45 protein-coding genes, 1 rRNA gene and 1 riboswitch (1 of these 47 running past the window's edge) are annotated in these 57,671 nt (G+C 30.4%); of the genes, 20 read left to right on the top strand and 26 right to left on the bottom strand.

The window, feature by feature from the left end; all coding sequences use genetic code 4:
• The 3 genes from ACOMC1_RS03545 to ACOMC1_RS03535 form a co-directional block, all read right to left on the bottom strand.
• Positions 1-2,663, bottom strand: the 5' portion of a protein-coding gene (locus tag ACOMC1_RS03545) for a hypothetical protein (RefSeq protein ID WP_420331268.1). The gene continues 877 nt to the left of window position 1, outside the view; the window shows 2,663 of its 3,540 coding nt (coding positions 1-2,663); its start codon is at positions 2,661-2,663; its stop codon lies beyond the left edge, outside the window.
• A 155-nt stretch (positions 2,664-2,818) separates the two neighbouring features.
• Positions 2,819-3,739, bottom strand: coding sequence for a ZIP family metal transporter (locus ACOMC1_RS03540; protein WP_420331267.1), 921 nt, complete (start codon positions 3,737-3,739; stop codon positions 2,819-2,821).
• An 87-nt stretch (positions 3,740-3,826) separates the two neighbouring features.
• The gene (locus tag ACOMC1_RS03535; protein ID WP_420331266.1) at positions 3,827-4,252 is read right to left on the bottom strand and encodes a hypothetical protein; all 426 of its coding nucleotides are present in this window, start codon (positions 4,250-4,252) and stop codon (positions 3,827-3,829) included.
• A 59-nt stretch (positions 4,253-4,311) separates the two neighbouring features.
• Here ACOMC1_RS03535 and ACOMC1_RS03530 point away from each other — a divergent pair, with 59 nt between their 5' ends.
• The 4 genes from ACOMC1_RS03530 (at position 4,312) to holA (ending at position 7,754) form a co-directional block, all read left to right on the top strand.
• Positions 4,312-5,052 carry a YebC/PmpR family DNA-binding transcriptional regulator gene (locus ACOMC1_RS03530; protein ID WP_420331265.1) on the top strand — a complete coding sequence of 247 codons (741 nt, stop codon included), beginning with the start codon at positions 4,312-4,314 and terminating at the stop codon, positions 5,050-5,052.
• A gap of 63 nt (positions 5,053-5,115) precedes the next feature.
• Entirely contained in the window at positions 5,116-5,607 is a 492-nt protein-coding gene (locus ACOMC1_RS03525) for an MAG0490 family ComEA-like DNA-binding protein (RefSeq protein ID WP_420331264.1), read from the top strand.
• Positions 5,608-5,639: 32 nt separating this feature from the next.
• Positions 5,640-6,389, top strand: coding sequence for a ComEC/Rec2 family competence protein (locus ACOMC1_RS03520; protein WP_420331263.1), 750 nt, complete (start codon positions 5,640-5,642; stop codon positions 6,387-6,389).
• 447 nt (positions 6,390-6,836) lie between these two features.
• A complete protein-coding gene (gene holA, locus ACOMC1_RS03515; protein ID WP_420331262.1) occupies positions 6,837-7,754 on the top strand; it encodes a DNA polymerase III subunit delta in 918 nt (305 codons plus the stop codon).
• A gap of 108 nt (positions 7,755-7,862) precedes the next feature.
• On the opposite strand, the gene rpsT is transcribed toward holA, so the two are convergent.
• Complete coding sequence (gene rpsT / locus ACOMC1_RS03510; RefSeq protein WP_420331261.1) at positions 7,863-8,123, bottom strand: 30S ribosomal protein S20; 261 nt, start codon at positions 8,121-8,123, stop codon at positions 7,863-7,865.
• 67 nt (positions 8,124-8,190) lie between these two features.
• Here rpsT and ACOMC1_RS03505 point away from each other — a divergent pair, with 67 nt between their 5' ends.
• Together ACOMC1_RS03505 and ACOMC1_RS03500 are read left to right on the top strand one after the other, a co-directional pair.
• Complete coding sequence (locus tag ACOMC1_RS03505; RefSeq protein ID WP_420331260.1) at positions 8,191-8,865, top strand: nuclease-related domain-containing protein; 675 nt, start codon at positions 8,191-8,193, stop codon at positions 8,863-8,865.
• Position 8,866: 1 nt separating this feature from the next.
• Positions 8,867-9,742 carry an ion transporter gene (locus ACOMC1_RS03500; protein ID WP_420331259.1) on the top strand — a complete coding sequence of 292 codons (876 nt, stop codon included), beginning with the start codon at positions 8,867-8,869 and terminating at the stop codon, positions 9,740-9,742.
• Positions 9,743-9,853: 111 nt separating this feature from the next.
• Here the strand turns inward: ACOMC1_RS03500 and ACOMC1_RS03495 are convergent, their stop codons facing one another.
• Positions 9,854-11,467 (bottom strand): ABC-F family ATP-binding cassette domain-containing protein, encoded by a 1,614-nt coding sequence (locus tag ACOMC1_RS03495; protein WP_420331258.1) that lies wholly within the window; start codon positions 11,465-11,467, stop codon positions 9,854-9,856.
• A gap of 74 nt (positions 11,468-11,541) precedes the next feature.
• Here ACOMC1_RS03495 and parC point away from each other — a divergent pair, with 74 nt between their 5' ends.
• Genes parC through ACOMC1_RS03470 form a run of 5 tightly spaced genes read left to right on the top strand, consistent with a single transcriptional unit; the run spans position 11,542 to position 17,058 of the window.
• Positions 11,542-14,076: a DNA topoisomerase IV subunit A gene (parC, locus tag ACOMC1_RS03490; RefSeq protein WP_420331257.1), complete on the top strand. Its 2,535-nt coding sequence runs from the start codon at positions 11,542-11,544 to the stop codon at positions 14,074-14,076.
• 30 nt (positions 14,077-14,106) lie between these two features.
• A complete protein-coding gene (locus ACOMC1_RS03485; protein ID WP_420331256.1) occupies positions 14,107-14,694 on the top strand; it encodes an FMN-dependent NADH-azoreductase in 588 nt (195 codons plus the stop codon).
• 24 nt (positions 14,695-14,718) lie between these two features.
• Positions 14,719-15,300, top strand: coding sequence for a YqeG family HAD IIIA-type phosphatase (locus ACOMC1_RS03480; protein WP_420331255.1), 582 nt, complete (start codon positions 14,719-14,721; stop codon positions 15,298-15,300).
• Between the two features lie 28 nt (positions 15,301-15,328).
• Complete coding sequence (locus ACOMC1_RS03475) at positions 15,329-16,408, top strand: nicotinate-nucleotide adenylyltransferase (protein WP_420331254.1); 1,080 nt, start codon at positions 15,329-15,331, stop codon at positions 16,406-16,408.
• The gene (locus tag ACOMC1_RS03470) at positions 16,408-17,058 is read left to right on the top strand and encodes a hypothetical protein (RefSeq protein ID WP_420331253.1); all 651 of its coding nucleotides are present in this window, start codon (positions 16,408-16,410) and stop codon (positions 17,056-17,058) included. The genes ACOMC1_RS03475 and ACOMC1_RS03470 overlap by 1 nt, the downstream gene beginning before the upstream one ends.
• Positions 17,059-17,074: 16 nt before the next feature.
• Here the strand turns inward: ACOMC1_RS03470 and ACOMC1_RS03465 are convergent, their stop codons facing one another.
• Positions 17,075-17,413: a hypothetical protein gene (locus ACOMC1_RS03465; RefSeq protein ID WP_420331252.1), complete on the bottom strand. Its 339-nt coding sequence runs from the start codon at positions 17,411-17,413 to the stop codon at positions 17,075-17,077.
• Positions 17,414-17,536: 123 nt separating this feature from the next.
• Between ACOMC1_RS03465 and ACOMC1_RS03460 the strand changes: the two genes are divergently transcribed.
• The gene (locus ACOMC1_RS03460; RefSeq protein ID WP_420331251.1) at positions 17,537-18,391 is read left to right on the top strand and encodes a hypothetical protein; all 855 of its coding nucleotides are present in this window, start codon (positions 17,537-17,539) and stop codon (positions 18,389-18,391) included.
• A 16-nt stretch (positions 18,392-18,407) separates the two neighbouring features.
• Here ACOMC1_RS03460 and ACOMC1_RS03455 read toward each other — a convergent pair whose 3' ends face one another.
• The gene (locus tag ACOMC1_RS03455; RefSeq protein WP_420331250.1) at positions 18,408-18,716 is read right to left on the bottom strand and encodes a hypothetical protein; all 309 of its coding nucleotides are present in this window, start codon (positions 18,714-18,716) and stop codon (positions 18,408-18,410) included.
• A gap of 195 nt (positions 18,717-18,911) precedes the next feature.
• Here ACOMC1_RS03455 and ACOMC1_RS03450 point away from each other — a divergent pair, with 195 nt between their 5' ends.
• Both ACOMC1_RS03450 and ACOMC1_RS03445 read left to right on the top strand, forming a co-directional pair.
• Positions 18,912-19,505, top strand: a complete 594-nt coding sequence (locus tag ACOMC1_RS03450; RefSeq protein WP_420331249.1) for a ribonuclease HII — start codon at positions 18,912-18,914, stop codon at positions 19,503-19,505.
• Positions 19,506-19,586: 81 nt separating this feature from the next.
• Positions 19,587-21,365 (top strand): hypothetical protein, encoded by a 1,779-nt coding sequence (locus ACOMC1_RS03445; protein ID WP_420331248.1) that lies wholly within the window; start codon positions 19,587-19,589, stop codon positions 21,363-21,365.
• A gap of 26 nt (positions 21,366-21,391) precedes the next feature.
• On the opposite strand, the gene ACOMC1_RS03440 is transcribed toward ACOMC1_RS03445, so the two are convergent.
• The 3 genes from ACOMC1_RS03440 to ACOMC1_RS03430 form a co-directional block, all read right to left on the bottom strand.
• A complete protein-coding gene (locus ACOMC1_RS03440; protein WP_420331247.1) occupies positions 21,392-23,020 on the bottom strand; it encodes a formate--tetrahydrofolate ligase in 1,629 nt (542 codons plus the stop codon).
• Between the two features lie 123 nt (positions 23,021-23,143).
• Positions 23,144-23,683 (bottom strand): hypoxanthine phosphoribosyltransferase, encoded by a 540-nt coding sequence (gene hpt, locus ACOMC1_RS03435; RefSeq protein ID WP_420331246.1) that lies wholly within the window; start codon positions 23,681-23,683, stop codon positions 23,144-23,146.
• 1 nt (position 23,684) lies between these two features.
• On the bottom strand, positions 23,685-25,223 hold the full coding sequence (locus tag ACOMC1_RS03430; RefSeq protein WP_420331245.1) for an NCS2 family permease: 1,539 nt from the start codon (positions 25,221-25,223) through the stop codon (positions 23,685-23,687).
• 88 nt (positions 25,224-25,311) lie between these two features.
• Positions 25,312-25,410, bottom strand: a riboswitch (purine riboswitch).
• Positions 25,411-25,515: 105 nt separating this feature from the next.
• Between ACOMC1_RS03430 and ACOMC1_RS03425 the strand changes: the two genes are divergently transcribed.
• The 3 genes from ACOMC1_RS03425 (at position 25,516) to ACOMC1_RS03415 (ending at position 27,914) form a co-directional block, all read left to right on the top strand.
• Complete coding sequence (locus ACOMC1_RS03425; RefSeq protein ID WP_420331244.1) at positions 25,516-26,400, top strand: ABC transporter ATP-binding protein; 885 nt, start codon at positions 25,516-25,518, stop codon at positions 26,398-26,400.
• Positions 26,390-27,433: a hypothetical protein gene (locus tag ACOMC1_RS03420; RefSeq protein WP_420331243.1), complete on the top strand. Its 1,044-nt coding sequence runs from the start codon at positions 26,390-26,392 to the stop codon at positions 27,431-27,433. Before ACOMC1_RS03425 ends, ACOMC1_RS03420 begins: the two co-directional genes overlap by 11 nt.
• 73 nt (positions 27,434-27,506) lie before the next feature.
• Complete coding sequence (locus ACOMC1_RS03415) at positions 27,507-27,914, top strand: hypothetical protein (RefSeq protein WP_420331242.1); 408 nt, start codon at positions 27,507-27,509, stop codon at positions 27,912-27,914.
• A gap of 18 nt (positions 27,915-27,932) precedes the next feature.
• Here the strand turns inward: ACOMC1_RS03415 and ACOMC1_RS03410 are convergent, their stop codons facing one another.
• Positions 27,933-28,508 carry an isochorismatase family protein gene (locus ACOMC1_RS03410; RefSeq protein ID WP_420331241.1) on the bottom strand — a complete coding sequence of 192 codons (576 nt, stop codon included), beginning with the start codon at positions 28,506-28,508 and terminating at the stop codon, positions 27,933-27,935.
• Between the two features lie 127 nt (positions 28,509-28,635).
• The gene (locus ACOMC1_RS03405; protein ID WP_420331240.1) at positions 28,636-29,439 is read right to left on the bottom strand and encodes an HAD family hydrolase; all 804 of its coding nucleotides are present in this window, start codon (positions 29,437-29,439) and stop codon (positions 28,636-28,638) included.
• Positions 29,440-29,556: 117 nt separating this feature from the next.
• Here ACOMC1_RS03405 and ACOMC1_RS03400 point away from each other — a divergent pair, with 117 nt between their 5' ends.
• The 3 genes from ACOMC1_RS03400 to ACOMC1_RS03390 are packed head-to-tail and all read left to right on the top strand — an operon-like array spanning position 29,557 to position 32,189.
• Positions 29,557-29,886 (top strand): hypothetical protein, encoded by a 330-nt coding sequence (locus ACOMC1_RS03400; protein ID WP_420331239.1) that lies wholly within the window; start codon positions 29,557-29,559, stop codon positions 29,884-29,886.
• 38 nt (positions 29,887-29,924) lie between these two features.
• Positions 29,925-30,980 (top strand): alkaline phosphatase family protein, encoded by a 1,056-nt coding sequence (locus tag ACOMC1_RS03395; protein WP_420331238.1) that lies wholly within the window; start codon positions 29,925-29,927, stop codon positions 30,978-30,980.
• Positions 30,981-30,992: 12 nt separating this feature from the next.
• Positions 30,993-32,189 carry a hypothetical protein gene (locus ACOMC1_RS03390; protein ID WP_420331237.1) on the top strand — a complete coding sequence of 399 codons (1,197 nt, stop codon included), beginning with the start codon at positions 30,993-30,995 and terminating at the stop codon, positions 32,187-32,189.
• A 21-nt stretch (positions 32,190-32,210) separates the two neighbouring features.
• On the opposite strand, the gene ACOMC1_RS03385 is transcribed toward ACOMC1_RS03390, so the two are convergent.
• From ACOMC1_RS03385 to ACOMC1_RS03320, 14 genes are all read right to left on the bottom strand, one after another.
• Positions 32,211-33,755 carry an ABC transporter permease gene (locus ACOMC1_RS03385; protein ID WP_420331236.1) on the bottom strand — a complete coding sequence of 515 codons (1,545 nt, stop codon included), beginning with the start codon at positions 33,753-33,755 and terminating at the stop codon, positions 32,211-32,213.
• Entirely contained in the window at positions 33,748-34,488 is a 741-nt protein-coding gene (locus tag ACOMC1_RS03380) for an ABC transporter ATP-binding protein (RefSeq protein ID WP_420331235.1), read from the bottom strand. Before ACOMC1_RS03380 ends, ACOMC1_RS03385 begins: the two co-directional genes overlap by 8 nt.
• Positions 34,489-34,538: 50 nt before the next feature.
• The gene (locus tag ACOMC1_RS03375; protein ID WP_420331234.1) at positions 34,539-35,861 is read right to left on the bottom strand and encodes a YhgE/Pip domain-containing protein; all 1,323 of its coding nucleotides are present in this window, start codon (positions 35,859-35,861) and stop codon (positions 34,539-34,541) included.
• Positions 35,861-37,582 carry a YhgE/Pip family protein gene (locus ACOMC1_RS03370; RefSeq protein WP_420331233.1) on the bottom strand — a complete coding sequence of 574 codons (1,722 nt, stop codon included), beginning with the start codon at positions 37,580-37,582 and terminating at the stop codon, positions 35,861-35,863. The genes ACOMC1_RS03375 and ACOMC1_RS03370 overlap by 1 nt, the downstream gene beginning before the upstream one ends.
• Before the next feature lie 188 nt (positions 37,583-37,770).
• Positions 37,771-37,876: ribosomal RNA gene (rrf, locus tag ACOMC1_RS03365) — 5S ribosomal RNA — on the bottom strand.
• Positions 37,877-37,920: 44 nt separating this feature from the next.
• Complete coding sequence (locus ACOMC1_RS03360) at positions 37,921-39,042, bottom strand: EamA family transporter (RefSeq protein WP_420331232.1); 1,122 nt, start codon at positions 39,040-39,042, stop codon at positions 37,921-37,923.
• Positions 39,043-39,120: 78 nt separating this feature from the next.
• Positions 39,121-39,348, bottom strand: a complete 228-nt coding sequence (locus ACOMC1_RS03355) for a YneF family protein (protein WP_420331231.1) — start codon at positions 39,346-39,348, stop codon at positions 39,121-39,123.
• A 60-nt stretch (positions 39,349-39,408) separates the two neighbouring features.
• Positions 39,409-40,230, bottom strand: coding sequence for an MSC_0882 family membrane protein (locus tag ACOMC1_RS03350; RefSeq protein ID WP_420331230.1), 822 nt, complete (start codon positions 40,228-40,230; stop codon positions 39,409-39,411).
• The gene (locus tag ACOMC1_RS03345) at positions 40,230-40,883 is read right to left on the bottom strand and encodes a hypothetical protein (RefSeq protein WP_420331229.1); all 654 of its coding nucleotides are present in this window, start codon (positions 40,881-40,883) and stop codon (positions 40,230-40,232) included. Before ACOMC1_RS03345 ends, ACOMC1_RS03350 begins: the two co-directional genes overlap by 1 nt.
• 77 nt (positions 40,884-40,960) lie before the next feature.
• Positions 40,961-42,298 carry an MFS transporter gene (locus tag ACOMC1_RS03340; RefSeq protein ID WP_420331228.1) on the bottom strand — a complete coding sequence of 446 codons (1,338 nt, stop codon included), beginning with the start codon at positions 42,296-42,298 and terminating at the stop codon, positions 40,961-40,963.
• 50 nt (positions 42,299-42,348) lie between these two features.
• Entirely contained in the window at positions 42,349-44,142 is a 1,794-nt protein-coding gene (gene lepA, locus ACOMC1_RS03335; protein WP_420331227.1) for a translation elongation factor 4, read from the bottom strand.
• Between the two features lie 69 nt (positions 44,143-44,211).
• On the bottom strand, positions 44,212-45,441 hold the full coding sequence (locus tag ACOMC1_RS03330; RefSeq protein WP_420331226.1) for a hypothetical protein: 1,230 nt from the start codon (positions 45,439-45,441) through the stop codon (positions 44,212-44,214).
• A gap of 87 nt (positions 45,442-45,528) precedes the next feature.
• Entirely contained in the window at positions 45,529-46,383 is an 855-nt protein-coding gene (gene fmt, locus ACOMC1_RS03325; RefSeq protein ID WP_420331225.1) for a methionyl-tRNA formyltransferase, read from the bottom strand.
• 92 nt (positions 46,384-46,475) lie between these two features.
• A complete protein-coding gene (locus ACOMC1_RS03320) occupies positions 46,476-48,266 on the bottom strand; it encodes a hypothetical protein (RefSeq protein ID WP_420331224.1) in 1,791 nt (596 codons plus the stop codon).
• Between the last annotated feature and the right edge of the window lie 9,405 nt (positions 48,267-57,671).

Genomic DNA, 57,671 nt, shown 5'->3' with positions numbered 1-57,671 from the left:
GCATTGGCAGATTTTGCATTAACTAAATGACTAGCATCCAATCATTCCGGTTTTCAATACAATGAATGTTCAATGAAATTAAATGAATCATCAATAAAGACTTTAATAATATCTAGTGCATCATCAAGTAATGCTTTTAACTCTGGTTTCAGAGTTTTATTATCATTTGAGATCATTGACGCATCCACACCATTGTTTACCAATGTTTCGATAACTCTATTTGCTATAGAATCTTTGTTAGTTGCGATTTCATCAAAGAATCTTTCATCTAATAAGTTGTGAATTCTATGGAATGCATCTGCAAATTCTTTTCTATCTCTTTTGTCTACATCTGTTGACATGTATTTTTTTGCTACTTCAAGTAAATTCTTTAGATTGAATTTCAAATCAGCTAGTAAATCTTTTCCGATTTGTTCAAAGCCATCAATCATTGCTTGAATCGCTTTTTTATCTTTTAAAGAATCAGGAGTTCCGTCACCATTTTTGAAGTTTTTAAAGAAATCAATAACATTTCTTTTTAAGTTATTTACTTTAATTATCCTTGTGTAAGAACTATCGCTCTTTCTGATTACAATTTTAATCTCATCATCATTCTGAATACCAATGATATTTGTTTTTTTAGATCAAAAACCATTTTTACCATGTCTGATATACATAGTTATTTCATCTTTAGATTCATCTTTACCATTTATTTTAACAACACCTATCTTAGGAGTGTCTATAACGGCCATCTTATCTGAACCAATAACTCTTGTTTCAGGGAATTTGAAATAATTTTCAAAATAATTTCTTCCTTTTGAATTTAAAATCATTTCATCTATATACATAGAATTCTTAGCGTTGAAAGTTTCTTCAAATTTTGATCTAAAGTCTTTCAAGTTAAGTTGTTTTCCTTCGTAGTTGTATAAAGCTTCACCATTATTGTTTTTTTGGAATTTAACACCTTCGAATAATATTTGTTCAATTGAATGTTTAACAAAGAACACTTTATCCTTGGTTTTCTTGAAAGCATCAGGCCTTGTTTTCTTCACAACAACAAACCCTTTTTTAAAGTTGTTTTTATTTACTTCAAGCAACGTTCCATCTGTTTGCTTAATATAAGATTTGGATTTAATATCTTTAAAAGTTTGAGGGTTCTTAAGCATCTTTGAAACTTCTTCAGTTTTGAAGTTACGCCCAACTTTAGATTTAGCATTAGTTGAAGGAGTTAATGTATCGATGTTAATTAACACATTTGAAGAAGTTTTATCATTAGAAGCCAACTCTCTTGCTTTAGCTACCGCTTCAGCTTTGGTATTTAAAATTTCATTATTAACTACTCAAGAAGTTCCAAGTTTTTTATTGATAGTTTCAACAATATCTGTGTTTGTTTTTGATTCAGTAGAAGAAATTGAACCATCTTTTCACATTAATTTGGTTACACCTTTTTGTTTAACTAGTGATTTTAAGTCACTTAAGTTTTTCAATAGTTTTAATTCAGCGGGTTTGATGGATACTTCTTTTACACCGGTAAATTTATCAACCTCTGCTTCTGCCGCTTTTTTAGTTTTGAAGAATTTTTTATTAACTTCAAAATGTTTTAAAACATTCCATTTACTCGAATTTGTTTTGTAATTTTCTAAAGAAGTACCATCATTAGATAGGGCATTCAATGATTTTTCTCATGTTGAAGGTGATAAAAATCCTTTTGATGTTAATTTGAAGTTGTTCGAAGAAATAAGATTTCAAATTGTTTTAACATCATCCATTGTCTTAACATTCTCTTTAATTATTGAAAGCAGAGATTTTGAAGTTACTTTTTTTCCATCGCTTATTGTTGCATTTGCGAATAATCAATAATTACCATCTCTACCTTTATAAAGTGGTGTGGACCCAGTAGATAAATTGATCGATTTGACATCTCCAAGTACTAAACGTGTTGCATCTATTGTGTCATAGCCATCTCTTCATTTTTCAGATTTGTTGAAGATTTCTGTAACAACTCTTGTAAGTTCTTTTTTGAATTTATCTAAGTCATTCAATGTTTTTATTTCTGGAGCAGGTTTAGTTCCACCGCTTTTAAAGATAAAGTTCCCCTTTTTAACTTCATTAAGCATGTTGAATTCTTTCGGAGCATATTTCTCTTGTACGTAAAAATTACCCGTACCATCTCCACTCGCTTTGACAAATTCTTTAATAGAACTATATTTTTTACCTTTAAACTCTAGTCCGTCGATAATATCTACATATTTATTTTTAATATCACCAAAGTTCTCTACTTCTTTGAAAGCATCTTTTTTGAAATAAGTTTCTTTAACTTCATACTCTTTTTTAAGGTAATCAACAAATTCAGTTTTTGTTTTAAATGATTTACCATCTATTTCAAAATCCTTAACTAAAGCTGTTTTTCTAGCTTCCTCAAATTTCTCGTTAATTAATTTGTTTCTTGCTTTGTCAGCTAATTCTTTGGTTGCATATTCTGCACCAGCAAATCTTCAAACATGTTGACCTTCTGTAATAACTCTATGAGAACCATGTCTTCTTCTTCTCCTGTTGTGATGTGATGATTTAACTTCTTTTTTTGAATCTGTTTCTCCACAAGCAACAGCTACAGTTGACACTCCAATAGCTGATACTGCTACTAATGCAGATGATTTTAATACTACTTTATATTTTTTCTTCATTTCTACCCCCTAATAATTATTATTAAATATTTTACCACTAATTGCTAATACAGACAAATTTTTACAATATATAAAAACCTAAATATGGGACTTATTTGGGTATTTTTAGTCTATGAGGCTAACATAAAAAAAGCGCATTTGCGCTTTTTTGTGAATTAATGCACATGAACTAATAGGATTAATAATGCCATCAAGAATCCAACTACAAATAAGAATGTTGTTGTATGTCATTTAACATGCGAGATTTCTTGATCTATAAATTCTGGTATTAATTCTAGAATTGCTGTAAATACTAATATAGAACCAGATGTAACTAATATTAATGGCATTAATCAAATAACATCTTGAATAGCCTCGCCTAAATAAGCTCCTATAAACATCATTGGTAATAGAATTAATTGAATTAGTAATGTGAATCCCATTGCTTTTCATTTGTTTGTTCCCATTTCTATTTGTCTATAGTATATAGTTAACATCTCTGGTATTGTATGTATGATGAATGCAACTATAGCTGCAATTGTCATACCACTCACTTCGTGATCGTTCAGTCCTTGAATCATTAAACCTAATGAAATTCCAGCGGGTATCTTATGTGCCATAAGCAACATAATAACGGTTACTTTTGATTTCGCTGATTGAGCTTCTTTTAAGTTAAAAATGTGATCTCCGTGGTTATGGTCACTGTGATTATTATGAACCTCTCCACTTTTTTTGGTAAAAATATGTCTTGCCAACATAGAACCACCCATACCAATCAATACACCTCCAATAGCGATTCCAGCTAAAATACTTATGATTTCTCAATCTCCGTAATGTTTAGTTAAATGATTGTGGTGACCATGTGTATGTCCCTCTAAAGTTTCTCTAAGTGATGTTAATGGTTGAGCAATTAATCCATAAAGTCCTAAGACTAAAATAAAACCTGCAGAAAATGAATAAAGATAAATATTTGATTTTCTTTTAATTCTTGGTTTTACAATTGGAAGAATTAATCCCAACAGCAATGGAATCGCTAATACAATTCCAGTAAATAACAATACTTGTAGAGAAAGATTTCAACTTGTAATGTTTTTCATATTTCCTCTTTCTATATGGGTAATCATATCATATTAATATTTTTAAGCAAAAATTAAGGTGTGCACTTATTAAAAAAAGTACCATCATTAGATGATGATACGTCTAGTTTGAAGAATATCCAACTCTTTTAATTCAAAGAATTTTATTGTTCCCACAGGGAATCACAACACAAAATAACATTCACTATAATATTTTGAATAAAACCCTGGTGCAACATCGATGAATAATTTCAAAACCTTCCCATGTCTATCGGTTAATACAACATCATAATTCTGTTGGAATAATATAGTTTGAAATGCTTTTTTTCTTCTTATTAAATATCCAGTTTCATATTGAGGAGTTGTGAACTTTCTTAAGGTTCTAACAGTTTCATATGCGGAAGAATTGTTTATGACATTTCACTTAGTCAAATGAACACCATTTAAAATTAATCTACAATCGTTTTTGTAATTCCTTTTCTTGGCTTTTCTAGTGAAAATATGTCTAATATTTGCGATATCTTTTAAAATCATAATAAGTTTATTATATAATAGATACACTTAATAGAATAACTAATAGAAAAGGAGATAAAATGGCAGGACACAGTAAATGAGCAAATATTAAACATAGGAAAGCAGCACAAGATTCAGCGAGGTCAAAAATTTTCGCTAAATTCTCTAAAGAAATTATGGTTGCAGCTGCAGCGGGTGGAGGAGATATTAATACAAATGCCCCACTTAAATTAGCAGTTCAAAAAGCTAAGGCAAAATCAATGCCAGCTAAAAACATTCAAAAAGCTATTGATAAAGCAACAGGTGTTGGAGCTGAGGGAGCAGTATATAAAGAAAGTGTATATGAAGGGTACTTACCAGGAGGAATCTCAATAATGGTTATGTGTTTATCAGATAATCATAATAGAGTTTCTGCGTCAGTTAAATCACTATTCAATAAGAGTGGAGGATCTTTAGGTAAAAACGGATCAGTATCATTCTTATTTGATAGAAAAGGAGTACTTGAGTTACCTCTTTCAGTTGGAGATGAGGATACAGTTATGATGATTGCTCTTGAAGCTGGTGCATCAGACTTCGAAGCTGGAGAAGAATCATACTTCATTACTACAGAACCAACTGATTTCGCTAAAGTTAAGGAAAACCTTGAAAAAGAATTTGAAGGTGTTGAATTCAAAACAGCGGAAGTTACATATGAAGCTAATACACAAGTTAAAGTAGATGCTGATAAAGCGCAAAAAATTCTTGATGCAGTTGACAAATTCGAAGATGATGATGACATACAAGAAGTGTTCCACAACTTAGATCCAGAATCATTTGAATAAATAATTAAAACAACAACTCAGGTTGTTTTTTTTATTTCCTTTAAATAAACTACATATTAGTATATGAAAATAAAACTATTGATAAGCACCCTATTTTCAATTTTTATAGGCGTTGGAGGGTACTTGATGATTCATGGTACCAAAGCAAACAATGACACAACCAAAAAAGAAATGCTGAAAGTGACTGTTTTAGGAGCGGTTCGGTTTCATGGTCCTTTTGATGTTCGGTTTGGGATTTCAATTAGAGAAATATTGGTTAAAGCGGAACTACTCTATGGAGCTAACTTAAAAGATGTTGAATTTGACAAACATTTATACAAAGAACAAACTTTATTAATTCCATTTAAGGAAGGCTTCGAAAAGAAAATAAAGTTGAAAGACATAAACTTAGCTGATTTAATGAGGGTGGGAATTAGAAGAAAAACTTCCTTGGCGATAATGACTTTTATAAGGAAACAAAGAGGGGGTAAAGTAACATGAAGTGACTTAGACTCAATACGTGGTGTTGGTACAACTACCTTAAACCTTCTAAAAAAGATTTTAGATTTAAGTTAAGAATACCCATTGCTTTTTTATTGAGTTTGCTGTTGTACGGATTAATTTCAAACGGAATAAATATACCGTTGCTTTTTGTTGTCATTGTATTAGTTGCTTTTTTGGCATATTACCCAAAACTACTACTAATAACAATCGCTTTAGTCTTTTTATATTTCTTATCAAAGCAATTATTAGACGTTAAATATATCGACAGATACATAGATGGCAAATACACAGTAATTTCTAAAATAAAAATGGGTGCAATAATAAAAGTTGAGGGTCAAAAAATTTTAGTAAAAACAACCGAAAACATAAACCCTGGTGATGTATTGTCTTTGAAGGGACATATAATAGGAATTAAGAATACAAACAACTTTGATATGGTTACATACCTTAAAACTAAACAAATAATGTCTCAAATATACCCTAAAACTCTATCGATAATAGCTATTGAACACAATTTTTTCAATGATACGCATGAGTATGTAAACTCAGGAACTAAAATTTGGAAAAGTATTGCACCATTATTGCTATTAGGGGAACGCACAAAAGAAACAAAACATCTTTTTGAATTAACTAAGAGCTTGTCGATAGTGCATCTATTTGTTATCTCAGGATTCCATATAGGAATAATTTATAAAGTGATTGAATTAACCCTTAAGAAACTACACATTCATTATTTTGAGTTATTTTCATTACTCCCATTGATTCTTTATGTGTTTTTATTGAATTGAACCATTCCAGCAATAAGAGCTTTATTATTTATTATGTTACTGACTTTTAAAAAAAAGAATTTCTAAATTAAAGCACAGCTCTAACTTAGATGTCTTAGGTGTTGTTGGTGTATTATTGATGCTTTGAAATCCGTATGTTAATATGTCAATATCTTTTCAATTAACCTTCCTTGCCTCAACTACGATTATTTATTTAAATTCAATAGCTTTCGCCAGCAAGTTTGCCAAGTATTTCTTCATTAATGTAAGCGCCTTTTTAGTGACATTACCAATAATTATTTCTATAAATGGATGGATTTCTATTTGAGGTGTTCTTTATTCAATGGCGCTAACTCCTTTAATATCAGTGATCTACATTATCACTTTAATTCTTTTGCCGATTAAGTGGTTGCTTGATTATCCATACGAACTCCTTATATTTGTATTGAAAATATTTGGCAAAACGGTAATAAAAATAAAAAGTCAAACTTTTTCACCTACATTAACTTATAACTACTATATAATTTTTGTACTATGTATTTTATTTATGGAGAAGAGAGTTTCCTTATCAATAATGAGGAAAAGCGCATTATCGCAAAATTCGGTATAGAACCCGTTATTTTTGATGAAACCTCAGCATTATCTGAAATATTGATGGAATTAACTACTATTCCTATGTTTGAAGATGTTAAAGTGGTTGTAATGAGGGATATACCAGCATTCTCAAAAGAAGCTGAGGCGAAAAAGTTAGTTGAGATGTTAAAAAACGTTGATAAAACAACAAAAGTTATTTTTGTAAGTAATAATGCAAAACCTAAAGCAACAAACACACTTATAAAATATTTAATGTCCAATGCGACAACAAACAAATTTGATAGATTAAAAAATGCTAGAGTTTATGAAACAATTAGGTTAATAGTTGAATCAAAGGGTGGAACTATTACAAATAAAGCTGCCATTGCATTTGCAAACAAAGTACCAAATGACTTAAGAATAATAAACAACGAAATAGATAAATTATTATTAGGTTCAAAAGATGTAACTATTGAAGTTATTGATAAATCAATTTCAACATATGTTTCAGAAGATTATTTTGCGTTAGCGAATGCAATAATAGAAAAAGACGCTTATGCAATAGCGTCAGCATACAAAGATAGATTATTTGCAGGAGATGATCCATTATTATTAATTGGACAAATAGCTTCTACATTATTATTAGCTAACAAAGTTAACAATTATAAACAAACAGGTATGACAACAAGAGAAATATCTGACGTTACAAGAATTCATATATTCAGAATTAAGAAAGCTAATGAATTACTTATGAAAACTAACCCAGTAGTTCTTAAAGAATTAATTAATGATTTAGCAAAACTAGATATCGACATTAAGACTGGTGTTATAGATTCAAAAGTAGGTTTAGACAAATTTATATTAAACTTCATGAAATAAGCATTAAGCTTATTTTTTTAATTGGTAAAAATGGATAAAAAAAATAACTCAGCCGAAGTTATTTTTTATTTAATTGTTATTGTTAATTGGTAATGTTAAATGTTATAACTATTTATTCTTGTTAAAGAATGCATCAAGTCTTGAAGACTTTCTTGCACCGTTGTTCTTGTGGAATACTCCTTTAGAAACAGCAGTGTTGATTTCTTTATGTGCTTTTGACACTAATTCTTGAGCGTTAGCTTCTTTTGCAACGATTGCAGCTTTAGCGTTTTTGATTGCTGTTCTAACTCTTGATTTGATAGCAGCGTTTCTTACTCTAGCTTTTTCGTTTGTTTTAATACGTGTCATTTTTGATTTGATATTTGCCATTTAAAACTCCTTTGTGAAAACATTATAGCAAAAATAAAGTATAATTTAGTAAAAATTAAGGAGTAATATGACAAGACTATATATAGGGATGGTTTTTGGGTCATTGGTAATACTAGCGATTGTAGGAATTTTAGCATACTTTTGATACAAAAATAGAACCTTAAAAAGATTAACAAAAAAACTCGGGCAATCAGCTGAAACTATAATAAATGGCGATATTGCAACTTGAGCAAAACACACTCGTAATAAATTCATTAAAGCTAATTTATATGCTTACAACTCAAATATGGTATTTGAAGTTGATGGTATTCTTATTACAAATAAAGGAATTATAGTTGTAGAGATCAAATCTATAAAAGGTGAAATCCATGGAGATGCAGCATCACCACAATGAATTAAACAAATGGGTCAAAAGCAACACCCAACTGGGAATCCAATAATTCAAAATGACAAACATATTAATCACATTATGAATATGATGCAAATAAAAGTACCTATTGTTTCTTTAATTGTTTATTCTAATAGAGCAGAATCAATTAAAATAACAAATACACCTGCTCACGTTGTTTTAATAAGACATTCTGAGTTATTTAATTCACTTGATAAAATAAATTCAGTGCTAGATACGAAATTATCGGATCAACAAGTAAAAAAACTATATAATAAGATTAAATCTTTTAGGACACATAATCCTAAGGATGTAAATTTACATAAAACCATAACAGGTCAGAAAGGAAGATAATATGACATTAAATGAAGGAAGTATCATAGTAGCTTCAGAATCAAGCTTAAAATCTATTGATACAAAAGAACGTAAACGTAAAATAAAAAGATTAAGAAATATATATGCTTTTGTAATCTTTTTCATAGTTGCAATTTCAATTTCAACACTTGCATTCAAAATCGAGGTACAAGAACACTATAAAGCATGATTTACATTTGTAGAATTAATAGTATTCGTAGTATTGATTGTAGATTATGGATTAAGATGATTTACAGCTCCGGCGAGGTTTATAAGTAAAACAAAATCATTATTATTATTCCCATTCACAATGATTTCTATAATGTTGATTATTTCGATGTTACCATCGTTATACATCATCGGAAATTACTTAAGTGATGGACCAACAAAAAACTTTTTCGTTGGATTACAAACATTTAAATTTATGAGAATATTAAGAATTGTTATGCTGGCAAACTTATTCCCACCATTAGCAATTTTCAAAAGAGTTATATCTAAGAACAAATGAATACTTTACAATGTATTCTTTATAGTTATTATTACAATAGTTGTATTTGCATTAGTTATGTACAATGTTGAACAAACTGCGGATGATGCACAAATAACATCATTCAAAGATGCACTATACTTCTCAACAATTACACTAACAACAATTGGATTTGGTGATATCGCACCTAAATCAGATGTGGGTAAAGCAATCGTAATGATAATGTCTATTATTGGTATTGGTATTCTTGCAATCCCATCAGGTGTTATTGCTGGAGGATTCCTTTCAGAAGCTGAAGTTATGAGAAATGAAAAAGCTCAAATGGAAGATAAACGTAAAAAATCAAAACTTACAAAGTTAAAAGTAACTAAGAAAGCAGATAGAGGTTAATTAAACCTCTTTTTCTTTCGCCTTTTTTGCTTTGATAAGTCATTAACTATAAAAATTAAAAACAAGCCTCAGTCGGCTTGTTTTATTTAAAATAAAAACTCCTAAGAGTAATTATTTAATATCTTTAATAATATCTTGGATTCTTTCGTCTGCAAGATAATCATCTAACTTACCTCTAAAGAATATTGAACCTTTAGAACCAAGTGTAAGAATAGTATTAGCAACTTTGTTTGTGAAAGCTTTGTTGTAAGTTGTAAAGATACATGAAGATTGATATTTATCAAGACCTTCAATAACTGAATCGATTGATTCTGTATCTAAGTGATCTAATGGTTGATCTAATATTAAAGCGTTTGAGTCTCTTAACATTATAGCTGCCATCATTAATCTAACTTTTTCTCCACCTGAACAAGCTTTAACTTTTTTAAATACTGAATCAGCTGGGAATAACATTCTTCCTAAGAATCCTCTAAGTTTAGGTTCATCATCTTCTTTATCTCATTGACCTAATCATTTAAGAATTGTAAGATCATTATCAAATAAATGAGTATTGTCTTTAGGGAAATAATCGGTTGTTATAGTAACCCCTCATTTGAATGTACCTGAAGTAGGTTCTAAATCACCTGATAAAATATCACATAATTTTGATTTTGCAATATCGTCATCTCCAAGGATAACCATCTTTTCACCAGGAAGTATTTTGAATGTAAGATTCTCGAATAAAGTTTCTCCTTCTGGTGTTATATAAGTTAAATCATCAACAGAAAGAATTTCTTTACCAGGTTCTCTTAAAAGATCGAATCTAATGTAAGGGTACTTTCTATTTGAAGGTTTAATATCTTCAAGTGTAATTTTCTCTAATGTCTTTTTACGTGAAGTAGCTTGAGAAGATTTAGAAGCATTGGCTGAGAATTTATCAACGAATGCTTGTAATTTTTTCATTTGATCTTCTTTTTTAGCGTTTTGAGCTTTCTTAAGTTCAGCGGCTAATTCTGATGATTGTTTTCAGAATGTGTAGTTACCTGTAAACATGTTTGCTTCTCCAAAGTCAATATCAACTGTGTGAGTACATACGTTATCTAAGAAATCAGTATCGTGAGATACGGCGATAACTGTATTTTCATATTTACTTAAGAAATCTTCTAATCATGAAATGGCTTGCATATCAAGGTGGTTAGTAGGTTCATCAAGAATTAGAATATCTGGGTTACCAAATAGCGCTCTCGCTAAAAGAACCTTAACTTTTTCTCCTGATTTTAATTCAGCTAACGGTTTTGTTCATTTTTCTTGAGGAATTCCAAGAGATGAAAGTAATTTTTGTGCATCTGATTCAGATTCATAACCACCCATCATTGCAAATTCACCTTCAAGATGTGAAGCTCTTTCTCCATCTTTTTCATCAAAGTCTGGCTTCATATATAAAGCATCTTTTTCTTCCATAACTGCGAACATTTCTTTATGTCCTGAGATTACAACTGATGTTGCGTCTAGTTCATTATATTTAAAGTGATCTTGTTCCAATGTTGAAATTCTTTTACCTTGATCAACTGAAACTTTACCTGAAGTTGACTCCATAGCCCCTGCAAGTATTTTTAGGAAAGTTGATTTACCGACACCATTGGCACCTATAACACCATATGTGTTACCTTCTGTAAATCTTAAACTTACTCCTTGGAATAGCTTTTTATCACTAAAAGCCATACCTAAATCATGTGTTTCTATCATTTTTGCCTCCTAATTTTCATACTAATTATAATAGAGTTTTTAAAAACTCAAAAAAATAATCTATAATTTAGCATATGAGTAAAAATATAGCAGCGCAACTACTAAAACAATCGTTAGATCAAATCATGTCAGAGAGGTTTGGAAGGTATTCAAAATATATCATCCAGGATAGAGCCTTACCCGACGCAAGGGATGGATTAAAACCAGTTCAAAGAAGGATTTTATATGCCATGAATGAACTTGGTTTAACTCACAACAAACCTTACAAAAAATCAGCTAGGGTTGTTGGTGAAGTTATTGGTAAATACCACCCACACGGTGACACTTCGATTTATGATGCATTAGTACGTATGACACAAGATTGAAAAATGAATATGCCTTTAGTTTCTATGCACGGTAATAATGGTTCAATAGATGACGATCCTGCCGCAGCTATGAGATATACTGAAGCTAGATTAGAAAAACTAACAGATTTACTATTAAAAGGTATTAAGCAAAAAACAGTTCCATTTGCTCCTAACTTTGATGATTCAGAATCTGAACCAACTGTATTACCAGCTGGATTCCCCAATTTATTAATTAACGGTGCAAAAGGTATTGCAGCTGGTTATGCAACTGAGATGCCGCCTCATAACTTAGGTGAAGTTATTGATGCAGTTATCGCTACAATAAAATCACCAAATATCAGACTTGATACTTTAATGAATTTTGTAAAAGGTCCTGACTTCCCTACTGGAGGTATCGTTCAAGGTATAGATGGAATATATTCTGCTTTCGAAAGAGGTAAGGGTAGAGTTATTATTCGTTCTAAAGTTGAAGTAACTGAATCTAAAACAAAACCAACAATTACAATTTCAGAAATACCATATGGTGTTATCAAATCAAAACTTGTAAGAGATATAGATGAAATTAGATTTAATAAATCAATACATGGAATTAAAGAGGTTAGAGATGAAACTGACAGAAGAGGAACTTCAATTTATATTGAATTAATGCCAGGTACATCACCAAAATTAGTCTTAAATTACCTATACGCTAAAACAGACTTACAAATTTATTACAATTACAACAATATTGCTATAAAAGATAGAGCTCCTAAATTACTTTCTTTAAGAGAACTAATAGAAGCATTCCTTGTTCATCACAAAGAAGTGCAAAAAAGACAAATTAAATTTGAATTAGCTAAAGATGAACTTAGACATGAAATCGTTTCAGGTTTAGTTAAAGTTACAGCAATGGTTGATGAAGTTATTAGAGTTATACGTCAAGCATCTGGTTCAAAAGCCGGAGTTATAAAAGCTCTTATGGAAAACTTTGAATTCACTCAAGTTCAAGCCAGTGCAATAGCGGAATTAAGACTTTATAGACTTTCTTCAACTGATCAATTTGTTTATTTACAAGAAAAAGAAGAACTTGAAGCTAGAATAAAACGTTATCAAGAGTTATTAGGGGTTGATGAAGAATTTGATAAACACCTAATAGATTTCTTTAGACAAGTTAAAAAGGATTTCGCAATACCAAGACGTACAACTATCGAAAGAGAAATCGAAAAAATTGAAATTAACGTTGCCGACTTAATCAAACATGAAGATGTTTATGTTGGTATTTCAAGAAAAGGTTACATTAAATCATTCTCTAATAGAGTATTTGAATCAAATAAACTTGAACACTATGGACTTAAAGATGGTGATTCGTTAGTCTTCATGGATAAAATAAATACTGCTCAAAAATTATTAGTATTTACTGATGCAGGACAATTCATATTTATTCCAGGTCACAAAATTTCGGAAGAGAAATTCAAATCAGCAGGTAAACACATTAATGATTACGCTGCTATTGATCCTGATCACAACATCGTTTCAGTTATCTCTGTTGCTGATTTTGACTTAAAAGGTTATGTTACATTAGTTACAAGAAAAGGTAAAGCTAAACGTATTCAATTAAAAGATTTTGAAGTATCTAGATATTCAAAACCATTAATGGCAATGAAATTAGGTCAAGGAGATAAATTAATTGGTGCTAGAGTTTCAGGTGGAGATAAAAAAGTTGTTATTGTTACTTCATCAGGTAAAGCAACTCTATATGATGAAACAACAATTTCAGTACAAGGTACTAAATCAGGTGGGGTTATCGGAATATCATTAGATGATAATCAAGTAACTGCATTTACCCTTGTTAATCCAGAAGATACAATTGGTCTACTTTCAAGTAGAGGTGGGGTTAAACGTATGAGGATTTCTTCAATAGCTCCTTCATCAAGAACAACAAAAGGACGTAACTTGTTCAGAGTTGTTAAATCTAAACCACATATTATTTACGATATGAACGTTGTGGACACTACAACAAAAGCCAACTTTATGAAAATGGATGGTATTTTAGAAGTTGTAGAACTTAAAGCAGCTGATATAACTGATACAGAAGCAGGGTTAAGTTCACTAGGACCAGAAAACATCTTAGCAGCTAAACTTATGGTTTCTCAAATAATTGATAAAGACTCAGAATTAATAAAAACAAATAACATTTCAGAAACAGAACAGTTCGATGAAGCTGAAAAAGCAATTGAATCAGTTTCTCAAATGTCAATAGAAGACATACTAGGCGATATTTAATATATTGTCTTTTTTATATATAATTTAAGTATGAAAACATTATTTATAACAACAACAATGACAAAGAACACACCTAAAGGTTCAATTTCCCTTAAGGCGTTAGAAACATATAAAGAACTTTACGAAATTAAATACCCAGAACATGAAACTATTTGAATGGACTTAAATGATCAAGATGATTTAAGTGTAGCAATGACATCAGAGAACTTTGATACATTTTTCGAAGATTCAGACAAGTATATAAACTTACTAAAATCAGTTGATAAGTTAGTTATATCAGTACCTATGACTAATTTCTCATATACTGCACAAATGAAGAACTTATTTGACAAAATATGTGTTGCCGGAAAAACATTTAAATATAAATATGATGGAAAAGGTGAGTCAGAAGGTTTATTAACTAATCTTGAAGTTCAAATCATAGCAGTCCAAGGTGCTCCTGAAGGTTGATATGCATTTTCTAACTTCATACCAGCAATGGAGGGAACTTGAAACTTCCTTGGTGCAACTGTATTACCAACTATACAAATTGATGGAGTTAAAACTTCCGAAAAAATAAATTTATCAGTAGAAGAAAATATTGAACTAGTGATGGATAAAATAAAAGAAAGAGTATAGCTCTTTTTTTACTATAATTTTTATATGAAAAAAAATAAACGTGGCTTAGTTGCCAACTACTTTAAACCATCAATGTATGTTAGGTCTTTTAAAGATGTTAATATCAACTCATTAAAAGAACAAGGGATAAAATTATTCTTATGCGATTTAGACAATACATTGGTTCCTCATTACACTCGTTTACCTAATAAAGAAGTTTTAAGATTTATTAAAACTGTAGAATCTTACGGAATTGAATTTGTTATTGTTTCAAATAACACTAAAAAGAGAGTTGATATGTTCTGTGAAAGGGCAAATATCAAACAATGAAAAGGGAATGCTAAAAAGCCCCTTAAATCGTCAATTTCAGATATTATGAAGAATGCTGATGTCGAACCTAGACAAACAATCTTTATGGGAGATATGATTATTACGGATATATTGATTGCTAACCGTATGAAAATGGAATCGATACTAGTGCAACCTCTAGTTTCAACGGATTATAAAATGTCCCCTTTGCATAAATTTTTAGAAAACGTTGTCTACAAAAGACTAGAAAAGAAGAATATTCTTAAGCGTGGTAAATATTCTTTAGGTCATTTAAAAACTTCCTTTGAGCTTTTATAGCTCTTTTTCTTATATAATAGATTTAAATATGAAAATAGGAATATTCGGCGGATCATTTAATCCAGCCCACAAAGGACACATAAACGTTGCAAAATTTGCAATGTCAGAGCTAAGTTTAGATAAGTTATATTTCGTGCCTGCATACCAGTCACCGTTTAAATCAAAAGTGAAGTATCTTGATGCTGAAGATAGAATCAATATGTTGAACCTGGTTAAACCAGAGAATACAGAAGTATCTTTATTCGAGATAAATAGAAAAGGAACTTCTTACACAATAGAAACTATTAAACATTTTAGGAAACAATTCCCTAATGATGAATTAGTATTACTTATTGGAAGTGATAATCTTTATAAATTACACAAATGAAAAGATATAGATATCATTGCAAAAGAAGCAACTATCGCAATCTTCCAAAGAGAAGATGTTTTCTCAAAAATAAACATTAAAAAATATAACGCAACTCTACTTAAAAACGAAAGATGAACTCATTCATCATCAAATGCCCGTTCAGGAGACTTTACCGGACTTGATGAAAAAGTAATTGAGTATATCGGAGATAATAAATTACTTCTATTAGAAATTGGTAGGGCTAATTTAACTGTGCGTAGACACAAACACTGTATTGCAGCCGGTTCAATGGCAGCTGATTTAGCAAAAGCTAACGGAGTAAGCGCGAAGCAAGCTTGAGTTGCTGCTTTAATGCACGACATCACAAAAGAATGAAGTAATGAAAAACATAAGGAATTCTTGTTAGAACGTGGTTATGACCCTACAGGAACACCTGAATTAATTTGACACCAATGAACTGGTGCTTTATGACTTAAAGATGTTTACAAAGTTAATGATGATGAAATTGTTAATGCGGTATTTAAACATTCGAATGCTGATGCAATGCCTTTCGAAGACTTGACAACATTAGATAAAATAGTTTATGTTGCTGATAAGTTATGTGATGGTAGAAGATATCCAGGTATTCAAGAACATAGAAAATTAGCTATGGAAGATCTTGATGCTGGATTTAAAGCTGCAGCTGAATTTGCTACAGCTGAGATAACAAAAAAATACGGAAGTGTAAATCACTTCACTCTAAAGAAAGTCGGTAAATAATGATTGGTTTAATAATTGCAGATAAACACGAATTGAATAAAATTCGTTGAAATGAAAAAGAAGAGGTTACAAAAAATGGATTTGATTTCATTGTTTATGACGTTAATGGACAAGATGTAGTTGTTTCTCACTCTGGTATAGGTGTTGTAAAAGCTGCGGCTTGTATTCAAGAAATGATTTCTTCATTCGGTGTAACAAAAGTTTATAACTATGGAGCTGTTGGAGCAGATTCAACACTAGAAGTATTCGATTTAGTTGTTCCTAAGAAGATATACTTCCATGATGTTATTACTCCTTGATACCCAAGAGGTCAAGTGCCTGGAGATGTTCAATTCTATATAAATAATTTAAGAATACCTGGTACTAAAAACAACCCAATAGCTTCTGGTATGAAATTTATTTCATCAGAAGAAGATGTTAAAGAAATTCAAAAAGATCTTATTGTAAGTATCTTTGATATGGAAACAGCTGGTATGGCTCAAATTGCATATAACAATAACGTTGAACTATACGTATTAAAATGTGTATCAGATATCATCGGTAAAGATTCTTCAAGATTAGGTGATATTAATTACAGAATAACTGAAGCTGGTAAAATTGCATTCCAAAAAACAATGGAATTAATTGATGAAGCAACAAAAAACGCTTAATTAGCGTTTTTTTTATTTATTCAGTTTTCTTGTAATTGAAATAATGCATAAATCAAATAACTAGTTTTAATGGAAATAAACCAATTAAAGAAGTTGCAAATAATATTCAAATTGAATAGGTGTTGTATATGCTTTTTTTGTGTAATCAAATAATAATGATGAATCAAATTAAATCCGCTATTAAAAATCCCTCTACTATTCAGAAAATTAATGATAGAGACTTGTTATCTATCGAATCCTTGTGAGCAATGCTATACAGTAAAAAGAAAGTATTGATCATAAGGAATATAAGAACAAATACCATTGCTAAATAAGAGAAACCACTAGCACTCATTCTTTTTTTATTTTCTTGCATACTACCTCCAATTTATTTATAAATATTTTACATTAATTTTAAAAAATGTTATAGTTTAGCGTACCTTTATTTTCTAGCAATAGTTAGAAATAAGCGTTTCGGAATTTACTAAAAGGAGGTTTTATGTATGAAAAACTAAATATTTGAGGGCGAATACAAGGCCCTCTTGCAGTTGTGTTAATCTTCATTGGATTTGCAGTAATGTTAGGTTTGCGTTCAAAATTTAATAAACGTTTTGATGATAAATCAATCACTTTACATTTAAGAATATTAGGTGTTCTATTAGGGGCTCTTGAATTATCTTTCATTATTGCTTTTGCAAGTATCGGAGCATGATGACACCTACTTTATGGTGACTTATGCTCATTCTTATCTCTTGTAGCACCATTCATTTTGTTAAGTGGTAATAGAAAAATTATAAAATGAACCCTTCCTTGATTATTTATAGGTGGATTCTTAACACTTATCTCAACAACATATGACTACATTCCAGAGCATGCATGATGACCTGATAGAGTTATATCTTATATCAAGCATTCTGTAATGTTGATAGTAGCTATGTATGGATTGATAACCATTGGTAAATATGAGAAAAAAGATTTTATAGGAACTTTTATCTTTATAGCAATTTTCATATTGTTTGTTATCCTGGTAACAGGTATCCCTTATTGAAGTGTGAAGTCTCAATTATGAAAAGATAGGATAGGTATGTTCTCAACGGCTCTATTAGAACCTAGTTATCGAACAATTGTAACCAAGTTAGATAATGGTTCCATTGTGCTTGTGAGTGAATCTTATACATTTATGAAAGATATTGCACCTTATCCAGTTCCAACATTGATTTTTTATGTATTCTCTGTATCATGATGTTTGGGTATTGCATACGGATCAACATTCTTATCACAATGATTTAATATGGAGAAGGTTGATACACCAAAATTCATCAAATTTATAAGAAATAAACGAAATAAAAAATAAGGATTTCCTTATTTTTTTATTCTTCGAAATCAAATCTGTAAAGTTTAACCTCTTTGAGTTTTTCAATTGTTTTAATAGCGAGTTCGTCTAGCGCTTCAGTTAATTCCTTACCATTAGTTTTAACACTTACTTTCTTTGTGTATTCTTGTTCATAAAATAAAACTTCTTTACCCGCTTTATTTAATTCGAAATCTAATTTTGTTTCAATTACATTTAACATTTTTGTAGTTTTACAATTACACTTTGTAAAATTCTTACATTTACAAATCGCTTTTGCAATTCTTTTATAAAATTTTGCTTTTAGTTCTTTATCTATTGTTTGCATAGTTCCTCCGATGCTTGTAAGTGAATTATACTTATTTAAACTGTAATTGTTTGTTTATTTCGCTTTATCAACCTTTTACAACCCATTTAAGGCTATAAATCAACAAAAACACATAAATTACTTACAAAAAGATGCACGATGTTTAAAACAACCTAAAAAGTTTTGAAGTAACAATAAAGAATGTATACTTTACTTATGTATAAATATGAGCAAGAACTAATTAATAAAGGAATAAAATATATTGCTGGTTGCGACGAAGCTGGGAGAGGTCCTATGGCTGGTCCTGTTGTCGCTGCAGCTTGTATCTTACCTTTGAATTATAAAAATGATTTAATAGACGATTCGAAAAAGTTGACAGAAAAGAAACGTGAACTTGCTTTTGAGCAAATTAAAAAAGATGCAATAGCGTTCGACATTCAAATCATCAGTGCTGAAGAGGTTGATAGATTAAACCCCAAAGAAGCATCACGAGTTGCTATGACTAATGCGATAAAATCTTTAAACCCTCAACCTGAACATATCTTGGTTGATTTCGAAACTGTTTATGTTGATATTGATCAACAAGGTATTAAAAAGGGTGATTCCCTTTCACTAACTATTGCTGCAGCAAGTATATTAGCAAAAGTTACCAGAGATAGAATCATGGTTGAATATGCAAAAGAGTTCCCTAATTATGGATTTGAGAAACATAAAGGGTATGTAACAAAAATGCATAGAGAGGCTCTTGAAAAATATGGAGTAACGAAAATTCATAGAAAGAGTTATAAACCAGTGCAAAAATTTCTATAAATAAGGTTGTAGACCTTATTTTTTTATTACACCCTTAACTTTGTGAATGTATTATAATTCTTTAAATGAAAGGTGGTTATTATGATTAAACCAGTTATGCTAGCAGATGTAAGTTTATCTTACAAAACAAAAGAGGAGTTTGAAAATGTTGTTGTAAAAATGAAAGACGGATTACAAACTTTCTTAGAAATGAACTTTGATGATATTACTAATTCAAAACTTAAGGACTTTGTTGCTCAATACAATAATATGATGGGTATGATTGAATACACATATACATATTTAAATGTTCAATATTTTTCAGACACTAGAAAGAATGAGTTACTAAAAGAATCTGAACCAATCCATGAAGTAATCGATTCGTTCGAGTTAAAGGTTTCTAAATTAAGTGAACAATTAGTTGCTTTTGGAAGTGAAAAAGTTTTAGAACTAATCAGAAAAGATGAAGAGTTAAAAGTTTGAGAAGAATTATTTTCTTCAAAAATAAGACGTCAAGTAGGAATCCTTACTCCTGAACAACATAAGGAGAAAGCTTTATACACTAAAGAATTTACAAAGAATTCACTGAAAGCTCAAGAACTTGGGAACAAACCAGTTGTAAAACCATTTATTAAAGATGGTAAAAAATTAACTGAAGATGAAGAAAATGTTATTTCTATTGATCCAACACAAGATAGAGACTTAAGAAAACAAATTTTCATCCATAGTTTTGAAGATAAAAGAGATAACGACAAGGAAGTTACTTCAGGTGTTGCAAATTACATCAATAAACGTACTGAATACTTAAAGAAATTTGGCTATGATTCATATCAACAATTTATTAGTCAAAAGAGGGATGAAGCTCCTGGTTTTGCAAAGGGGGTAATGCAAACTTCAAAAGAACTATATAAAGAATTGCATTCTAAATACATCTCTAAATTAAATGAATATAGAAAAACAAGTTTTAACCTAGAAAAAATTCAACCTTGAGATGAAAAAGCGTATCCATCAAAAATAGTGCCAATACCATTAAAAGAAATCATTGACTTTTACCAAAATGAAGTAAAAGACATTTTCCCGAAAGAAAGTAAATACATAATAGATAACTTCTCAATAGAAGGTACTTTAGCAATCTTAGAAAGTGAACACAAATATAATGGTGCTGCAGCAACTTGAACTGGAAATAATAATATTTATTATGTAACTCAAAGTTATATAGATAGCAATCCATATTCAGCTTCAACTCTCGCACATGAAATGGGTCATACAATGCACATAGTTGCTGCAAAACTGAATAAACCAATTGAAGAGGCGAGATTCTCACTAGCAATAGGTGAAGCCGTTGCAGATACATTCTCAATGTTATTTGCATTTGCTTCTATGGATAAAGAAACAGAATATGCAAAAACAATTGCTTATGAAGCTTTAGCTAGATTATTATCAGTAACAAATAAATTTGCAACAACAACACTTGCAGAAGATACTTTATACGAAATGGCTTGAAAGGGTGAAACTATTACTCCAGAAATAATTCGTGAAGTTGTTTATAAAGAAAATCTTTCAATTAAACCAAATAACAAACCAACCGTTGTTGATGGAATTGATTTAACTAAAAAAGGTTCTGTCTTAGGTTACTTCTCAATGGATAATCACTACACATATTCAAGTTATACTATTTCATTCATTCTTGCAATTTACTTAGCTGATCAAATAAGAAGCGGTAATACAGAAACATTTATTAGGATTTTAAATATGGGTGGTGAAGAATACTCAACAAACACTATTCTTGAAAAAGTTGGTATTGATATCAACTCTGAAGAAGTTAAAAATGTAGTGTTAAAAACGTCAGAAGAAATAACAAATTACATAATTAATAAATAAAAAAATAGGGTTCTTCCTATTTTTTATTATGAAACACCTTTAATAATCCCATCAACAATATCTATCTTTTCTGCTGCAGGCGTTTTTGGCAATCCTGGCATTACAAGAATGTCATCACAGTATAAAGTTATGAAGTCAGCTCCATTAGATAACTTAATTTTATTAATTGTTATAACAAAATCTTTAGGTGCACCCAATAACTTAGGATTGCTTGATAGTGAAACAGGTGTTTTTGCAACACAAATCAACTTTTTATCTAGATTATTCTTTTCTAGATAAGCAATTGTTTCTTTAGCTTCATTTGAAAACTCAATTTTATTTGTTCCGTAGATTGTTTTAGCTAATTTTCTCATCTTGATTTCAATTGAATCTTGAATATCATATGTAAAATTAATTTTAGTATCGTCTTCCATCGTTTTCATTAATGTTTCCACTAATTCTTTACCGCCTTCAGAACCATGCTCTCAGACTTTAGAAATTGCAAAATTTAAACCTTTATCTTTAGCTCAATTTTCTATGTATTGAACTTCTGAACTTCAATCACCAACAAAATTATTTAAAGTTACAACCAAAGGTAAGTTGAATGATTTAATTATTTCTATATGTCTATTTAAATTTTCTATACCTAATTCCAATGCTTTTAAATCTTCTTTGTTTAACTCGCTTAATTGAGCACCACCTTGCATTTTTAATGCACGAATTGTTGCTACTAATACAACAGCGTTAGGTGATATGTCCGCAATTCTCGATTTCATATTTAAAAACTTCTCTGCACCCAAATCTGAACCAAAACCAGCTTCTGTTACAACATAATCAGATAATGATAGCGCTGTTTTTGTTGCAATAATACTGTTGCACCCATGAGCTATATTAGCGAATGGTCCCCCATGTATTAAAGCGGGGTTGTTTTCAAGAGTTTGAACTAAGTTTGGCTTCATAGCATCTTTCAATAAAGCCATCATCGATCCAATAACATTTAACTCTTTGGCAAATATTGGTTTATCATCTGAAAATCCAACAATAATTTTCTCTAATCTCATTCTTAAATCCTCTGAGTTTTTAGCTAAACAGAATATAGCCATTAATTCGGATGCTGCCGTAATTTGAAACATTTCTTTACGTTCATGTTTCTTACCGTTTTTAATAACTATATCCCTTAGTGCTCTATCATTCATATCGACACATCTAGATCAAACAACTTTTGTGATATTTAACTCATTCCCAAAATAAATATGATTATCAATAGCGGCACTCAATAAATTATTTGCTGTTGTGATAGCATGGAAATCTCCTGTGAAATGTAGGTTAATTTCATCTATTGGTGCAACTTGAGCTTTACCACCTCCGGTTGCTCCACCCTTTCTACCAAAAACAGGCCCTAACGAAGGTTCTCTTAATGCCAACATAGTTTTGTAACCCATTGCATTCATTGAATCGGCTAAACCAATAGAAGTAGTTGTTTTACCTTCTCCTGCTGGAGTGGGGTTGATAGCAGTAACTAAGACTAATTTACCCTTTGGAGCAGAAAGAGATTCTACTTTTGCTTTTGTTTCTCCGTAGGTTGTGAATTTATTGATACCTGCTTTTTTTGCGACTTCATTTATATTATTCAATTTTATTGATTGTGCTATGTCTGCATCTGTTATTTTTTTCATAATTGCCTCTTTTATTTTTGGAATTTACTTAGTTGTAATTATATTAATATTTTAACACCTTTAACGGTTCTTACTTTCAATTAAAAAAAACACCAGCAATAATTGCTTGGCGTTAATTTTGTATTAATAATATTCTTTCTTCAATATACCTATATACGGTAAATGTCTTAAGTCATCATTTAAATCAAATCCAAACCCAACAACATAATCATTTGGTAACTCAATACCATATCAAGTTGGCTCAAATTCTATTTTTCTAGCTGATGGTTTATTAGCTAGAACTGCTGATGAAATGGTTTTGGCTCCCAATTTATCAAAATAGTCATATAAGAATTCCATTGTATATCCGGAATCAACAATGTCTTCAATTATAATAACATTCTTATTTTCTATATTTGCAGTGTGTTTGGCGATTAATTTTACTTCCCTAGTTCCATTACTAGTTCCGTTATAAGATTTTACGTGTATATAATCAGTTGCAACTTTTACCCCATGTATATATTTTAATAAGTGCCCATAAAAGGTAATTGCACCTTTTAAAACACAAACCAATACAACTTCTTGACCTTTGAATGTATTGGAAATAGAATCACCTATTTCTTTTATAGGTTTGATCAAATCTTCGTAATCAAATAATTTCTTTTCTATGTGTTTATCTAACATATTAAGCATATAAAGGAATAGTTGCAATATATACCAAGGCAAGCACAGAAAGTGATAGCACCATTCAATTTATCTCCGTTTTAAATAAGTTTTCCTTCAATTCACCTTCAGTTACATGGTTTGAAAGTGTTTTTCCTCTTTTGTTTCAAATAGCTTGTTTAAGAGCAATTGTAAGGTAAACGATTGAATGTGTAACGAATGCAAATGCCATACCTAATGAAATTGAATATCCTAGCATTGTCATCATTAATCCAATAAATAACGGAATAACATCTAATTTACGTTTTCAATTAAAGTGTTTAACACTTCCGAACATCAGCATACCTACAATAACAAGAGCAGGAGCTGTAACAGGGAAGATTAAACCAGAAGCTGTATTGGTTACACTTACAGGTAAGAATACACCCATTATTGGTCAAGCAGCAATAGCAATTAAGAATAGTGATCCCGTAACTATTGAAGCAACCCCAGTTTTTGCACCTGAAGAAATACCAACTGATGACTCTAAGTAAGAAGTAACTGTTGAAGTACCCATCGCTGATCCAACAACTGTACCAACGGCATCTACATGATTAGCACGTCTAAATCATTTTGCTTTTTTAGTTCCTGGTTCTGGTAAGTCCATAATTTTACCGAATGCGTTTAGTGTTCCTGTTGTATCAAAGAAGTCTTGATATAGGAATGTTAATATAGCAACATAAGTCATTGGCTTACCTAATGCACTACCCATTGATGAGAATCCAGAACCAGCAACATGCTTAATTCCTTTTAAATCACCATAAGGTCTAATTAATCCACCTCAATCTTTGTGGTTAATGTGTAATTTATTGTTTGACATTGTATTTGTCATAATTGCAAATGTAATGGCCGCTATTACCATTGCAAGTAACATTCCAGCGGGAACTTTTGCAACTTTAAATATAATCATTAAGAATAATGTACATACTGATAAAATGACGAATGGATTTGAGAAATCCCCCATCTTAACAATAGTATTAGATACAACAACCCCTTTTGCTGGAGTGAATGCATCGGTTCTAATAATACCCGCATCATTTAATCCGATGATTGCAAGGAAGAATCCTACTCCTATAGCTAATGATAGCTTAAGGTTTTTTGGAATCAATTGCATAATTTTACGTCTAAATGGTGACATAGCAATTATGAAATATAGTAAACCCGAGAAGAATGTTGCAGCAAGTGCTTCTTGTGCTGTAAGACCCATTCCTCCTTGTGATGAAGCTACGGTAAATGCGAAGAATGCATTAACCCCCATACCTGGAGCAAGTCCAAGGGGGATATTTGCATATAATCCCATAACCATTGTGGCAAAGAATGCTGAAATAGCTGTTGCCAAGAATAATCCACCCATAATCTGTGATTTAGAAGCATCTCCACTTCATTTAGCACTTGAAAGTAATGATGGATTAACCGCTAGTATATAAGCCATTGCAACGAATGTCGAAATACCACCGATTATTTCTTTTTTGAGTATTGCTTTTCTGGAGTCAAACTCAAAATATTTTCTCAATTTATTCATTTGTGTTTCCTTTCGAATAGATTCGACAAATTTATGTGAAAAACGCACACTTAATAAGCGCGCGTCCCTAAAGAGAGTGAGTCCAAAATAAGACTTTCACTATCTTTATAGTCTTTAGATATAGGTCCAAAGGTAGAGACGCCTGACCAAATTACAGGCTTATATAAAGATGTCAAAATCATTATAGCACCTAGATTTTTTTATTAATCCAATTTTTTTATAACATTCATTTAAACTCCATTTGAATTGTTTTATCTACTTAATTGTGTAAAATTAAAGTATAGGAGGCACTATGCCAATAAGTATTAAAAATGTAACCAAAATATTCGGTGAAAATAAAGCATTAGATGATGTTTCAATTGAATTTAAACAAGGTCAAATAACCGGTTTGATTGGGTTTAATGGTTCTGGAAAAACAACTCTATATAATGTGATATTAAAATTCATAGAAAAACATGAAGGTGAAGTTTTACTGGACGGGAAACCAATAACAAGAAAAGATTTAAGGAAATTCACATTCCTAGGAGCAGGTAGTGAAACTAAAAATGCTACTATAGTTAAAAATTATCTTTTACAAATTGCCAGTCTTTATTTTGTACCTAAGAAAACTGCTATTGAACAAATAACTGAACTAGCAGCTCAAATGGATTTCTCACAAAATTTAAATAAACCTATTAAATCTCTTTCAAAAGGTAATCAACAAAAGATTAAAGTTATAGCTTCATTCTTGAATCCGAATGCAAAATATATTATTTTAGATGAACCATTTGATGGTTTAGATCCTTTAATGGTACAAAAGATTGCACACTTATACATGGGATTAGAGGATGTTACAATAATCATCACTTCTCACAGAATGGAAGTTGTTCAAGAAATGTGTGAAGAATTTTACGTTATCAAAGATGGTGTAATAATTGACTCTAAGAAAGTAGAACAAAAGGCTGTCTTAGTAGAGGTGAATGACAAGGTAGATATTTCAGCGATCAAGAAATTAAAATATGTTAATTTCACACATAAACATGAAGAGGCTAATGTAATTGAAATAAAAGGTATTGAATTTTACAAAGATTTAACAAAAGAACTTATAAAGGATAAGAATTATATATATTCAACAATTAAAGAAAAAAATATTGCTGAATCAGTATTCTTAGGATATGGAGAACAAGATGAAAAATAAACAAGCTCCAGCAACAAGAAGCAACCAAGATAAAGAATATATTAGAAATCTCAAGGTTGCAAACGCTTCTTTTAAATCACAATTCAGTATAGGAAAATTATTAGTGGCAGCTGTTCTAGTTGTAATTATATTATTAGGACCAATCATAATGGTAACAACTAATAATATAGAGGAAAAACAAATGAGACAAGGAAGCATACTCCTTGCAAAAATACCAACAAGCGCCATAAAAGACCAAAAACTTCATGACTTACTTACAACTGGCGTTTTCAACGATACAAAAATCGATGCTTTAATCGCATATTTAAACGACCCTAGGCATAAAGTTATAGCAGGAATAGCACAAAATTACGGACTTACAGAAGCAACACTAGAACGAATGACAATATCTAGTTTATCATTTTCAGCTTTAGCACAAATATTCTCAACAGCAATTTTATATGCTTTAGGGTGAGGTATATTCTCAGCTTTAAAAGATAAAAACATGATGGATAGAAATAGAGTTATGTATATGAACTTCTCAAAACATTCAATTCTATTTTGAAAAGTATTTTCAGAAACAATAATGTTCTTGTTTATTGTTGTGGTAGCTGACGGGATGGGAATGTTATTGGTTTCAACAGCAGGTAAAGGTCAAATAAGCAGTGATCTATTTAAGCAACTTGGAGTTCAATTAATAGCGATGACAGTATTTTACTTCTTTATACAAATTGGTATTAGATTAATCAGTTCTAGAATTCAATCTAAAACAATAAAAGGTGTTGTTTTAGCAGGATGACTATTATCAACAGCTTTCTTATACATTGTCCTTTCAATTGTATTTGGTGTAAAACCAGAAACTACTGACGTGATAATCAATAATAAATATGTATTTGCATTCATACCAATAATAAATATTGTTGTATTACCTTTAGTTCTTTATGGTTCTTTACCTCTATGAACTATAGTTCCATTTGTTGTATATGCATTAATAGCAGTTGCATTAGTTTGAAAAAAACTAACAGCATCTGTAAAAGATTACCTATGTAGTTAAGAACCTTTGGTTCTTTTCTTTTTTTGTTTACTTCGGTATCTACTATATAATTAATTCGCATATAAGGAGAATTATGAAAACAATAAATAATATATTCGTAAGAATTGTTTTAGGTCTTTTTGCGTGATTAATACTTTTAATCATTTCACCAATAAGATTACTATTTCTTGCAATAGGATTTGTATTTTCATTTTGAAAGTCAGGAGCAATCGAAAAATTCATTTACAACGTTATTTTCGCAGTTGCTATAGCAATAGGTTATTGAGGTACAACATATACCTTCGAAACACCTATGGGACCTAAGAACGTCTATACTCTTGTTAATATCTTTACATATAAAACAAGAATTAACTACGGAAAGGGTTGACAACCAATGGGTAAAATGACAACTCAAGATGACTTCATGTCTAAAGTCAGTGAAGGAATTAAAGCTGATATCAAAGAAACAAACGCTAAAGAAACAACATTAGAAGAAAAATAAAACCACCAATGGTGGTTTTTAATATTTAATTTGTTTTTCGTCGAATTCTTTTAAGATTGCTTCTTTTTTACTTTGATCTATATATTTAGTTAGTTGTTGGTTAGCAAAAACCTTATATCCTAATTCAATAGCGTCAATAGCTGTGTATTTTACACAAAACTCTCCAGCAACTCCTACTATCTCTAATTCTTCAACTTGTTCTCTTTTTAAAATTCTTTTTATTTCATCATTTCAATTTTTATTGGCATCTTGGAATACAGAATAAGAATCAATCATTTGGTCATCACCTTTATGAACAATATAATCAACTTTATTAAGTTGAATTCTTTTATCAACCATAGCTCCAAATGAATCTTGGACACAATGCTTTGGTCAAAGTTCGGTTTGTAGAGATTGATCTCATGTTGAACCTACAAAAGATATGTGGTTTTCAGGGTGTCAATCTTTTGTAAGTACTACTAATTGTTCCTTATTTTTATATTCTTCTATTTTTTTATTTATACCTTGTATTAGTTCCGAAAAACCAGCAACTGGCAATGCTCCCTCTTCTGAGAAATCGTTTTGCATATCAACGATTAATAAACACTTTTTCATGTCTTGGCTCCTTATTTGTTAAAGTAATTATAGTCAACTATAAAAACTAACCTAAAAAATTATACATTAAAAATAAAAAAGTAGTAAAAATTCACTTATTGCTCTATATTTTGAATAAAAAAACAGACTACCTGTCTTTTTTTGCCCTATGTAGGTAATCCATAATCGCCATACCAACTCCATTTTGGTTGTATGCTGACGTATGATATTTAGCTCATGTTTTAACTAATTTAGGTGCATTAGCCATTGCATAAGAGTAACCAGCAATCTTTAACATTGTTTCATCATTGGCTGAATCTCCAATTGACATAACATCATCAATTGCAACATTATGAGTGTCGCATATAATTTCAATTGCATGCGCTTTTGAAACGTTTGGCATTGTTACCTCTATGTGAATAGGTTTCATCCTTGCAACTGTTAAACCTATTTCTTTTAACCTTACTTCCAACTCATCTATTTTTTTTGTATCATAATCGTAAAACTCGATTTTAAACATATCATCTACAACTTCTTCTGAAATAACAATCTCAGGACCCATTGAAGCCATAGCTTTTTGAATTAGTATTTTTGCTTCTTCTGAAACATACTTATTACAATAAATGTTTTTATCATTTCATCAATTGGCATGAACTTTAAGTTCGTTAGCCATTTGTAATGCTTGGTTAGTTAAATCTTTAGACAACATATTTTTATAAATATATTCTCCTGATACTAAATCTACAATTCCTGCTCCATTTGAATTGATTAAGTATTTAGCACCTAAATCAGTAGCTAAGTCTCTTATTGCTTTGAAAGCACCGTTACCGGTAGCTATATTAAACATAACAGAGGCCTTTTTAGCTTCTTTGATCGCAGGTTTTAAACCTGGGTGTATTTTGTGTTCAGGACCGTAAATTGTCCCATCTATATCTGAAAAAATTAATGACATAAAATAATTATAGAATAAAAAGATGGAAGACAGACTTAATTGTATAGTTTTACAACCAATGAAAAAGTGTCAATAATTCAATACCTAGTTAATTTTTTCAACTATAATATTTATATTATGAGACCCGTTTATAAAAAAAGACATAGATTTAATTGAAAAGATTTAATCCGTATAAGTTTAGTTACTATTGGTTATTACTTAGCTATTGCACTTTATACGACTTTTTTCCTTTCGATAAGATGAGCTATTTGAGGTGGTGCATTCTTTGCTAAACCCAGCGAATACAACTGATGATTAATCTATGGAATCGTTATTTCGCCAGGTATTAATTCCATTGCTCACTTAATTTATTCTGAAACTGGTTGACTGAATTACAAAGCTTTTATCTGAATTCATTCAGTTATCGTTGCAATAGTTTTGCCTTTAATAATATTTATATGATTGTAATAGACAGCATTGCTGTTTTTTTAATGTAAAATACTAATATGAAATTTAAACTTGGTAAAAAAATATTCGCAACTTCATTACTTTCTTTATCTCCTGTGATAGCTATGACTGCTGTTGCTTGTGGTAATAATCTTCACACACAAAAGAAAGATAGTAAGACCAGAGTTATCTGAATTGGAGTAGATGGATTTTCAGCAAACGTTTGAAAAAAACACCCAACACCAAATATCTCAAAATTATTGACTAACTCTAATTATTCTATGGACGCTCAAGATATAATGCCTTCTAAAACTTACCCAAATTGAAGCGCTTTATTCACTTCTATGAAACCTGATAAAACTGGTATAGAAGGAAATCCAGGTTCTATTTTTCAATCAAAATTAATAAAAAAACCAACCAAATGAAACAACAATGGAAAGGGCGTTGCATTTTCTATATTTGATGCTATAAAAGAACAAACTACCTTAAGAAGTAAATTCATTTATCCACTCACAAAAGATTTTAATATCAAGAATATAGTTAATAAGGATGCTGTTGAATTGTATTTTGCAGGCGAAAGCGACAACACTGACCCAAAAGCTAGAGATCAATTGAAAAGAGAACTAGAAAATAAAGGGAACATAAGTAGTAGTTCTAGAATTGGTTATATTCTTTCTGGTTTAACAGATGTCAATTCAATTCACGAAGCAACTAAAACCCTAACCTCTCAAAGTTCTGAATTCATTTTCTCTTACATAACCGGTTTGGACATTAGAGGGCATGCATTCGGTTGAGGCTCAAATGAGTATATATCTTATATGAATCAAATAGACGTATATATAGGGGAATTAATGAAAGAAATCAGGGGATATGATAACTTCGAAAACACCATCTTTGTATTGACTGCTGATCATGGAGGTGTGTTGAACGATAAAAAACATGGAGGCAATACTCCAGACGAAAGAACAGTTCCTATCATTATTCACAATAGGAATCAAAAGGAAGCAAATAATTTAGGAAACATTTCTAATTTAGATGTTACTCCAACATTAGCAAAAACATTAGGTTTAAAACAATACAAAGATTGAGAAGGAACTATTCTTAATTTAAAGTAATAAGGAGGATGTATGAAAACAAAGCATAAATTAGCATTAGGATTTGGAACACTTTCCCTTGTTTCTATACCTTTGATAGGGGTTGTTTCATGTGGTAAAAGTGAAACCATTGGACTAAAAGATGGGGGTTATGAGTGAGATGGAGTTTCCCATAAAATGATTGACGAAGATTTAACTAAAACAAATGAAAAAATTTCTTATAAATTAGCAGCACCAAAAGGAGATTCATCATTAATCAAAGAATTAAAGGCACAAAAATACGATAAATTTTATGTTGATAGTGATTTTGTATGAAATCCAGATGGTGTATTTCAAAGATCGCCGAAAACAATACTTCCAAATACCGACGGCGTTAAGGATATAAATGATTTAGATCCGAAAAAATTCGGTATGACAGATTTACAAGAGTTTGTCAAATCTAAAAACGGAACATTAAAAATTTCATTAATAGAAGGTACTGAAGATGATACCAATGGGACATTAGCAGTAAGAACTACAATAGAGATCGATGGCAAACAAGCGATTGCAGAGTATTTGGTAGATGGTTTCCCAATAACTAAAGACATAATATTGAATGGTGATTCTTTTAGTTCAATCAAAAGTATAATAAATGCTTTAAATGATAAAACTCATTTGGATTTTGAAAAAAAAGTTTCCATGATGACTCCTCAAGATTTAAAAAATGAACTGATTGATTTGTACAATGAGACTTATGGAGGTAGATTAACCATAATCGGTACATACAACGGTAAGAAAAGTGCTGTAGCTTTAGATAGAAATGATATGTTAAAAGAATTAATCTATGCTTTTGGTAATGTTTCTAAAAGAGGAAGATACGAAAACAGTTGAGTGGACTTAGCGGTAGATATCGCTAAAAACGCAGGTAAAATAAACATTGGAAACTTGCATAAGCTATTTGCTGATTATAGTAATGATATGCCTACAAATGCAGATAAAGATGATATTGCTGGTCTTGTGGGTAATTTGCCCGCTGACGTTATCAATATGTTCCCAAGTTTATTAACTCTTTTCTCTCAAGTTGCTAATGGGGTTAAAACCATGCCTATGGTTATTGATTGAGCTAAAAATACTACAGATAATAATTCTATAAGTGAGAGCAATCCAAAAGGTGATACTTTTGAAAAGAAAGTTAAGGATTTAGATCATATTTTAGTTAGGTGAGTCCTAAAAACAGGTAAATGAAAATAATAGACCATAGTCTATTATTTTTTAATGTGAATCTCTTCTGGTAATTATAAATACAGAAGCTCCTATCATCAATAATGTCAATATCGCTCACAAAGTGTAAGTCCCTTTTTTATTGATGTATTCCACAGGTATTATAACTGGAATGCTTTCTCCTTCTTTTATTAAGGTTAAATCATAAGAACTACCAAATCTATCTATAAATCCATGTGTCTTTGGCAATGTTAATTGTGTCAAATTATTGATTTCTTTATTGTTAACCATCAGAGATCAACTCATTAATGTAAATCCGTCAATTTTAAAGTCGGCAATAAGTTCTTTTTTATCATTAGTTAATAAACCTCTTTCATATTGAAGATTAGCCTCCTTATCAGAAAGCTTATCTATAACATTTGTTACTGATGTTATTAATTTATTTAAGGCTACAACATCTTTATCTGTTGAATGCTCCTTTGTAGCGGCCACAAATAACATTTGCTTAACAAAACTTCAATCATTAAATTTTGTAGATATCTTTTTAACTTCATTCAAGTACTTAAGTGAATTACTTGAACTTCTAGGATCTATATTTTTAATACCATTAGTTGAAGAAGCGTTAATTTCCAACATCTCACCTTTGAAACTTTTTGAAAGAAGAGGTGTATATGTTTCTCCATTAATAGTAATGGTGAATTCATCGGAAGTTCTATGATATATCACACTTTTCTCAATTCATTTCTTACCATCATTTGCAAATTTAGATTCATAAGTTACATTATATAAACTTGAAAATTGGTATCAAGGATCGAAATACGCCAAAACCTTATATGCACCATTCCTTTTATATTCATCATATTTCATTTTGAAATTTGGAACAAATAGAGATTGCCTATTTATAAAAATTGTATTTTTGCTGCTTGGATATATCTCGATTTTAGACTTGGATACATCTTCAAGGTTTTTACCAGCTTTTATATATGCGGGTAGTAAATGAGCAGAAGGCATATGAGGTTTGATTGTTTGTGAAAGTACGATAGAAAATGATGGCACAAATACTGATGTTATAGCTGCAAATAATAATATTATTTTTTGAGATAAAATCGTTGAAAGAATAATAAATATCGACGATATAGCAAACATAATTGTTATATTACCAATAAATATTGAAATACTGTAGTTTCAAATTAATTCAGATGTAGAGTGGGAATCGATCATAGAAACAAAAGATGTTACTATTAAAAATATTAAAGAGAAATACATTATCAATATTCAAACTGAAATAAATTTTGAAAATGTAATTGTTCTTTGGGAAATTGGTTTAGAAGCATAAATAATATCTAAACCCGTGTCCTTTGGCTGTCTGAATATATTAATTACTTTCAATGCAATAAAAATGACTGAAATGGCAAAAACTGTTATGAAAGAATATTCATTACCACTCTTGATAAATGAAATATCTTTTTGAGCAAATGAACCAAATACTTGCGCATATGTAAGTATTGAATAAATTATTATCCCAAGAGCAGGAACAACATATGTACCCAATCTTAAAAACTCATTACGAAGTGTATATCTAACAAGATTAAACATTAGACACCTCCTCTTGTTCAACACTCTTTAAAAATGCATCAACTAATGTATCACCTTTTTTAAAGTCATCAACTTTTCCTGAAAAAATAATTTTACCTTTTGACAATACAGTTGCATCAACTATAAAACCATCAAGTTCAGCTAATATATGAGAAGTTATGAATACAGTAACACCTTCTTTATTTAATTCTTTTAAATCCTTAAAAAGGTTTGCCCTTGCAATGGGATCTAAATTTGATGCTGGTTCATCCATGATTATTAATTTTGGAGAATTCAATAAAGCTTGAATTAAAAGAATTTTTTTCTTTTGACCTGAAGATAATTTATTAGGGTTTTTCTTAGCTAAGTCTTCAACTTTGTATTTACTTAATAATTCCAAAACTCTTTTTTTAGAATCTTTTAATTTCATTCCTGATAAATTACCCATATAAGTTAAGTAAGTAACGACACTTTGATTCACAGGGAATATCGGACGCTCAGGTACATATCCAATTAAGTTTTTTGATTCTTTTGTTTTAGAAGAAAACCCATTAATAGATATTTCACCTTTGAATTGATTGTAAGCTCCAACAATCATTTTAATTGTTGTTGTTTTTCCTGCGCCATTTGCACCAAGAAATCCATGGAATGAACCCCTTTTAACAACGAAAGAAATATCATCAACCGCAGTTGACTTTTTAAAGGTTTTTGTAAGACCTTTTACTTCGATAATATTTTCTGAGGTTGTAGACATAAAACAATTATATAAAAAATACCCCGAAAGGGTATAAATTATATTTTCTATTAATGTTCGTCATGAACATCTGGATCATGAGATGTGTAATGTCCATATTTTTTAAATCTTTTCTTATCAGCAAAGTAATTTACTGTTAATGATAATGGAATAAATCCAAGATAAATGAATATTGGTCATTGGTGTAATCATACAACGGCATTGTCTGTATCTACGAATAACTCTCTAAACGACGCTATTGTGTATGTAAACGGCACCAGAGGGGCCATTTTACCTCAAGCAGGCGCTTGCATTGTAACTGGGAAAACACCACTAGAAACGGATAATTGAATGATAAGAATAATCAACACCATAAATGAACCGACTTCTCCAACTCTAAATATAGAAGAAATTCCTTGACAAATAAGTGCAAAGATTATTGCGACGAATAATGTATATCCTATTAAATAACCAGGACTTTCAACTTTAAGTCCAATCGCAAGACATAACGTTGACATCAATAGCGACTGTATCATTGCAGTTGAAACTCATAATATTGTTTTTGCAAAATAGTTTTTGAATGTACCTGCTTTTTGAGCAATTGGTCCAACACGTCTATTTTTATACATGAATATCATCATTAAACATCCAGCTCAAAGAGCGATAGAGAAGAAGTAAGGAAATAGAGCATTTCCATAGTCGTTAATTTCTCTTCCTCCGATAGTTTCAAATTGTATGAATCCATCTTTGAATGTTTTTATTTTTTCCTCAATATTTATTCCTGCTAATATAGCATCAAATGGAATTCCTTTTTGTTGTGATATCTCTTTTATTATTTGTTTTAAAGTTCCGCTAACAAACTGACTTTTTAAAGTAACTATATCGGCACGCATACCTTGCAATCTAGCTGAAACATAATTACGTTTATAAGAAGTGTAGAAATTAATTGTTGGGAGTTTCACATTTTCAAATGCATTGGCTTTGTTTAGCATCACATTTTCAATTACTTGAAGAGCGGCAATTCTCATTCCTGAGTCAAAACCTTTCGGAATTATGAATACTCCATCAATAGTTCCTTCTTTAACAGCATTCTCTGCAGCTTCTCTTGTTTTATAAACATCAGAAGCATCTTTGATTGTCATATTATATTCATCAACATGAAGATCTATTTTGTGTTTTCCAACCATTGATTTCTTAACTTTATTACTTAAGTCTTTATTATCTAATGAGACTACTTTAATATTTGCATTATCAGAATTATGAACCGGATTTTGGAAAGCGGAAATAAATATACTTGCATAAAGAGCAGGAAGCAGTAAAAGCAAGAACATACCAAATGTTTTTCATCTATTACTTGTTAATTCTCTTAAATCTTCTCTGATTAATTTTCACATTATTCCACCTCCTTAGTTTTCTTTAATTTAGGAGTTTTTTTCTTTTTTTCTTTTTTTGGTTCTTTAGGTTCTTTTTTGTGCTTATCAATTCATTCTTTAACACGATCAGATAAAGCAGATTCTATTTCAGATATTTCTTTTTGTTTTTCCTCATCTTCTTTAGTAAATGCTTTCGGATTTGAATTTTCTAATTTGTTTTTTCTACGAGCATATATTAATGGACCAGCAATTGCAAATGGAATTGCTAAAATAATTAGCATTAAGAAGTTCATTCCTCAATCAATTGCAACTGTATTTGTTAATGTTTGTCTAAACATATCTATTGAGTATGTAAACGGCATTATTGGGTGAAGTATTTTAAAGAATCCTTTTTGTGTGTACATTGGGAATAACCCACCAGATGCAGTTACTTGGAATACAAAGAAGAATGTAACTAATATGATTCCTGTAATTTTTGTAGGAACCATAGATCTAATTGCGAACACCATTGTAGAGAATGATATAGCCACTAAATATCCTGTTAAGAAGAATAATGGAATACCCATTCCTAATGATGAGAATCCAACTCCAACCAATGCTCCTAATAAGATTGTTACTTGCATTGTATTAGCTATTCAAATCAACATTAATTTTGCAAAGAAATTTTTGATTTTTGAAGTTCCTCTTTCGTGAACTTTTGGTGTTACCATCAATGTTGTTGATAAAGCACCTATTCAAAGACCAACACATATAAATAGAGGCGCAAGACCAAATCCATATTGTTCAATTTCTCCCTTACCCTCAAAATCATTAATAATAATTCTAGGATCAAATGGTTCAAAGTGTTGTGAGATAACCCCAGTAACAATAGCAACGGCTTTTTGAACATCATTCGTTACAGAAGCTTTGCTAGCTTTTGTTAATGTAGCATATTTATCGATAGTAGCGTTTACTATAGCTTTAACCATCTCTTTATCAGCAGGTTCTTTTGAAGAAAGTGCTGACTTCATAATTTTCATAATAGTTTCCCCACCTAAAATTTTATTATTTGCACCAAATCCAAGAACAAAATTCTTCTTATGGTTGAAATACAATTTAAATGGTGCTGTGTAGTGCTTAGATGCATTATTTAATGAATCGATAACTAATGCTGCTGTAGTTAGTTTCGCAACAGGGGTATTACCAGATGGATTATTTGCTATCAATAACTCGATCAACGTTTTGACTACAGAAGATCCTGGGATTTTATTTGTATCATTTAAAGCGTATGCAAACATTCCACCAATATAATCAGTTAAGTTTTGTGGTTTTTGTTTATCAATAATTTTTCCATTGTTATCTTTTTCATAAATAGGTTGTAAAACAATAGAAACATTATGTTTCGCTAATTCTTCTTTGTACGCTTTATTTTGCGCATATAAATCATTTGCAGCAACAACTCTTTTTTGGAATGTTGCAGATTTTGATGTTTTATTTAAATGATCAACCTTTTTCATTAAAGATTTATAAACAGCATCATCTTCCGCCATTTTATCTGAAGCAATAATAGCCATATCACTTGCCTTTGTATTAGCAATTGGGTTTCACATTGCAAAGATATAAATAAACCCATATAAGAAAGGGACTACTAAAACACCTAAGAATTTAAGCATTTTAAGTCTATGTCCACCAAAGTTTGTTTTGAATTCTAATCTGAAAATACGAAAAAATTCTTTAATATTTTCTTTTAATTTCTTTCACATTAGTTTCTCCCTTCACTTTGTATAAATACATTTTAACATTATTCGGGATAAAAAAATAAAAATTAGATAACTAATGTTAACTAATATTATATTGAAACTAAAAAAATACTTGAATAACACCTTTTTTAGTTTTTTTGAGTTGTAAAAAATATTTTAAAAAATGTAATAGAAAGTCAAAAAGGGCGAAAAAAAAGCGACTTTCTATTTTCACCTTACGGCTATCGTCGACGTTAACGGGCTTAACTGCTGAGTTCGGAATGGATTCAGGTGCGCCCCGTTGCTATAATCACCAAAAGTATTATACATAAATATTTAAGGTTTTTTCAACTTTTTTTCTTTTATTTGTTTTGAGGTGGATTTTCCTCATTCTTTGTTTTTCTAATTAACTCTTTAATTGGTTTTATCTCGCTTTTCCCATGATAGACAAGCACAAGAGTTAAACCAACCGAAAGTGGAAGTAATAAGAATCATAAATACCAAGCAAGTAATGAATTGGTAAATTCTAAACCAGGATTACCAGGCAGGAATTGTAATACCAATGCAAATATAGAAGGAATAATGAAGTTATTAGTATCAATGATTGCCGTAAGCTTTTGACCAATGTACTTAATTGCAGTAGTATGCATAATTCTTAATATTATTACATTTAACCCCGCAAAGAATAATACCAATCACACTATTCAAGCTTGTTTTTCATAAAATAATCTACCAATTAATTTTGTATAAGTATTGAAGACATCACCAGTGATGGCATAATTAACCCCAATAGAAATAGGGACAATCAATACTCAAGTTGTTATTGCTACACTTATAGTTCTAATTGCGATTGCTTCTTTTTGTTTAACTTCAGGATTTTTATCCATAGCAATTCTTAAGAAGAATCCTTCTAAGGCTCAGAAGAATCCCGCAAGAAGACCACAACACATACCACCTATAGTTCAAGCGCTTATTGTTCCTCCACTAATAAGAACAGGTAATATAACAAATAACGCTCCTGAAAGTATTGAAATCAACATTCCTAACTTAGACACTCAGTTATCATTTTCTTTATAAACTAATTTATTTAAACCAATAGCAAATATTGGATAGAACGCAGTTAAAATAACTCCGTATGAAGGTCCAGCCATAACAATACCTACAATAAAGAATATATTTCCCATTGCTGTACCAAAAGTACCAGAAAGAACAAATCAAATATTTTTCTTTTGACTCATTAATTTTAAAGAATGTTTAATGATCTTTGGACCTAAATAAAATACAGCTATTATTAATGAAAATAATTCTTTCAAAGACATGATCCCAGCAGAATAAGCAATACCATTATTATTCGAGATTTCAAACATGAATGTTGCATAAAACAATAAGGGTAATAATACAGCTTCGAACCCTTGTGTTAATACAACTCCACTAGCCGCAAAAATTCCGAGTTTTCTGTTTTTTGGATTTAATCTTTGTTTCATATTGAGAATTATAACAAATAGGTCTCATTTTATAAGGATTATTAAGGATATAGGAATATAAAAAAATAGCCTTAGCTATTATTTTGCTGCTTGCATTGAACGCATAACTGATTTAATTTGTGCTTCAGATGGTTTTCTACCCATTTGTAAGAACATTGCTCTAATCATTTTTTCGTTAATAGGAGGATTTTCTCTAAGTTGTTTTTCAAACATTTTCTTAGTAACAAAGAAACCAATTCCTCCTCCAATTAATATCCCTACTATACATAGTCCAATGATTAGACCGATTGCTAAACCTAATGACATATTTGCTCCTTATTTATCTTATTATGTAATGATAATAATAATATTATACAAAAAAAAGCGCTAACGCTTTCTTCTTATTAATTTTAATATAGCTAATACAACCATCGGAATAACCAATACAACGATTACTGAAATTATAAATAATCTTCTATATGCTTTATTTCTGATTGCCTTAATCTCTTCTACTTGAGATTCAGGAGCTAATTCTGCACCGAAATACATATTCATATCATTGATACGTTTCTTTCTTTGTATTGCAAATATGATGTGAACAATTGCAATCACTAATAACGCAATAGACATAAGTGTTGCGATTAATGAAGGTTTTCCCATTCAATTATGAATTCAAACGTCGAATTTAAATATTCATCAACTTACATCTTTTAATCATCAAAGAATTATTGTAGATAAACCTCCATAGAATAATAATGAGAATGTTATTCAGTTGTGCGCCACTTGTTTCTTATGCATACCAATATACATTTTTGAAATAAATGGTGGTGTTGATGTTAATCCAACTTGAATATCTTGACGATATCTAGCAACTGATTTTTTTAAACTTATAAATTCCATTGTTGAAATAGAAAATCTAAATAAAGCTAAGATCCCTGCAACCGAAGGAGCTACATATGTTAATGGTCCAAAGTCTCACTTTGTTGCTCCAAGAGTTATGATTATAGCCATCGCTATTAATAAGGCACCTGAAAGTATCATTGTAATTACTTGTCTGAATTTTTCTCACCTAATAACTCCATATATACCATTTGGAATCGCTCCAGTTGGATCTGCTACTATTTTTGTAGTTTTTAAATTAGTCTTTGTGAATGTACTGGTATTTACGAATGTTATTGTGTCATTGTTGTTTATTGGTCTTAAATCCATTAGATGCCTCCTTTCATAATATTTTCTAGTTTTTCAGTAGGTTTAAATACAAACCTTTTTCCTTGCTTATCTTTAATAAATAATTCGAGCTCCGTTAATCTTTCTAACGAACTCCTTGCTGTTTCATATGAACATGATACATGCTTTATGTAATCATCAATTGAATATGATTTTGTTCTCTCGTTGTAACTCTTAATAAATGATTCATCTTTTTTTGAAAGCTCAGGAATCATTCTTCTTAAATCTACATCTTTTTCTTTAACAAAGAAGTTGTCTATCTCTTTTATTAACCAATTTGTTACTAATGTAAGATCATTCCCTTCTTCTTTAAACTCACTTAAGATGTATTTCTTTTTATCATCAGGAATTTTTATAGGTGTTTCTCTTTGTGCTACTAATAATTTAGCTATTTCTGTTATGTAATCATAATCAATAACATCAATATCTAATTTATTTGATATTTCAACGTTTTTTGCATATCTTTTCTTAATCAATTCAGGTGTTTCAACCATCTTGGCGAACATGTCATCAAAAGAAATGATGCTTGTAAATTGTGTTCTATAAGTTTTGACGTATGTAGAAATACTAGAGTCCATTTGCTCTAGTTTTTTTATTGGAACATAAATATCATTAGTAAATTTCCCTTTTTCCATATAAATATTATACACAAAAAACTATTTTTTTACTAATTTATTACTATTTTATTACTAACTACTAATTTACTACTAATTTAATATTTCTTTTCTTGGAAATTGAATTCATATTTTTGTATTGTTCTGTAATATGTATTCATTTTTATTCTATTAATAATGTGGAATATTATTGATACACCACCCACAAATGTAGCGATACCAAATACAATTGATAATGCAATTTTTGTATTGTCGATATTCGCAATTAACTCACGACTAATTAATTCACCTGAACCCAAAGCAAACGATCTAACTGAAAGGAATATACCTAAAACTAAAGCTGGATGTTTATGGTCAAGGTGTAATGTTGAACCAAATAATGTTACTTGGAATATAACAGCACTCACTGAAATAACAACTGTTGTTATTCCTCATGCTACTGCAGAACGAGTATTTGTAAGTGCTAATACTAACCCAACTAGTACAGCAACAATCATAGTTATAAATGATATACCTTTGATTTTTAGTATTGAAAACACTTTTACTAAATATGTTCCTGTTATGATCGCTCCTAAAATAGAAAGAATCATTATTGCAGCCAACAACTCTTCTCTTGTTTTAGAGCTTCCTACACCCATGTTTTGCATTACTGCTGAATTTGTTACCAACATTGTCATAAAAGCTATTAGAGAAGCTGTAATTGATAACTTCCATACCATTGAATAACCTTTTGAAGTATGTATAACTTCTTCAGGAGCTCCAAGGTCTAAACCAATAGTTTCTTTTCTTTCTTTAACCAATGTATAAATAACAACGTAGATTGTTTCTATTATTAATGCAGTTAAAATGATTCATCTAATTCCTTGAAGTGAAATCCCATTAGGTGTTAATTCATTATTGATATTTGATGCTTGTTTTATTATGTTTGCTAATGAAGATGTCAATAATGGAACAGTGAACATAATAACAGATGATCAAAAGACTTTTTTAATATCTCAGTTTTCTGATCAATATTGAGAGTTTAATCCAAATGTAGCACCAACCATACCAGCACCCATCATTGTTAAAATGATTGATCATAAAGCGAAGTTAGAAGCTATTAAAGTGATACCAGTTAAAATAAATCCCACTGCTGATATTTGAATAACTATTTTTCTTGATTTGAATTTTGATGAAAGCATACCAAAAGGGATACGCACGGCAACTTGAGTAAATTGATAAAGAGATATTATCAATGGTCAAATTCATGGCTTTGAAAGGTCTCCTTTAATAAATCCGGCATTTTGTTTAAAAATTTGCATTGCAATTCAAAAGAAAAATAATGATACATATATAAAAATGTTGTATCTCTTTAAGTTAGTTGTTTTAAAAAGTAATCCCATTACGATTGCTAATATCATCGAAAAGGTTACTATAGAAATAATTAGTGTTGTCATATAAAAATAATTATATAAAAAAATAGGTTATTAACCTATTAATTGAGATATTATTTATCGTTATCAGTTCTAAGTACTTGTAAGAACGCTTCTTGCGGAACTTCAACTGAACCAAATTGTTTAGCTCTCTTCTTACCAGCTTTTTGTTTCTTAAGAAGTTTATCTCTACGTGTTCTATCACCACCATATAATTTAGCAGTAACATCTTTCCTATAAGCTTTGATTGTTTCCCTAGCAATAACCTTTGCACCAATTGCTGCTTGAACTGGAATTTCAAAGTTATGTTTAGGAATAACATCTTTAAGTCTTTTAGTTAAATCTCTACCTCTATAGTAAGCAAAGTCTCTGTGACATATAAATGAGAACGCATCAACTCTGTCTGCATTAAGAAGAATATCAACTTTAATCAAGTCTGATTTAGAGTATCCAACAAAATCATAATCAAATGTTGCATATCCTTTTGAGATTGATTTTAACTTATCGAAGAAATCAAAGATTATTTCTACTAAAGGTAATTTATAAACAACTCTTCTACGTGTGTCATCGATGTATTCTAAATCTAAATATTCACCACGTTTGTTTTGACATAATTCCATTATTCCACCTAAGTGAGCTTCAGGTGTTACAATAGTCGCTTTAATGAATGGTTCTTCAATATAATCAATGAATGAAGGATCAGGTAATTTTGTTGGGTTTGAAATAACTTCCATTTCTTTATCTGTTTTATAAACATGGAATTCAACAGAAGGAGCTGTTGCGATTAAAGGAACATTAAATTCTCTTTCTAATCTTTCTTGTAGAACTTCCATATGTAACATTCCAAGGAATCCAACACGGAAACCGTGTCCAAGTGCTAAAGAAGTTTCTGGCTCAAATGTTATAGATGAATCAGAAAGTGAAATCTTTTCTAAAGCTTCTTTTAATTGTTCGTAATCTTTACCGTCAATTGGGTAGAAACCAGTGAAAACTACAGGGTTAAGTTTTTTGTAACCTTGTAAAGGAGATTCAGTTGGGTTTTCAGTTAGAGTAATTGTGTCACCAACAGCAACATCTTTTGCATCTCTAATTGAAGCCGCTATTCAACCAACTTCTCCAGCTTCTAATGAAGTTTTCTTAACCTCAGCTGGGTTTTTAATACCTAATTCAGTAACATCAAATGTTTTACCTGAAGTCATAAATTTAAATTGGTCACCTTTATTGATTTTTCCTTCGAAAATCCTAACTAGCAGAACAACTCCACGATATGGATCAAAATATGAATCGAATACCAATGCTTTAAGTGGTTTTGAGTCATCAGCATCTTTAGGTGCTGGAACTACTTTAATTATTTCTTCTAAGACTTTATCTACATTATGTCCTGTTTTAGCTGAAATTTCAATTGCTTCATCAGCAGGTATTCCAATAACGTCTTCAATTTGTTTCTTAACACCCTCTGGGTCGGCTGAAGGAAGATCAACTTTATTTATAACCGGAATTATTTCTAAATCGTTATCCATAGCAAGATATACATTAGCCAAAGTTTGAGCTTCAATACCTTGTGTTGCATCAACTAATAAGATTGCACCTTCACAAGCCGCAAGAGAACGTGAAACTTCATAAGTGAAGTCAACATGCCCTGGAGTATCTATTAAGTGGAATATGTGGTCTTTATATTCTATTTGAGCCGCATTCAACTTAATTGTAATTCCTCTTTCTTGTTCAAGGTCCATTGTATCCATGTGTTGAGTATTTAAATCTCTCTTTTGGATTGTATGTGTTTGTTCTAGGATTCTATCTGCTAATGTTGATTTTCCGTGGTCTATATGTGCAATAATTGCAAAGTTTCTTATATTTTTCTTATTCATAGTGTAAGTATTATAAATTAAATAACCATATTTAACTAATAATAAATAAAAAAGAACCATATGGTTCTCTTAAACTTCTTCTTCTAATATTCTTTTTCTAATTTCATCATATTCATTTTTAGAAATAATTTCTTCATCTAAAAGAGCTTTAATTTTTTGTAATTTAATTTTTAATTCATCATTCGATGTTTCTTTTGTTTCTTGTTTTTCTATTACTTGTTTATTTATTTCAGCATCAGCATTATTAGCTTCTGAAACAACAACTCTAGTTTTTTCATTTGCAATTTCTCTATGAATAAATACAAGAAGAATTATATGCGCAAAGCGTACGATAATCCCTATGATCGCAAGTATCTTAAATGTAAAAACATTAGGACCATGAATCGTTTGTATATACCCTGAATTTACAGTATCCAGTTTTAATGTTTCTAAAAGAATTTTGACACTTATAATTATTGAAAATACAGAGAAGGTAAAGATTTCGAAAACTAACAAAGCAACCATCGCTATCATTGGTGCAATTAGTGAAACTGATTCAAACGAACGACCTAATATAATTATTCATATAGGCATAAGTACACTTATAAATAATATAACTATACCAATGAACATATTTAGACTTGATAATCTAAATATTTTATGAAGACCTTTTTTGTATTCATTCATCTCCGGATTGAGTAGTCCACCTTTTTTAATTTCATTACTGATTGATGTATTCCCGAATGTGTCAACACCCATCAATAAAGCAAATACAAAAACGCCAAATACAAATAAACTAGATATGACAACACCAAATACATAAATAGAATTTATTATCCCATATGGATTTGTCATATTTTTTTCAGGATTTGTATACCCGCTTGCTTGAAAACGTTTGTAATAGTTTTCTACACCTGTATGTAACCATTCCGAATCCAATCCAATTGCGAAAAAAGAACTTATTACAAGCATCGGTAACAAAATTGCAAATATCCCAATTGCAAATAAACCTATTCCGTAAACACTTAATTTTGTTCTACTTTTTTTAAGGAAAACTTTTAAAGATATCATTCATGTGGTTGTTGCAAGAATCAATGTGATCATAAATGCTATCATTGCCATAAATATCATCAAAAGCATTTTATCGCTTTTTTCAAAATGCGAACTTTTAACTATTGGTTTACTATAATCAATTCAATTTGAAAAACCAAATAAAATTGTTGCAATTAATGCAAAAATTGTTGTAACAATTGATAAAATAAAAATAATTTTTTTATTGTTTTTTATCGTTTTTGACCCCTTTTTAACTTGTGTTTGCATTGTTCTCCTTTTTAATATGAAATATATTAAAATAATATCATATATTTATATATACAAATTTGAAATTAAAAAAAGCGAAATCGCTTTTTAAAATTCACTTCCCTTTAAAAACTCTTTGTAATTTAAAGCACGTTTACCTGGAGCTTGTAGTTCAGTTATATATATAATCCCATCTTTAACTTTATATTCAATACCTTCATTATTGTTTGAGTAATTTAAAATTTTGATTTTTTTATCACCCCTCATGATAAATGCACCAGGGAAAGGGTTGAAAGCCTTGATCATCCTCTGAGCTTCAAACATAGTTTTTTCACTATTTATTTCACATTCCTCTTTTGTTATTTTTGGAGAAAATGTAACTCCTTCTTTTGGTTGAGGGTGTCTTTTAAATAATCCTTTTTCTATACTTTTCAATCATTCAGTAATATGATCTGCTGCAATCATTGAAAGAATACCAAACATTAAGCCTGTTGTATAACTTTCTTCAATTGGTGTAGACGCTTTGAAAACCATATCTCCTGCATCCATTTCTTTAACCATATACATTAATGTAATACCTGTTTCAGCATCACCATTTAATACAGAATAATGAATAGGTGCAGCACCTCTGTATTTAGGTAATAAAGAACCGTGTATATTCAATGCTGCTATTTTAGGTAAGTCAAGTATTTTTTGAGGTATATATTGACCATATGCACAGGTTAGCATAATGTCGAAATCCAATTCTTTTAATTCATCATATATTTCTGAAATTTTTTCAGGTTGAAATGTTTTAATTCCATATCTAGTTGCCAGTTGCTTAACTGGTGTTTCAATAACTTTATGTCCTCTTCCTTTTGGTCTATCTGGTTGTGTTACGATTCCCACGACTTCAAAATGATTTATCACTTCTTCGAAAGCTCTTACTGAGAATTCTGGTGTTCCTGCTAATAATATTTTCATAGATAAATTATAACAAGTGTTTTAAAAAATCCTTATATAAATAAATTTAACTTTTAGATAAAAAAAACAATCCTTATTGGATTGTAATTTAATTAGTAAAGATTTGTTGTTGCTGTGTTTAAAGTAATTGAATAAGTTTGTACTTTACTTGTCAGTTTGTGAGCTTCTGAAGCAATTTCTTTAACTGTTGTTGATTTTAATTTAACTCCAAGAATTTTTTCTCATGCTTCTTTAAAGTTTTTGATTGTAGCGTCACTAAAATCATTTGCTTTAACTTTAAATGGGTTTCTCGCAATTTCTTCAATATCAGTTTTTGCTTTTTTAAGTGCATCAACGTTAGCTTGTGCTTTTGTTGTTGCTGATTTAGCATTGTTAAGAGCAGTTGTAGCTTTTTCATTTGCTTTTGTTAAGTCGTTAACTGATTTAGCATTAGCATCAATCTTTGTTTGTGCTTTTGTTGTTGCTGATTTAGCATTGTTAAGAGCAGTTGCAGCTTTTTTGTTTGCTTCTGTTAAGTCGTTAACTGATTTAGCATTAGCATCAACCTTTGTTTGTGCTTTTGTTGTTGCTGATTTAGCATTGTTAAGAGCAGTTGTAGCTTTTTTGTTTGCTTCTGTTAAGTCGTTAACCGATTTAGTGTTAGCATCAAGTTTTGCTTGTGCATTTTTTAAATCAGCAATAATCTTATTTAATTTAGCTTTTGCCGCTTTTTTAGCTGCATTATTTTTTGAAATAATAGCATCTCTATTTTTTATAGCTTTATTAAGTGTTTTTTGAGCATCTTTTTTAGCTTGAGTTTCTTTTGGTAGCTCTTTATTTATTTTTTGGATTAATTCATCCATTTTTGATTTGTAATATTGAGCTTCAGTTTCATGCCTTTTCATACGACTTTCAAGCGCTTTTAATGATGCAGGTGTTTTGATCATATGTTTTTTGAAGTCAATTTCTTCTTCTACCATTTTTTTGAAATTTTCATAATGTTTTTTAGCATCCGCTAAACTATCAAGATCAATTTGTGAAATTTTTGCATTTTTAGCAGCTTCGAATTTCTTTTCTGCAGCATCTACTTTAGCTTTAGCTTTTTTAACTTTCTTTTTCGCAGCTTTAATACCATTATTACTGTTTAATTTTGCAAGTTCAGCTTCAACTTTCGCTTTTGCAGCTTTTAAATCTTCTACTTTTTTATTTAGATCTGCTGTTTTAGCTTTTTCTGCATCAAGTTTTGCTTGTGCATCTGTTGCAGCTTTTTCAGCTGTTTCTTCTGCTAATTTAGCGGCTGCAAGTTTTTTATTTAGATCTGCTGTTTTGGCAGTTTCATCGTTTAATGTTTTTGTAGTTTTGTCTAAATTATCTTTTGCTGTTGCTTCTGCTGATTTAGCATCTGCAAGTTCTTTATTTAAATCTACTGTTGCAGCTTTTTCTGCATCAAGTTTTGTTTGTGCAGCTGTTTTAGTTTTTTCAGCCGCTGTTTTTGCTAATTCAGCATCTGCAAGTTTTTTATTTGCAGCAACGATTTTTTCTTGAATATCTTTATTGATTTCATTAATAAAATTGTCAATAGCTTTTTCAACTTTATTTATTTCAATTTTTGCTTCGCTAAATTTTGTTGTTAAATCAATTTTTTCATTAATTTTTAATTTTGTTAATTCAGCATTAATAGCCATTTGCATTTTCTTTAGTCCTTCTTGATTAAGAACGTCTTCTTCAGGCATTGCAATTCCAGCGATACCTTGTGTAGAAGTTCTAGCACTTGCTGCTGCGCTAATACCATTATTTTCTCCATTTTGTACTGTTCTTAAAGCTAAGACTGTTCCAGCCCCGATAATACCCATTGATAAAAGAGTTATTGCTCCCAATGTTCCAGCTTTTGTTTTTTTGTTCATAATTTCTCCTTAATGATAATAGATCTTTATATTGAAACCTATTATTCTTTAATATAAATACACTCCCAAATAAATTCTCATTAGACAGAATTTTCTGTTTCATTGTGAAATCTTTAAGCTTTCGCAAAAAGTCATTTGAAAATATATTTAATAATTATATACTTTTATATTGAAACTTTGTTAGTTTTTTTTAACTTTTTAGTTTTTTTAAATTAAAAACACCATTTTTTCAAGCAATAAGACTATATTTTGAATGCTTATTTTATAAAAAAATATGCATGTATTGAAAAAATAACATAGCGTAAATGAATAAAACTATACTTTTTTTGGTATATACAAGCATTATAAAATGTGTAGTTTTCACAACATTTTTTCAAATAAAAAAAACATCCTAATAGGAGTGTTTTTAATATAAATCAGAAACTGATGTATTTAATGCAGAAGAATTTGTTGATTCTAATAGTGCTTTAACTTCTTCTTGAATATCTTTTATAGTTTTTGATTTTATTTCTACGTTTTTGTTTTTAAATACTTTTGTTAATAATTCTTTTTTGAATTTATCTATTGTTTCTTGTTTGTGTGCATTTGCTTTAGGTGTAGCTAGTTTACTTACCTTACTTTGGTCAATAGGTGTGTATTTATACACTTTACCGTTTTCTTCAATAATATTGTTATCGTTTTTACGTTTATCATGAGCTTCTTTAGCTTTTTTCGCGGCCGTTGCAGCTTTTTCATCGGCTGTTTTTGCGGCTGTTGCAGCTTTTTCAGCGGCATCTTTTGCAGTGTTTGCATCAGTTAGTTTTTGATCAACTGAAACTTTTTCAGCTTCTTTTGCTTTGATATCATTTGCGTTATCAGTTACTGCTTTGTCAGCAGCATCTTTTGCAGCTGTTGCAGCAGTTGATTTATTATCAGCAGCTGTTTTGTCAGCTTCTTTTGCTTTGATATCGTTTGCATTATCAGTTACTGCTTTATTAGCAGCATCTTTTGCAGCTGTTGCAGCAGTTGATTTATTATCAGCAGCTGTTTTGGCAGCTTCTTTTGCTTTGATGTCGTTTTCATTGTCAGTTACTGCTTTGTCGGCAGCTGTTTTGTCAGCATTTGCAGCTATTAATTTATTATCGGCTGCTGTTTTAGCAGTTTCTTTTGCTTTGATGTCGTTTGCATTATCAGTTACNGCTTTATCAGCAGCATCTTTTGCAGCTGTTGCAGCNGTTGATTTATTATCAGCAGCTGTTTTGTCAGCTTCTTTTGATTTAATATCGTTTTCATTGTTAGTTAGTGCTTTGTCGGCAGCAGCTTTGTCAACATTTGCAGCAGTTGCTTTATTATCAGCTGCTGTTTTGGCAGCTTCTTTTGTTTTGATATCATTTGCATTATCAGTTACTGCTTTATTAGCTTTTGTTTGTTCTTTTTTAGCAGTTACCAATTCATTATTTTGATTTTTTAAATCAGTATTTTTAGTTTTAATTTCAGCTTCTTTATCTTTAATTTGTTTTTCTAGATCTTTTATTGTTTCTTTTATTTTTTCAATTTCTTTTGCATTATCAGTAATCGCCTGTTTTGTTTGACTAATTTCTTTTGCGTTTTTTTCTAAATCTGCTTTCTTTGATTCAAGTCTTCTTCTAGATAAATCAATGACTTTTTTGACAGTTTTTAAAAGGTCATTTGCTTTATCAATTTTTTCTTTATTATCTTTAAGATTTTTTGCAGCTATTTCTTTTGCTGATATCGCTTTACCTAATTCATCAGCTGCTTTTTTACTAATTTCTTTAACTTTTGCAATGGTATCTTCATTATCTTTTAATGCTTTTTCAGCTGCAGCTAATGCTTTTCTAGCTGCTGCTAATTCATCACTTATTTTTTCCCGAAGTGCATTTGTCTCATCTATTTCTTTTGAAGTGTCATTAATTTCTTTTTCAATTCTCTTCCCGTTTTCTTCAGCCTTTTTAAGTTCTGCTTTGATTTTTACCATTTCTTCACCAAGTCTATTATGCTCTTTTTGACCTGATCATTCATCTACAAGCCCTGCTTTTAGAAGCATTTTTCTAAATTGTTCAGTACGTTCTTTTTCTAAAACTCTTCTTATTCTTTGGAATTCTTCGAAATCTTTTGTGTTATCCATAAGAGTTAATCTATTATTTGCACTTCATTTTTGGTTTTTTAGTTGCCCTTTTATGATTTTATTCATTCTGACTTGTTCAGTTCGAATTTCTTTAAGAAGTTCACTTGCATGTTTAACAACGTTTTCACCCATGTGTGATTTCCCTCATGTCAGTTGTTTTAATATTTGTTTGTTCTTGTCGGTTTTTTGTTTATTTTCAAATTCTTTGATAAGTGCATTTATTTTTGCAAGTTTTGTTTCATATAAAGCTTTTAGAGTTTCTTGTTCTTTTTCCATTTTTAGAAGATTAGCTAATTGATTTTTAGCATCTTGCTTAGTCATCACTGTTTTTTTAGTGTGTTTACGCGCATATTTCGTAACCATATCATTGAATGCTTTCGCGTTTTTTTCAATGCTTTGTTTTAATGCTTTAATTTGTTTTTTTAGAATAGTTGGATTTAATTCAGCTTTTCTTTCATCAAGCATTTGCTTACGTTTAGCTCTTAACTCTCCATCTTTTTTCTTGAGTTCGTTTATCTTATTATTATTTTCAAGCTTTTCGTTAGTTAATTTTGTTCCTGCTTTAACCATTAAATCGCTAAGTTTTTTCATTATATCAGCATATTTTTTTTCTAAATCAGCAACAAGTTTTTTTGCATCTTCAACTTTTTTGAATAAATCATTTGTCTTGAATTGTTCTGAACTTGCATTCCCACTAGCATTTTCAGCTTTCTTTTTAGCTGCTTCAGCTTTTTCTGTTGCAGTTTTTAATGCAGCTTCTAAATCTTTAGTTTTGTTTGTTTCAGTTTTGACCAAATCTTCATTATTTTTGATATCTTTTTCAAAACCTTTTACAACTCTTTCTGCCGAATTCTTTTCATCTTCTATTTTTTTTGTGTTGTTTTCTGCAACAGTTAACTTTTTATTTAATTCTTGACTTTTATTTTCTTTTTCTTTCAATAATTCTTTTGCATTTTTTAAATCGTTTTTTAATTTTGTTAGATCTTCATTGGCTTTTGTAATATCCTCATTAGATTTTTGAATTTTTCCTTCAATAGTTTTAACTTTTGCATCCGCTTGATCAGCAGCAGCTTTAAGTTTTGCTTTTTGATCATTTGCATCTTTTAAATCAGCAGCAGCTTTATCAGCAACATTTTTTGCATCCGTTGCAGCTTTGTCAGCAGTTGTTTTATTAGCTATTAAGTTTGCTGATGCATTTTTAGCGTTTTTTAAATCAGTAGCAGCTTTGTCGGCAGCATCTTTTGCAGTTATTGCAGCTGTTTCTGCAGCAGTTTTTGCAGTTATTAATTTTGCAGTTTTAGCATTTGCATCTTTAAGCGCGGCAGTAGCTTTATCAGCAACATCTTTTGCAGCTGTTGCAGCAGTTTCTGCAGCTTTTTTAGTAGCTATTAATTTTGCAGTTTTAGCATTTGCTTCTTTAAGAGCAGCGGCCGCTTTATCAACAGCATCTTTTGCATTTGTTGCAGCAGTTTCTGCAGCTGTTTTAGCAGCTTTTAATTTTGCAGTTTCATCTTTTGCATTCTTAAGATCGGTAGTAGCTTTATCAGCAGCATCTTTTGCAGCTGTTGCAGCAGTTTCTGCAGCTGTTTTAGCAGCTTTTAATTTTGCGGTTTCATCTTTTGCATTCTTAAGATCGGTAGCAGCTTTATTAGCAGCATCTTTTGCAGCTGTTGCAGCAGTTTCTGCAGCTTTTAAATCAGAAGAGGCTTTATCAGCAGCATCTTTTGCAGCTGTTGCAGCTGTCGCAGCAGTTTCTGCAGCTTTTCTAAGATCTTCCATTTCTTTAGAAATATCAGCACGAGTTCTTCATTCTTTTGATTTATTATAAAATTCATCAACCTTAGCTTTGATTTCATCAATTCCAACAACTTCATTTTTATTTTTATTCAACTCAATTGAAACAGGAATAAATTTATTGTTATCCAATATGAAATACTCTTTAACACTTTCATTAATTCTTTTTTCTAAGTCCATTACTTTTTTATTAGTTAATGCGTCTTCTGTTGGGATTTTTAATTTTTTTACAATATTCGACATTTCTTCTTTTGATGCTAAAAGATTGTCGTTATTATTTCCTGCAGTTCTTGTAGCTAGTATCGCTCCCACACCTATAGTACCAGCTGATAATAATGCTATAGTACCTAATGATCCATTTTTAAGTTTTTTATTCATATCTCTCTCCTATCGTAGATTTTTAATATATTTAAACGCTTTTTTTATCAAATAAAAGTTTTTATTTTAAACTTTTTTAAAGATATAAAAAAATGTATTTTACAAATATCTAGATAATTATATACCTTTTTAAAAATTATTGTTATTTTTTGTTCACATTCATACATTTTTAAGGGCAAAAAGTGATTTTTTTATGCTATTAGACTTTTTTTCTTATTTGCTGATTTATACCTTTTTTGGCATTTGTTAAAAGAAAATAACATATTCTTAATATTAATTTTGCATAAAAAAACTCCTATAGATATAGGAGTTTTGGTATTAGTATAAGTTTTCAAGCGACATTTCTAATGATTGTTTAACCATTTTTTTATTGAATAATGCTTTAGCTTCGTCAGCAATTTCTTTTATTGTTTTTTTATCTTTTAGTTTAATTGGATGTTTATATTTTTTAGAAAGTAATTGTTCTCAATTTTCTTTAAATTTCTTAAGTGTTTCATCTGAGTTTACAGTTGGCTTAACCTTAACTTCTTTAACTTTTACTTCATCATCTTTAATAAATGTTTTTGATGAAATTACTTTATCAACAGTTGTTACTGATTCGTTATTTAGATTTTTAATATTCTTTTTCTTAATTTCAACATTATCGGAATCAATTATTGTTTGTGCATCTTTAAGAGCAACTTTTGCTTTTGTATCAGCTTCTGTTGCTTTTACTTTTGCTTGATCAGCAGTATCTTTTGTAGTTTGTTTAGCTTTGACATCTGCTTTGTTAGCAGCAAGTGCTTTGTCGGCAGTATCTTTTGCAGTGTTTGCATCAGTTAGTGNTTGATCAGCAGTATCTTTTGTAGCTTGTTTAGCTTTGATATCTGCTTTGTTAGCAGCAAGTGCTTTGTCAGCAGTANCTTTTGCAGTGTTTGCATCANTTAGTGCTTTGTCNGCAGTATCTTTTGTAGCTTGTTTAGCTTTGATGTCTGCTTCGTTAGCAGCAAGTGCTTTATCAGCAGTATCTTTTGCAGAAGTTGCTTTTATTAACTCAGTTTCTTTTTTATTCTTTTCAGTTGTTTTAGAAGTGATTAAATCGTCATTAGTTTTTTTATTCTTTTCAGCAGTTGTTACATCACTTTCTCTTTGTGCAACTTCTATTGTTTTTGCATCAACATCTTTTTGAGCTTTTTTAATAGCGTCACTATTATTTGTTAATGCTAATTGAGCTTGGTTTGTTGTTGATGATGCATTAGTTTTTTTAGTGTTTAATTCTTTTATTGTTTTTTCAGCCGCAGCAATAGCTGCTTTGTTTTTGTTGAGTGCTGTTTGACTAGCATTTGAACTACTTGTTAAATCTTCAAATGTTTTCTTAGTACTTTGTTGTTTGGTTGTTAAGTCCGCAATTAATTTCTTGTTATCATCAAAATCTTTTTGTGCTTTTTGTTCTGCAGATTTTGCTTTTGTAAGACTTGTATCCAATGTTGTTTTATCATCCTCTAAGGACTTGATTAAAGTTGCCTTTGCTCTCATAGCTTTTTTGATTCGTCTCGCTTTTTTACCATTTTCCATGTAATCTTTTCTCGTATCATCAGATATCTTACTTAATTTGGTAAATTCTTTATCAGCAACAGCTAATTCATCATTTACTGTTTTTAATTCAGAATTAAGTTTTTGTCTTTCTTGATCTAATGTTTTCACTTCATCTTTTAATTTAGCAAGATTTTTTGCAGCATTAGGGTCTTTAATATCTAATAAGAATGAACTTCAATGAACTTTACCTTTTGCTTCTTCTTTAGCAATTCTGTTGAATTCTTGAATAATTTTTGCATCTTTCTTTCTTCACTCTTCATTTTCAGCTCTTAATTTGTCTTTTAATTCTCTTTCTCATGAACCGGATTCCATTATTCTTTTGTCATTCTTTTGTATTGCCACAACTGCTTTTTGATGTGTTGCATTCATTTTTGTTTTGATGTTTACAAGATCAGCATCAGTCATAACATCTCCAGCTGTTTTTGTAGCAATCGCTTTAATTTCATTCTTTTTTTGTACAAGATTTTTAACAACGTCTGCTAATTTATCCTTAATAACTTTAACTGCTGCTTGCTTTGAATTTTTTGCTATGTTAGCATTATTTTTATCATTGGTTGCCAGCCTACTTTTCGCTAGCGCATCATCTTTCGCTTTAGTTGCTTGTGCTTCGTCTAGTTTTAGCTTTGCTTGTTCATCTTTAGCTACTTTTAACTCATTGTCTTTATCGTTAACTTTTGTTTCTATATCTTTCACATCATTAGATGCTTTAGTTAGTTTCGTATTTAAAGCGGATGTTTTTGCTTTTTCATCATTTAAATCTTTTAAAGCTTTATTTGCGGCAGTTTCAGCATCTTTCGCTGCTTTCGATGCATCTAACATTGCTTTTTCAAGTGTAGCTGTTTTTGTTTTAGCTGTTGCTAAGTCTTTTTGTGTTTTACTTAAAGAATTTATTATATTTTGTTCTTTTGTTTGAGCATCTTTTAAATCATTATTTAATTTAGTTGTTTTCGCTAACTCATTAGATAAAACATCTCTTAATTTCTTTAATTCCTCATCTGCTGTTTTTTTAGCAGATTTAGCTTGACTTATAGAGTTTGTTAATGAATTTGTTTTTTTAGTTAATACATCAATATCATTTTTAAGTGATTCAATTTCTTTTTTAATTGAATCTACTTTTTTATTAGTGGCTGTTGAGGCTTTAGTAAGTGCGGCTGTTTTAGCTTGAGCAGCTGTTAGTTCTGCTTCAGCATCTTTTGCTGCGTTTGCTGCATTAGTTGCGGCTGTTGCTGCATCTGTTACTGTTTTTGTAAGTGCAGATGTTTTAGCTTTAGCTGCTGCTAGTTCTGCTTCAGCATCTTTTGCTGCTGTTGCTGCATTAGTTGCGGCTGTTGCNGCATCTGTTGCTGTTTTTGTAAGTGCGGATGTTTTAGCTTNAGCAGCTGCTAGTTCTGCTTCAGCATCTTTTGCTGCTGTTGCTGCGTTTGCTGCGGCTGTTGCTGCATCTGTTGCTGTTTTTGTTAATGCGGCTGTTTTAGCTTGAGCAGCTGTTAGTTCTGCTGCAGCGTCTTTTGCTGCATTTGTTGCATTAATTGCAGCTGTTGCTGCATCTGTTGTTGTTTTTGTAAGCCCTGCTGTTTTAGCTTTGGCTGCCGCTAGTTCTGCTTCAGCATCTTTTGCNGCTGTTGCTGCATTAGTTGCGGCTGTTGCTGCATCTTTTGCTGTTTTTGTAAGTGCGGCTGTTTTAGTTTTAGCTGCCGCTAGTTCTGCTGCAGCGTCTTTTGCTGCATTTGTTGCATTAATTGCAGCTGTTGCTGCATCTGTTGCTGTTTTTGTAAGCCCTGCTGTTTTAGCTTTGGCTGCCGCTAGTTCTGCTGCAGCGTCTTTTGCTGCTGTTGCTGCATTAGTTGCGGCTGTTGCTGCATCTTTTGCTGCTTTAGTAAGTGCAGGTGTTTTTGCTGTTGCTGATGATAATTTTGTTTGAGCATCTTTTGCTGCNTTTGCTGCATTAGTTGCGGCTGTTGCTGCATCTGTTGCTGTTTTTGTAAGTGCGGATGTTTTNGCTTTNNCTGCTGCTAGTTCTGCTTCAGCATCTTTTGCGGCTGTTGTTGCATTAGTTGCGGCTGTTGCGGCATCTTTTGCTGCTTTAGTAAGTGCGGGTGTTTTTGCTGTTGCTGCTGATAATTTNGTTTGAGCATCTTTTGCTGCTGTTGCTGCATTANTTGCGGCTGTTGCTGNATCTGTTGCTGTTTTTGTAAGTGCGGATGTTTTAGCTTNAGCAGCTGCTAGTTCTGCTTCAGCATCTTTTGCGGCTGTTGCNGCATTAGTTGCGGCTGTTGCTGCATCTGTTGCTGTTTTTGTAAGTCCTGCTGTTTTAGCTTTAGCTGCTGTTAGTTTTGTTTCAGCATCTTTCGCTGCATTTGTTGCATCTTTTGCAGCTGTTGCTGCATCTTCTGCTTTTTTCTTAGCGTTATCGAAAGCCTTTTTATGATCTTCTAAATCTGTTGTTTTAATATTTTTTGCTTCTATTCTTCAATTTTTCGAATCTTTGAAAAACTCTCTTATAACTTTCTTAACTTCCTCTACTTTAACAGATTTCCCACCGTTTAAAAGTTTAACCAATTCAATATTTTTAACGTGTTCATATTTATTATTTACAACAGTGAAGAAATCCTTAATATCTCCATTAATTTGATTTTCTAAGTCTTCTAAGTTCTTTTCATTTAGTGCATCAAAACCAGGACTTGCTATCTTAGCAAAATTCCATTGTGTTGTTTTAGCACCATTCGATGAAAGTAAATCCCCTTTTCCCTCTCCAGAATCTTTCAACGCGATTGTAGTCCCCACACCAATTGTTGCAGCTGACAATAATGCGACTAATCCTAGTGTACCTGTTTTAATTTTCTTGTTCATTTTTCTCTCCTAGCATATTTTTTAAAAGTTCTTTTTTCATCAAAAAATACTTTATTTTTTTATATTTAAACATCTCATTTTCCAACTAATACCGCTATTTTTTAAACTTTTAGTATTGCTTTAAAACCATTTTTTATAAACAGTTATTTAGTAGTAATATTTGTAAAATACATTAAATTATATCTCTTTTAGGGCGAAATAGTTATTTTTTCTTAACTTTTATCTTATTTTATAGGTGGTAATCTTTTTTTATTACTATAGGTCATTTTTTTAATAGTCACTTAGAAGTTGTATTAGTAAAAAATAACCAACCAATAAAAAACTATACAAGATACATAATTAGATATGTTAAGTTAATAAATAAAATGGGTTGATCGTTTTGCATTCTATACTTTACGTGTTGAAGTTACAATTAATAAACTGCAATAATACTGATAATCCTTTTTACTGCTATTACACAATAAATACCTTTTCTTAGAGCTTTTTACATAATAATCATATACAAACCTATTTATGGCTTAAACACCCTTAAAAGGCGAAAAAAAAGGACCTTTATAGGTCATTTGTTTCTAGTTCTTTCAAAACTGAATAGCAGATTCTTCATTGGTTTGTCTGTGACGTACCGTTTCAATAGATAACCTAAGATTTAGATCACTTATTAAACCGTTCAATTTATTAGTACT

Source organism: Mycoplasma todarodis, assembly GCF_965212735.1.
Taxonomy (GTDB): domain Bacteria; phylum Bacillota_I; class Bacilli_A; order Mycoplasmatales; family Metamycoplasmataceae; genus Mycoplasma_K; species Mycoplasma_K todarodis_A.
Note: the sequence above shows the minus strand (reverse complement) of the source record. Positions and strands in the feature narration are given on the sequence as shown.